Source organism: Bacillus sp. AY3-1 (assembly GCF_008368785.1).
Classification (GTDB): Bacteria; Bacillota; Bacilli; order Bacillales; family Bacillaceae_G; genus Bacillus_A; species Bacillus_A wiedmannii.
The window spans coordinates 1-57,671 of record NZ_QORZ01000001.1 but is presented as its reverse complement, the minus strand read 5'-3'; the positions used below and the strand labels follow the sequence as shown (position 1 = coordinate 57,671).

Here is a 57,671-nt window from a genome sequence, read left to right as displayed (position 1 = left end):
TTTATCATAAGCAACTAGGTGTACGAACGCAACCTTTAGAATAAGCATACTTCTTCTTGTACTTTCACTCATAACGATTCGAATATGACACCGATACCGCATTACTACTTTCTATTGTACCGTTTTCTTTCATTACCGTGCAAATAACTTCCCTTATTAATTATTAACACGCACGGATCAAGCTTTACAGGCCTTCATTTAAATAAAAAAGACTCCTATATTAGGAGCCTTCACAAACTCTTAAGAGTATGTTTCTTCTTTCTTTACTTGCTCGTTTACAAGCTCTTTCAATAATTCTATAATTTCATCATTTTCCTCTTTCAAACCGACAGTAATACGAATACCATCATGTATACCAAATGCAGCACCAGAACGAACAATATATCCTTTCTTCATTAATCGTTCGAAAGCCTCATTACCAGGAATACCGAGTTTTAAGAAAATGAAATTTGTTTGAGATGGATAATAGAATACGTTATATTCCTTACAAAATGCGTAATATTGATTTAATCCTTCTTCATTTTTTTTCACACATTCTTGTAAAAATACTTGATCTTCTAATGCAGCGAGTGCTACAGCCTGCGCTACAGTCGATGTATTAAATGGTAACCTTGCTACTTCTAGCTGCCCGATTAAATTCGCATTACCAACCGCATATCCGATACGGAAAGCAGCTAAACCATATGCTTTTGAAAACGTGCGTAAAACCATAAGATTTTCATACTTTTCAAGAAGTGGTAATGTTTGCGGATAGTCTTCTGTCCCCGCATATTCATAATATGCTTCGTCCATAATAACGAGCGCTGACTTAGGAACTGATTCTAAAAATGAAAGTAAGTTTTGTTTCTCTACATATGTACCTGTCGGATTATTCGGGTTACAAATCCATACAATCTTCGTTTTATCATCTACTTGCTGTAACATCGCATCTAAATCGTGAATGCCATCTTTAAGTGATACTTCACGAACTTCTGCTCCTTCAATAACAGCATGGTGATGGTATTGCGAGAATGTTGGATTCGCCATTACAACATTTGTTCCTTCATGTAGTAATGCACGGCTAATCATTTGAATGACTTCATCTAATCCACTACCAAATAACAGTTGTTCTGCTTTGACACCTAACTGCTCTGCTACTTTTGTCCGAAGTTCAAATGCATATCCATCTGGATAAAGAGCGTATTGACTCGCTAAAGAAGTTAATGCTTCTGTTACGCGTGCTGAGCAACCGAATGGATTTTCGTTCGATGCTAATTTCACAATTTTTGATAATCCATATTCCCTTTTTACTTCTTCAATATTTTTCCCAGGTACATATGCTCTCAAAGTTAACAATTGCTCTTTCACTCTCATTTTTCTTCCCCCAGTCGTTTTATTCAATTCAATTACAATAAGGTTGTAATCTCTCACTGCAATCGTTTATCTTAACCGTCACTATTACGAGGATACCTTTAAACAAGCACTTCTTAGCTCTTAAACCATATCCTTTTGAAATGCCTCTAACGCAATATGAACAGTCTCATCTGGAATAGATACGACATTCACTACCCCATATTCCTGCATTAACACCATATGAATTGCTCCAGCGTTCGCTTTCTTATCTTGTTTCATTAATTGAACGAGACGCTCTACATTCAAATCACTTGGCATTTTTGGATATCCGTACTTTAAGAACCACTGCTTCATCTCTTCATAAGAAAGATTAACCTTGTACACTTGCTCACTTAAAAATAAGGCAAATAACATTCCAACCGCTACTCCGTCACCGTGAGTAATATTTCCATATCCTAGTTCTTTTTCAAGAGCATGGCCTAACGTATGTCCAAAGTTCAAATGAGCACGTACACCTTTTTCTGTTTCATCTTGCGATACAATGTTTGCCTTTACAGGAATTGCCTTCGTTAATATATGGATTAACTTCTCATCACGAAGATCCGCTAATGTTTGCACTTCTTCTTTTAACCAATGATACAGCTTTACATCACCAATAAGAGCGTGTTTTATCACTTCTGCATAACCTGAACGCCACTCTTTTTCAGGAAGAGATTGTAAAAAAGGCGTATGATATACAACTGCTTCTGGTTGATGGAATGCCCCTATCATATTTTTACCTAACAGGTGATTAATTGCTACTTTCCCACCTACTGCGCTATCGTGAGCTAATAAAGTCGTTGGAACTTGAACGAAGCGAATTCCACGCATAAACGACGCAGCAACAAAACCAGCTAAATCTCCAATCATCCCGCCTCCAAGTGCAATAATTAAAGAATTTCTATCTAATTTATTTTCAAGAGCTGACGTATGAGCCGCATAGAAATTTTCAAAAGACTTCTCTTTTTCGCCACTCGGTACGACAAATGAAAATACTTTTTGCTTTATTTGCAATGCATCTACAACTGTCTGTAAATGTAAAGTTGCAACAACTTCATCTGAAATGATCATGATGTTTGATACAGATGGCTGCATGTTTTGAATGATTGTTGTCAAATGTGACAACGATTCTTTTCCTACATGTACATCATATTCTTTTGATTTCGTTTGAATATGTATGTTTCCCATTAAAATCCCCTCGCATATTCATTATGTTTCTCAATATTTTCACGAATAAGGTCCATACGATCTAATCCGAATTGTTCTATTAAAGCTGTCGCTAATTCCCAAGCCACAACCGCTTCTGCAACGACACTAGCTGCTGGCACAGCACAACTATCTGAACGTTCAATGCTCGCTGTAAAAGGCTCTTTCGTTTCAATATCTACACTTTGAAGAGGTTTATATAGTGTAGGGATCGGTTTCATCACACCGCGCACAACAATTGGCATTCCAGTCGTCATACCGCCTTCTAATCCACCTGCATTATTTGTTCTTCGTGTATATCCATGTTCCTCATTCCACAGAATTTCATCATGAACTTCACTTCCCGGTCTATGCGCTGCTTCAAAACCAATTCCAATCTCGACGCCTTTAAAAGCATTAATGCTCATAATTGCAGCTGCTAATTTTGCATCCAGTTTTCGATCATAATGTACATAGCTACCGACCCCAATTGGCATTCCTTCCACAATCACTTCAACGATTCCACCTATTGAATCACCATTTGCTTTCGCATCATCAATTGCTTTCATCATTTGGTTACCTGCTTCTTCATCTAAGCAACGTACAGGTGATGCTTCTGTAATACTTTTTAATTCTTCAATTGAACTATACGTAATTTCCTGAGCCTCAACACCGCCAATTTCAATTACATGGCCCGCCACTGTAATACCAAGTTCTGCTAACACTTTTTTAGCAACCGCACCAGCAGCAACACGCACTGTCGTTTCGCGTGCTGAAGAACGCTCCAGTACATTTCTCATATCTCTATGACCATATTTAATCGCACCATTTAAATCAGCATGCCCAGGTCTTGGTTTTGTTACTTTCCTTTTCATTTCTTTTTCTTCTTGTTCCGTTAAAGGCTCTGCGCCCATAATTTTTGTCCAATGTGCAAAATCACGATTTTCAACAACAAGTGCAATTGGAGAACCTAATGTCTCTCCATGTCTAACACCACTTACAATTTGCACTTGATCTGTTTCAATTTGCATGCGTCTACCACGCCCATGCCCCTTTTGCCTTCTAGCTAACTCTTCATTTATATCATCCGCTACTAAAGGCAGTCCTGCCGGAACACCTTCTATAATCGTTGTAAGTTGTGGACCATGAGATTCACCAGCTGTAATATATCGCATACGTTATTCCTCTTTTCGTATATGTATTTATCCCGCTATATTAAGCAATGATATTATCTTTCCTTACTCTAAAAATATGAAAGTAATTATATATTTGATCAGCCATTCGCTTATTCTCCAATAGGCCTTTTACTTTACATATCAATATATCATAACAGCTCTAACTTCGTAACTAATTGCAACAAAAAAAGTGCAAGAAGAATACCCCTATTCTCCTTGCACTTTCTACTATTATCACAGTGATTAAAGCGTTTACAAATTATTTCAAAATAATTAGTAAATCCATTCATTCATTAATTTTGAGTAGTCAACTAATTCTTCTTCCTTAAAGAAAATAGCAATCTCGCGCTCTGCACTTTCTAACGAATCAGAACCATGGATAATATTTTTCGCAACAGTTACACCGAAATCTCCACGAATTGTTCCAGGAGCTGCTTCATGTGGTCTTGTTTTACCCATCATGTTACGAGCTGTATCTACTACACCTTCACCTTGCCATACCATTGCGAATACAGGTCCAGATGTAATAAAGTCTACTAATTCACCAAAGAAAGGTTTCTCTGTGTGCTCAGCATAGTGTTGTCCAGCAATTTCCGGAGTGACTTGCATTAATTTTGCACCAACTAATTGAAAGCCTTTTTTCTCAAAACGAGCTACGATTTCCCCAATGAAGGCACGTTGTACACCGTCTGGTTTTACCATTAGAAATGTTTTTTCCATAAAAAATCTCTCCACTTCTGAATTATGTATGTAATTGTATATCCCCACACACATATTAACACCCTTATCACAATTGCGCAATAGTTTTGAAATAGAGAGATTATTTTATTTTTTAGAAAAAACACTAAAATTTTCGTTTCCCAATATACTTTGCTACATTTTGTAATGCATACTTCGCTTGTCCACGCGGAAGTGGTTTTATGATTTCTAATGCTTTATGTAAATAACGTTCACTAAACGCAAATGCTTGATCAATAGCGTCACTATTTTTTACAGCCTCAATAATTTCTTTCATTTCGTCCGCTGTTGTATTTTCATGTACAGATGTGATTTTCTTACGAAGCACGGGATCTTCCATAGCGTATAGGGCAGGAAGCGTAATATTCCCTTGTAACAAATCACCACCAGCAGGTTTTCCAAGCTTCTCTTCTGTGGAAACGAAGTCTAAAATATCATCAATAATTTGATACGACATTCCTACAAAATACCCATACCAAAATAGTCGATTTACCGTATCACGATTAGCGCCAGCAGCAATTGCTCCTAGTTGACAACTCGCAGCAATTAATAATGCTGTTTTTCGCTTTATTCTTCTTAAATACGTTCGTAAATTTTGGTCATAATTGTACTTATCTTTAATTTGTTCAATTTCACCTTTACACACTTCTAAAATGGTATGCGATAGCGCCTGATGCGCCTCTGGAATTTCGATATTTGTTATACATTCAAGAGACTTAGCGAACAAATAGTCCCCTGTATACATTGCAATACGATCTCCCCATTTCGCATTCACAGTTGCACTACCACGTCGTAAAAATGCAGCATCAATAACATCATCGTGAACAAGAGAAGCCATATGAATAAGTTCTAACGCAACAGCTACATGCTTAATTGCATCTAACTTATAATCTCCAAATTTTCCCGCAAGCAACACAAATACAGGACGAATTCGCTTCCCACCAGCTTCAATAAGTTGTAATGCCGCCTCTTCTACCAATGGCTGTTCAGAAGCAACTGTCTTTTTTAATTCTTTTTCTATCACATTAATATCCGATCGTAAAAAAGAGTACATAAGTTGTAACTTCATATTGTTCACCTTAACCTAAAACTTCTTTTTTCTTTTTTCTATTTTCTATTTTGATTCTGGTTTCATACCTAAATGCATCGCTGCTACCCCAAAAGTAAACGGCTTCACTTGTACACGTTCAAGTCCAGCTTCTTCAAACATATGAGCCAATTCTTTCATACCCGGGAATGTACTAGCAGATTCTTGCAGCCATGAATATTCTTTAAAACTTTTCGCAAATAACTTTCCAAATAACGGCATGATATATTTAAAGTATAAAATATATCCTTGTCGAAAACCAATCATTGTTGGTTGAGATGTTTCTAAACAAATTACTTTTCCACCTGGTTTTACTACACGCGTCATTTCTTTTAATACGTGCATATAATCCGGTACGTTACGTAAACCAAATCCAATCGTTACATAATCAAATGTGTTATCTTCAAATGGAAGTTCCATTGCATTCCCGTGTAAAAGTTCTACTTGTTTTAATTGTAACGCCTCCACCTTTTGCTTACCGACAGATAACATATTTTCACTGAAGTCTAAACCAACAACCTTGCCCTGTTCACCTACCGCTCCAGCTAGCGCAATTGTCCAGTCCGCTGTCCCGCAGCATACATCGAGAGCCTTGTTACCTGGTTTTACATCCATAATGCGCATCGTCTCTTTACGCCACGCTTTATGTCTTTGAAAACTAATGACAGAATTCATCACATCGTATTTATCAGAGATTTTCTCAAATACATCATGTACTCTTTCTTCTTTTGATTGTTGCATGCTCGTACCTTCTTCCAATGTAAAATTGCTTATGTCTTCGATCTATCTCTTAACACAGAGTTTATTTCACTTATATCTGTGTGGTTTTCCAAAAATTGATTTTCTTTCTTTCTGAGTTCCATCATCCATCCATGAATAACTCTTTCTGCCTCCGCTTGATCCTTCGCAATCCCTTGAACTGCTTGAAAAACAGGTGAATGTTGTTTTTCAGCATGCAGTTCACATTCTTTTTGAAGACGGTTTTTTCCTAGTACATACGTTATAAATGGCTTCCAATGCGATAAATGAAAATGATCACATGTTTTTTGCAAGAGTGCAGACTCAATCGTTACTACACTTTCCATTATGTCATCCATCGTTTCATGCGCTTTTTGATATAACATTATTTTGTGTTCATTAATTTCTTTAATTCCTTCAGCAAGCGCACGAATTAAAACAATATCACGATTCATAGACAGTAAGTAATAATATAACCCGCTATAGTAATCACCAGCAAGCACTGTTAACTGGCGACGTTTATGCGATTCATTTGCTTCTTCCCCTGCTTTATTTGATACTCTTTCATGTGTATCAAGCGCAATTTGCACAAGCATAATCGTTACTACATAATGCTCAATTTGTTCTATATGTAAATTTTCACTTTTTAAAGCACCATATAACAATGCTATTTTTTCTTCATCAATAAATGGTTCTTCAATATAGTTTATAAAATAAGGATGGCGTAATTTCTCCATCAATTTCTCTCTTATACCCGCATACCCTCCGTAGATGTCACACACAAAAATCACCCTTGTTTTCTAATTCATAAAACTTATTATAACACATACATTCTATTTTCTATAACCAAAACTTGGCTACTCTTTCCAAACTTCCACCGAACTAAATAACATCTTCCATTCTTTTTAGTAGTCTTTCTATTCTCACTCTGCCTTGCTAAAACTATATCATTTATTTACATAAAAAAAAAAGAAAAGCAGTTTCCTACTTTTCTTTACTTTGTTTTAATAAAAGATAAAATTTCACTACGTGCCGCTGCATCATTTTCTAACACACCACGTACTGCTGTTGTTACAGTTTTCGCGCCCGGCTTTTTCACACCACGCATCGTCATACACATATGTTCCGCTTCTACTACTACCATTACACCATGCGGTTCTAGTACTTCCATAATAGAGTTCGCTACTGTTGATGTAATACGTTCTTGCAGTTGTGGACGACGTGCAATTGTATCTACAGTTCGAGCTAATTTACTTAACCCTGTCACTTTTCCGCCTTGCGGAATATATGCAACGTGAGCAACTCCATAGAATGGAACTAAATGATGCTCACACATCGAATAAAACGGTATATCTTTTACTAGTACAAGCTCCTCGTGATCTTCTCCGAACACTTTATGCAAATGTTCTTTCGGATCTTCATGCATACCCGCGAACACTTCTGCGTACATTTTTGCCACACGCTTTGGTGTATCAAGTACTCCCTCACGATTTGGGTCATCTCCGATTGCCTCTAAAATAAGGCGTACTGCATGTTCAATTTGTTCTAAATTAACTTTTGCCATCCGCTAGCCCTCCCGAAAACCTAAAAGTGATACGAACACATTCTAGCATATTTATGTTTTTAAAAGCAAAAAGAAGAGTTCCCAAAAAGGAAACTCTTCTTCCCTGTTAATATGTAAGGATTATTTAACCGCATCTTTTAACGCTTTACCAGGTTTGAATGCAGGTACTTTACTTGCAGCGATTTCAATCTCCTCACCTGTTTGTGGGTTACGACCTTTACGAGCCGCACGCTCACGAACTTCGAAGTTACCGAATCCGATCAGTTGTACTTTATCACCTTGTTTTAAAGCTTCTAAGATAGAATCAAAAACAGCGTCTACTGCTTTTGTTGCGTCCTTTTTAGAAAGGGAACTTGCTTCTGCAACAGCATTGATTAAATCTGTCTTGTTCATGCCATTCACCTCCTCCCAAAGATAAGACTGTATAATGATCATAAAATGAGTCTTACTTTCATTTGTAGGCAATTTTTACAAATTCTATACTACAAAGATGTAGATAAATCATTATCAACGCCTATATTATACGATTCTCCTTTATAATTCAATATTTTTAAGGAAATTGTTACTCTTAAAATGTGAAAATCTGATGAAACTTGACAATTTACAACAATATATTAGATAATGACTGTTTATTTTGCTATGCTATACGCGAAAATCAAAAAAAATCCCTCTACGATGAGAGGGATTTTTTCTTATAATATAATCGCAATTAATCCGCCAGATCCTTCATTAATAATTCTTTCTAGCGTTTCTTTTAATTTATATCTCGCATTTTCTGGCATTAAAGATAGTTTCGCTTGAATGCCTTCTCGAACAATAGAGCTAAGTGAACGTCCGAATATATCAGAATTCCAAATTGATAATGGGTCATCTTCAAAATCCTGCATTAAATAACGAACTAATTCTTCACTTTGCTTTTCAGTACCAATGATTGGCTCAAACGTTGACTCCACATCTACTTTAATCATATGAATAGACGGAGCTACAGCTTTTAATTTCACACCAAACCTTGAACCGTGACGAATAATTTCTGGCTCATCTAAGCTCATGTCAGCTAACGCAGGCGCTGCTACACCATATCCTGTTTGCTTTACCATACGCAGGGCATCCGCCACTTGATCGTATTCTATTTTCGCATGAGATAAATCGAGCATAAGCTTTAATAAATGATCTTTCCCTCGAATTTCTACTCCTACTACTTCTTTTAAAATTTGATCATATAATTCATCTGGTGCATATAAATCAATCTCTGCTACACCTTGCCCCATATCAATGCCAGCTAAGCTCGCTCGATCAATAAATTCATACTGACTAAACTGCCAAACAACACGGTCCACATCACGAAGACGTTTTATATCCTTCACAGTCTCTTGAACAGCTTCTTGATAACTTTGGCGTAACCAATGCCCTTCATTTAACACCATCACCCAGCTCGGAAGGTTAACATTCACTTCTAAAACCGGGAACTCAAATAAAGCCTCTCGAAGCACATTGTACACATCTGTTTCCCTTAAACTTTCTACACTCATCGCAATGACTGGGATATCATATTCTTCAGATAAACTTTGGCGCAATTGCTCTGTATCTGGATGATACGGCTGTACAGTGTTAATGATCATAATGAAAGGTTTTCCGACTTCTTTTAACTCATTTACTACGCGTTCTTCTGCCTCTATATAATCTCTTCTTGGAATTTCCCCAATCGTTCCATCTGTTGTAATTACAACACCAATTGTGGAATGTTCTTGAATTACTTTACGTGTTCCGATTTCTGCAGCTTCATGGAATGGAATAGGTTCTTCATACCAAGGAGTATTAATCATGCGCGGGCCATTCTCATCTTCATAGCCTTTTGCTCCTGGAACCGTATATCCAACGCAATCTACCAATCGAATATTCACTTCAAGACCTTCATCTACTTCGATAGAAACCGCTTGGTTTGGAACAAACTTCGGTTCCGTCGTCATGATTGTACGACCAGCAGCACTTTGAGGCAGTTCATCCTGCGCCCTTTGACGGTCAGACTCATTCTCAATATTAGGAATAACTACAAGTTCCATAAATTTTTTAATAAATGTTGATTTCCCTGTTCGAACAGCTCCTACAACTCCAAAATAAATATCACCGCCTGTGCGTTCCGCAATATCTTTAAAAATATCTACCTTTTCCAAGTGATTCCCTCCCTCAATATTTTTGGGAATAATTCCACATTTATAGTCAACTAATACCTTCTCTAACGTTGCCTATAATATCTGATATAATATAATGGTATTCTAGAAGTTCGGACAATATATCATATAATTTTGTCCAATTTCATATGACTATTAAAAAATACCTTTTGTTTGCATCGCAAGTTGTGTAACATAAAAAACCTTTCTTCTAGAACTTATTCACTAAAAGAAAGGTTCATGACTTATGATTTTAAAAAAATTGGTTCTCCATTCTTTACCGTATACGGTAAAGAATACGCAGGTACAAATGGAGAATCTTTCGAAAGTATATTCCGAATATCTTCCCCTTCCTTAAATTGCCCTTCATTTTTTTTCAACGCTTCATATAAATCGATTCGATAATCAACATAAATTTCTCCCTTTTCATCGATTACAAAAGGAAGCCCTTTACCAGAATACGGACTTGTCACTTGCGGCACATCTTTATATCCTAGTTTTTTGAAATCTAATTCATACACACCATCTGAAATTACCTTTTTAAAAGGCGGATATTGATGTTCATCCCGATACATCCTAAGCTTTAATGATAATTCCTGGATTTGTTCAGCCATCCTAACATCAATTAACTTTACTGTCGGGTTTGTTTCAACGTCTATTAATACGTATTGGTATACTCCTCCGCTTTCATACGCATTTCCTGGCGCTTCTTGTATGTAACGCGGAGCAATCTTTTGAAAATCGATTGGATACTTTTGATAAATAGGCGTACTCATATCCCGCGTCTTAATTGGCAATATCCCCTCATTTTGCTCCTTAAATGTCACTACAGCTTTTTGAACAACCTGTATCTGATCTTCATAAGGAACGGCATTTTGTTTCATATTTTCTTTCGGATACAGACATCCTGTTAAAAGGCTCATACAACAAAATATTAAAATAATATGGACTTTTTTCACTAGCAATCACCTTTTCATACTAATATAACTTGCTCCGTATGTAGCATTTTCGAGACCATTCCCTTTACTGCTGTACAGGTCCACTAAATACAACAAGAAAAATAACAATTCCTGACACAATCATAAGGGTGTACGCTACTAACGCTGTAATCCCTTTCAAAAATTTATTCTTTATTTTGTATCTACTTAGTAAAATAAAACTTACTGCAAAAAACATAAATCCAATTGCTCCTAAAGCAAACCACATTTTTATGAGCCCTTCTGACATATACACACCCCTTTTTATTAATCTATTTTTATACTATTTTAACAAATTAAAATCTTTAAACAAATACAAAAAGAACATTTTACTAAAAATTACGAATATATAACTTTAATCAACAGGTTTTTTCGCATCTTCCACTAATCTAAATAAAAATAAAACCGAAGCGAGTGTATCTCTCGCTTCGGTTGACCAAATATGCCCAAAACAGCTCTATTCCCATACTTTCATGGCTATCATATGCAATCTACAAACTCTTTGTTTCTTATATCTTATTTTTTAAACATTTTGCTTAACGAACCAAAATCAGCGGGCATATTATTGTTAATAATCGCTTTTACAATTTGATCCTCTTGTTCTTTCGGCACTTCACGTCCTGCCATAAGAGCCACTTGATGAATCAATTGACGAAGCACAGTCTCATCACGTAAATTCGCATTCTGTACAGATGATGCTAATTTAAAAATATCTTCTTTATTCACTTTCGCTTCTTTTTCAATGTTATTAAAAATGTTATTATCCATTCTTTTCACCCTCTCCTCAAGTTACTCTTCATCCTATGCAAAATTAAAAAAATGGTGAAAAGACCCATAAAAATAAAAAGCGACAGAAGTACAAATGTACTTCTGTCGCTTTTCTTTAAAGTAAGTCAGGTATAGCTTCCACTTCATGTTTTCGAACACGTCCCATTAATGAGCCTACTGCATCTTTCACATTATTCCCATTGAATAGCACGTCATATAAGGCAGCTGTAATCGGCATTTCAACTTCCATTTTCTCTGCTAATTCGTGAGCAGCTTTCGTTGTTCTTACACCTTCTACAACCATACCCATGCTTTCTAACACCTCTTCTAAAGAGTGTCCTTTTCCAAGCATATTTCCAGCGCGCCAATTTCGGCTATGAACACTTGTACAAGTTACAATTAAGTCTCCCATACCAGTTAGACCAGCAAACGTTAATGGATTTCCGCCCATTTTTCTTCCTAAACGAGCAATCTCCGTTAAACCACGTGTCATTAATGCCGCTTTCGCATTATCACCTAATCCAAGTCCATCAGTTATCCCAGCAGCTAATGCGATAATATTTTTTAACGCACCACCAAGCTCAACTCCAACGATATCTGGATTTGTGTATACACGGAAGTAACTATTCATAAACAAATCTTGTACTTCCTCAGCCGCTTCCATACGCTTTGCTGCAGACGTAACAGTTGTCGCTTGACGTAAACCAACTTCTTCAGCATGACTCGGTCCAGATAGTACAACAACATCTTTAATCAAGTCCTCTGGAATTTCTTCCTCAATCACTTCCGAAATACGTTTTGATGTACCAGGTTCAATCCCTTTACTTGCATGAATCCAAGTAGTCGGACCTGCTACATATTTCTTCATATCTTGTAATACCTCTCTATACGCTTTCGTTGGTACTACAAGAAGTACTACATTTACATCTACTAACGCTTCTTCTAAAGAAGAGTAGGCTGCGATTGTGCTTGGCAATGTAATTCCTGGAAGATATCGACTATTCTCATGTTTTGTATTAATCTCATCCATAAGTTCAGAACGATTTCCCCAAATACGTACATCATGTCCATTGTCAGCTAATACCATCGCTAACGCTGTTCCCCAGCTACCTGCTCCAACTACTGTGATTTTTGTCATAAAATCACATCCTCTCCATTAGTCTCTTGCTCTAGCGATAATGTGAATCGGCGTTCCTACAAAACCGAACGCTTCACGTAAACGATTCTTTAAGAAGCGCTCATATGAAAAGTGCATTAATTCTGTATCGTTTACAAATATAACAAATGTTGGTGGTTTTACCGCAACCTGTGTCGCATAGAAGATTTTCAGACGGCTACCATTATGAGTTGGTGTTGGATTCATCGCTACCGCATCCATAATTACATCATTTAATACGTTCGTTTGAATACGGATACTATGGCTTTCATTTACTTCATTAATAACTGGTAATAATGTTTGTGTACGTTTTTTCGTTTTCGCAGATAAGAATACAATCGGTGCGTACTCTAAAAATTGGAAATGAGCACGGATGTTTTCTTCAAATGCTTTCATTGTTTTTTCATCTTTTTTCACTGCATCCCATTTGTTTACGACGATAATAACAGCACGTCCTGAATCATGAGCATATCCAGCAATTTTTTTATCCTGTTCAATAATTCCTTCTTCTCCGTCTAAAACGACTAAAACAACGTCAGAACGTTCAATCGCTCTAAGCGCACGAAGTACACTATACTTTTCTGTACTTTCGTATACTTTCCCTTTTTTACGCATACCAGCTGTATCGATGATTACATAATCTTGACCATCTTTACTATATGGTGTATCAACAGCATCACGTGTCGTTCCCGCTATATTACTTACAATTACACGTTCTTGACCAAGAAGTGCATTTACAAGTGATGATTTCCCTACATTTGGACGTCCAATTAAAGAGAAACGGATTGTTTCATCATCATACGCTTCTTCTTCAATCTTTGGAAAATGATTTGCAGCTTCATCTAACAAATCACCAAGTCCTAAACCGTGTGTACCTGAAATCGGGAATGGCTCGCCAAATCCTAATGCATAAAAATCATAAATATCACTACGCATTTCTGGATTATCAACCTTATTTACCGCAAGTACAATTGGTTTTTTAGAACGATATAAAATTTTAGCAACTTCTTCATCTGCTGCAGTTACACCATCGCGACCATTCGTCATAAAAATGATAACATCTGCTTCATCAATCGCTACTTCCGCTTGTTGACGAATTTGTGTCAAGAACGGCTCGTCTCCAATATCAATTCCACCTGTATCAATAATGTTAAATTCATGATTTAACCATTCTCCCGCACTATAAATACGGTCTCGCGTTATACCTGGTATATCTTCTACGATTGAAACTCTTTCTCCAACAATTCTATTGAAAATAGTAGATTTTCCTACGTTCGGGCGGCCTACTATTGCTATTACTGGTTTCGGCATATACTTTCATCCTTTCAACTTGCTTCTGTTTATTATGTAAAAAACCCTTCTTTGTGCAAGAAGGGATTTGCATTCCAGAATATTTCTCAGCGTATCAAAACACCTCACATTATACCACACGTTACTAATGTTTCACAATAATATATACATTCTCTTGTAAGCGATGCGCAATACCATCTAAAATTGCCTCTAAATTATTTGCAACAAATTCTAACTCATCTGTCGATTCACAAGTAAACAAAGGGGCACCACCAGCAAATTTCTCCGGCGTTGTTGTAATAACCGCGAGAATTACACTTTCTAACATCATCTTTTATCTCCCCTTCCTTTCGGGGCTTCCGATGACATATGAACAGCACTTTCTAACGTCGGCACATTCCCTATGACACCTATCGCTTTCTCTGCATCTTGATCTTGTGGCAAGACAAAAATCCCAACCCTACCATCTTCTAAATCACGCTTTGCCAACGGCACAAGTGCTGGCGTACCAGAATCTCTATAAATCCCTAAAGCAACAGAAACATCATGTAAAATAGCTTGTCGTTGTCCTAAGTTTGAGATTGTCACCATCGCATCAATTGTTTTCGGCCTTAAAATAAAGCCCATTCCATATTTCATAATTTCCTCTTGCCTTGCTGGTAATCCAATATTCATAATGTAAATATTATCAATATACAGCCCCGCTCCTTCAAAACGAAGTGGAACATGCTCGATATCAACAAGATCATGTAACCTTCTGCCAGACATTAATTTTTTCGCGATAATAAATGCGATTATAGCCATAATTACTCCAGCAATCCATGAATGGAATCCTATATACGCAAACGTCGTTGCAAACGACGTTAACATCGCCAAATAGTTTCGACTTTCAAAAACTAATGCAATCCCTTCAATATATGTATTTCCACGCGGTACGAGCTCATATCCATCTAATTGTTGAAGGGTATTTCTTTCCATATTACGCACATCACGAAACTGTGTTGCTGCTAATGTAAGAAATGTAATAGCAGAAAAATCTTTTTTCAAAATTGACGGAATTGCAATCGCTCCTAAAGCCGCTGCAATTAACCCCATCGCAACGTGAATAATTTTCCCGTGGAGCCTCGTCGGATATTGACGCGTATCTGTCCGGAGCATTAGCACTCTCGTTACTGTCCCCGCTATTACTCCGCATAAAATGGCCGGTGTATATTCAGTCATGTATTACCCTCGCCTTTCTTTTACGTGATTTCCTCTTGAACTGTTCCATGTATACTGATGCTTTTGCAATCCAAAACAAAATTGCCATGAAAAATGTAGTAACGGCGATGATATCAAAAAACGCTAAACTTCCGTAATCATAAGGGAAATGTAGTTTTCGAAAAATAAGTGTCACTAACAATTCCCCCTGTAACATTCCTATATAAAGAGAACATAATCGTAATATGCGATCCTCATGCAATAAAACCGATGCATACACAAGAGCACCACTTACCAAAAACAACCTGTCCACCACAATCCAAATCGGATCATATACTTCTAACAAATGAAAACTTGTATATAACATTGCAATAATAAGTGCCGAAAGTAAGCTATATAATTTTTTCCAAATAGAATATAGTGCGATTCCTATAAAAGCAACAATACAAAGCAAAAGTGCATTTACTGATACCGTGAATGAAGCAATCGTTACATGTAACGGAGAGCAAATAATAAAAATCAATATACAAGCGCTTATCTTCCACCGCATAGAGTCCTTTTTCATAAAAAAAGTTACAACAATCCACCCTATCCAAGCTAAAAAATAAAAAGTACTCCCTTCCATCATTTCACCTCCTATGTTTTCCATTATGGGAACTTTTTATGAAAGTTAATCCACTTTCTTCGCGCATAGTTTTTTCATATAACAGCAACACTTTTAATAAGGAGGTGCTATTCATTATGGGTAAAGATCGTCAAGAACGAAAACTAAGAGAATCACGACGCGTTGAATCTGATCGTGACCAATCACTACAATATCCGGGTGCAACTGGACTGGATACACCAGAGCAAGCCCGAAAACAAAATCAGCACTAATGAACACAAAAAGACGGTTTCGATATTGTACGAAACCGTCTTTTACATAATTATTTTAATGATTTTTACTTATATCAAAATAACATTTAACATCCGAATTTTTCTATGGTTTATTTTTATCTCTACCTATTTTTCCTTTACGAAATTAAACCCTCCCCAATAATTCAGTAGAAAACTATCTACATTTTCCAGCCTCTTTTTCAGTCGCAACTTGCACAAGATAGTGTTTATATAGGAATAATTTTATTTTGATAGAATATTAATTCCATTCCTCACCTTATATTACTAAAACGAACAAAAACAAAAAAATCAACCAAACGGTTGATTTTTTTATCTTCTACTATAATGCGTCGTATCAATACCACGCTGTGTTAACCAATGATACGTTTCGCCCTTTACAACAAGAGGTACAGCCTGTAACTCTTCTATCGTCTTTGCACCAAGAGCTGTCATAATAAATTTCAAATCTGTATGTAAAAGATCAATTTCATCCACTAACTTCTCGATACCATCTTGCATTAAAATACGTAAAAAGTATCCAGCAAACGCAGTTGTATTCGCCCCTAATGCGATTGCTTTCGCTACGTCAAGCGCTGTTTGTATACCCCCAGATGCAATAAAAGAGAGGTTATTATTTGTAGAGGTTGCTTCAATAATCGAGGTTGCTGTTCGTATGCCCCAGTTATTAAAATAAGAAAGCATTCGCTGTCTTCTTTCATTTTCAACAGCAGCAAAATTTGTACCACCTTGTCCACCAATATCAATTGCCGTTACACCTATGCTCGCTAACTGTTGTACGGTTTCCTTACTCATCCCAAATCCAACTTCTTTCACAATGACAGGAACTTTACTATTTAATACAATTTTCTCAATGCGCTGAAGTACACCAGTAAAGTCACGGTCTCCTTCTGGCATCGTTAACTCTTGTATGACATTTAAATGAATTTGCAATGCATTCGCTTCAATCATATCAACGGCACGCTCTGCTTGTTCGATAGTTGCCTCACTACCTAAATTAGCAAAGAAAACACCATTTGGGTTTACCTTTCTAATAATCGTATAAGAAGCAGCCTCACTTTCATCTTTTAACGCCGCCATTTGCGACCCTACAGCCATAGCAAGATTATGATGTTTCGCTACATATGCTAATTGCTCATTAATATGTAACGTTTTCTCTCCCCCACCACCAGTCATCGCATTGATAAAAATCGGCGAACTTAGTGAAAGTTCGCCGATTTTTGTTTCACATGTTATTGTGTCATAACTTGAATTTGGCAATCCTTGATGCACAAAATCAATATCATGAAAGCCATGCGTACGAGACTGACCAGTAGAAAGAGCGTATTCAATATGATCTAATTTACGTTTTGCCCTTACCACTTGTACCCCTCTTTATTTCTTTAATTTTTTCAGTTGTTCACCAATAATATCACTTAATTGGAAAGTAGCAGAATCAGCATTTGGTTCATACTGACTGTAATCCTCAATTACATTATTTTCCTCAAGCGTTTCTTTTATACTTAAAGAAATACGTTTCTCTGCAACATGGACTTCAAGCACTTTCACTTTTACTTCTTGTCCCATTTCCAATACTTCATTTGGATTTTTCACGTGACGATTTGCAATTTGAGATACATGCACAAGACCTTCAACGCCAGGTAAAATTTCAACGAATGCACCGAATGTAACAAGACGTTTTACTACTCCCTCACGAATATCTCCAGCTTTTATTTCGCCAGCAACATTCTCCCAAGGTCCTGGCTGTGCTGCTTTAATTGATAAAGAAATACGTTGTGTATCAGCATCAACAGATAATACCTTTACCTTTACCTTTTGACCTTGCTCTAATACTTCAGAAGGTTGCTCTACACGTTCGTGTGAAATTTGTGAAATATGAACTAAACCGTCCACACCACCAACGTTAACGAAAGCACCAAAATCCGTTAATCGTTGCACTGTTCCTTCAACAACGTCTCCTTCTTTTAATGAAGAAATCGCTTCTTTTTTCTTAGAATCTAGTTCTAATTCTACTACTGCTTTATGCGAAAGGATTACACGATTTTTTTCGCGGTCTAATTCAACAATTTTCACGGCTAATGTTTTGCCTTTATAGTCAGTAAAATCTTCTACATAATGTACTTCTACAAGTGAAGCTGGGATAAAACCACGAACACCAAGGTCCACAACTAATCCACCATTCACGATATCTTTTACAGTAACATCAAACACATGACCAGAAGTAAATTTCTCTTGTAATTCTACCCATGCTTTTTCTGCATCAACAGCACGTTTAGATAAGACAAGATCATCTTCTTCTAATTTAATAATTTTTAATTCTAGTATTTGATCTAATTCTACAACATCGCTTGCTTTTTCAATATGAACGTTAGCTAATTCACTAATTGGAATTACGCCATCTGTTTTGTATCCAACATTTACAAGCACTTGTTTCTCTTCAACTTTCGTTACAGAACCTGTAACAACGTCACCAACTTGTAATTCTTTTGAATCCATAACTTCTTCATTCATTTTCTCTACCATGGAAATACCTCCCTACAGAATTGACAAAGCATTTTTTATGTATATACGAAATGAAAACATATGTTTTCATTTGCATGTTTAAGAATTTATCATCACATACTCAGTTTTCATACATTTCACTAGAAAATATATTAAACCTATATAAATAGTATACAGCAAAATCATCTTGAAGAAAGTATGTTTTGAAATATAATAGCGAATATATTCTGAAAGTTTTATCCTTCTTTTACTAACTTCTTACAAATCCGTTCATTTGTCAAGGAAAGAGACTCACAATTCACGCATCCTTTACATTTCTATATAAACAAAAAAAGAAAGAGGTTATCCCCTTTCTTTATTTCGCAAACACTCCTGAAACAATACTCATAATTTTTTGGACAACTTCTTCAATTGATAAAGAAGTTGTATCTAATTCCAATGCATCATCAGCTTTCTTTAGAGGAGAAACCTCGCGTTCTGAATCTAATTTATCACGCTGAGCAATTTCTTTTTTTAACTGCTCTAAATTAGAATCGAAACCTTTATTTATATTTTCTAAATGTCTTCTTTCTGCTCTTTCTTCAACAGAAGCAAGCATAAAGATCTTCACTTCAGCATCTGGTAACACATGTGTACCAATATCACGGCCATCCATTACAACGCCGCCTTTTTCCGCTAACTCTTGTTGACGACGTACCATTTCTTCACGAACAAGGCGATGTTTCGCCACAATAGATACTCGATTCGTCACCTCAGGTGTACGAATTACTTCAGAAACATCTTGTCCATTTAAAAATACAAGTTGTGTATTTTCTCCTTGCTGAAACTCAATATTTACATTCTTTACAACTTCCATTAACTTCTCTTCATTTTCAATGTCCACTTTTTGTTCAAGGGCTGCATATGTAATCGTGCGGTACATTGCGCCTGTATCAATATAAACGTAAGAAAGTTTCTTTGCCACAACTTTTGCAACCGTACTTTTTCCAGCAGCTGCTGGACCATCTATAGCAATTGAAATTCGTTTATCCATTGTAACACCTCATTTTTTCACTTATAAAACAAAACGAAAAGCAGGTATTCTCCTGCTTCTTCTCATTTGCTTCACGTCATTAAATCCTCAATTATTGTAGCATAATCCTCCATAGAAGAAAATGAAAACTACCTATTCACCTGTAAGATTTCTGCTTTGTTTTTTACCATGACACCTTCATAATAAACAATTTTAGATAAATATTTCACTGATGACTTATGTATAAATAACAATTGCACAACAGAAAGACAAATGAATTGTATTACTAATATACGAATAAAAATTTTCTCCATCTTTTTCAATGTAATTGCTCCCTCCTATCCTACATTTACACATTTCGTTTCGTGATTTTATACATCGTATATATAGCAGCTAACTTTATTGTCATTTTCGAGGCATACTTTTATACATTTCCATTGTCGAATTTACTCAAAACATGTTATGTTCTAAATGTATTTTTCAACTTGAAAGGGGTATAAGCATTGAAAAGAATCCTAGTTTTACACACAGGTGGAACAATTGCAATGGAGGAAGATAAAGAAACTGGGGTCGTACAACCAGGTGAAAAAAATCCTCTTTTAAAATTTATTCCTGATTTAGAAGGCGATGTTGATTTAATCGTTGAAGACGTGTTCCATCTACCATCTCCTCATATGACACCGAGCGAAATGTTACAATTACAAGTCATCATTGATGAAAGAGTAAAACAAAACAACATTCATGGCGTAGTCATTACGCATGGTACGGATACATTAGAAGAAACAGCCTATTTCTTAGATTTAACAGTGCAAGCAACTATTCCGATCGTTGTAACAGGTGCAATGCGTTCTAGTAATGAATTAGGTGCTGATGGTCTATATAACTTCTTATCAGCTGTAAAAGTAGCTAGCTGTAGTGAAGCTGCTGAAAAAGGTGTTTTAGTCGTATTAAACGACGAAATCCATTGCGCTACAAATGTAACGAAAACACATACAAGTAACGTGGCAACATTCCAGAGTCCACAGTATGGACCAATTGGTATGGTAACAAAGCGCGGCGTTGTATTCCATCACGCTTTAGTACACCATGAAACATATTCAGTAAATAAGGTTTCTAAAAACGTAGTTGTTCTAAAAGCATACGCTGGTATGGACGATACATTGTTAGCAGCAATTGAAAACCTTCCAGTAGATGGTATTGTTATTGAAGCACTTGGACAAGGTAATTTACCTCCAAGAACACTTCCTAGTCTAGAACGATTAATCGACAAAGGAATTCCTGTCGTATTAGTTTCTCGCTGTTTCAATGGCATCGTGCAAGATGTATATTCATATGAAGGTGGCGGCAAACAATTAAAAGATATGGGTATTGTATTCACATACGGTTTAAATGCTCAAAAAGCACGTATTAAATTATTAGTTGCATTAGAGAATACAAATTCTCATGAAACAATCCAAAATATGTTTATGCACAATTAAAAAGAAGCTGTCGAAGTTTATTTCGACAGCTTCTTTTTATATTTCCCTTGACGCAATGGTTTGCGCAATCGCATCCCCATGAAATCGACCGTTCTCAATAAATATTTCATTTGCATTATTTCCAGCAGCAATTACACCTGCAATGAAAATATTTTCAGCGTTCGTTTCCATTGTATCCTCTGCATAAATCGGACGTCCTGTTTCTTCATCAATCCGAACACCCATCTTCGTTAAGAAACTATGATCAGGATGGTAACCAGTCATCGCAAATACAAAATCATTTTGGATTGTATATGCCCCATCATCGACTGTAAACGTTACTGTATGTTCAGTAATTTCTTTCACGTGAGCCCTGAAATGCATTTGAATTGTGCCGCTTCGTACTAACGCCTCAAACTCCGGCAAAATCCACGGCTTAATGCTTGGTGAATACTCACTTCCGCGATATAAAACCGTTACACGCGCACCGGTTTTAACAAGTTCTAACGCGGCATCTATACTCGAGTTTTTCCCACCTATAACTACTACATCTCGATCAAAATAAGGATGTCCCTCTTTAAAATAGTGAGCTACTTTCTTCAGTTCCTCGCCGGGAACATTCATATAATTTGGATTGTCATAATATCCAGTTGCTACAACAACATATTTCGCTATATATATTTCTTTACTTCCGTCACGCTTTGTTGTCTCAACATGAAAAACTTCTCCATCTTTTTGTACTTTCTCCACTCGCTCAAAAGCATTTACACGTACAGATTTACGCTTTACTACTTCACGATAATACGCAAGCGCTTGATTTCGAACTGGCTTACGATTTTCTGTAATAAAAGCTACATCACCAATTTCTAATTTTTCACTAGAAGAGAAAAATGTTTGATGAGTTGGATAATTATAAATCGCATTTACAATGTTTCCTTTTTCAATTACTAACGGATTTATCCCTACCTTTTGCAACGAAATTGCTGCTGCTAATCCGCACGGACCGCCTCCAATTATGATAGCTGTTTCTTTCTGCATACTCAGCTCACTCCTAGTCTTCTACCAATACGCTATTTATAAAAACAAGAAAAAACCTACTTACAGCAGTAGGCACCTATCTTTATTGTATTCATTTTTCATATATTTGTCATCTAAACGAAACGTACATCCGATAGACATCTGCTAAAAACTGCTGAAATTTAATACCTTGTTTCCCTAATACATTTTCAGGATCAATCTTTCTAGCTGGGTCAAGTGTTTTATGTGATACGATATCTTTCTTCGGATTCAAGCCGAAGTTTTGACATAAATACGCATGATACCACGTAAAACGGGTATATGCTTCCCAAAAGTTAACATCACCGCCATAACAAAGTTCCACTCCAATGGCAGCCTTATTAGCATCATAACCATATAAGTCATTATCTGTCGGCACACCATATCGAACGTGATAGGCAACTTCATTTATAGGAACAATTTCCAATATTGTTTTATCATCTATAAATGTATGTGCCGAAGCTTTCGGTTGTATTTCATTAAAATAATCCCGATTCCCTATCGCATTGCTACCAGGGTTCCCCGTATCATGACTTACAATAAACCTTACTTTAGAAAGAGGAATTCCCGGTCGTGAACTTCCATACCCAATATAGTTACGCTCTATAGGAAACATCGCCATTACTACCAACTCCCGCTTCAGAAGATTACCTTACTTCTTTATATATGTATTCGGTAGCAATGTCCTTATCGCATATTTCTTACGCGAAGAGAAAATCGAAAATATTTGATGTGAACACCATAAATAATAAAATACTTACAGCAACTCCATAAAAACCGTAAAACCAAACACAATCTTCTTTCGTATCTAAACCGAAAAATTTATTTACAGATTGTAATAATGTGCCGCGCTTACTTTGTTTGTTTCTTAATACTTCCACTCGTTCTACAACATCTGCTGGCATCATAAATCTTTGGTCTACTGTCATTTTCATCATTTATCTCTCCTTAAAATCATTTCCGTTTTGTTTATCTAAGGAAAGTATAGCACGTTTGTTCGTGTAGAACAAGCGTTCTTTTTTGTTTTTATTTTATTTTTCAACAATCCAAGTAAGAATTGAGATTACAAAAGCGATAATCGGCCCTACTACAACTGCACCAAATATTAAAAACAGTAGTCCTTCTCCGAACATCCGAACGTTACTTGTTTTTCGGGCTTTCATCGTTCTTGAGAGTTCTCCCTCTAACCTCTTAACCTTTTCTTCTAATTGTTCTACTCGTTCCATCATTTCATTTTCCATATACAACACCTCAAACTAATACTTCAACAAAAAAACGTGATTCCCTCGAAAGGAATCACGTTTTCTCACGATATAATATTATACCCAACCTCTGAAGCGACTTGCTTCAGCCATTTTACGAACACCGACCATATACGCAGCTAGGCGCATGTTCACTTTACGAACTTGTGCTGTTTCATAAATAGAATCAAATGATCTTACCATTACTTTTTCTAAACGTTGTTCTACTTCTTCTTCAGTCCAGTAGTAACCTTGGTTATTTTGTACCCACTCAAAGTAAGATACTGTTACACCGCCAGCACTTGCTAATACGTCTGGAACAAGTAAAATTCCGCGATCTGTTAAAATTTTAGTTGCTTCTAATGTTGTTGGACCATTTGCAGCTTCAACAACGATTTTTGCTTTAATATTATTAGCATTTTCTTCTGTAATTTGGTTCTCAATTGCAGCTGGAACTAAAATGTCGCAATCAAGTTCTAACAATTCTTTGTTTGAAATTGTATTATTAAATAGTTTTGTTACTGTACCGAAGCTATCACGACGGTCTAATAAATAATCAATATCTAATCCGTTTGGATCATGCAATGCACCGTAAGCATCCGAGATTGCAATAACTTTCGCGCCTGCATCATGCATAAATTTAGCTAAGAAGCTACCAGCATTACCGAATCCTTGAACAACAACGCGTGCACCTTTAATATCAATGTCGCGTTTTTTTGCAGCTTCGCGAATACAAATTGTTACACCTTTCGCCGTTGCTGTTTCACGTCCATGTGATCCACCTAATACAAGTGGCTTACCTGTAATAAATCCTGGTGAATTAAATTCATCAATACGGCTATATTCATCCATCATCCATGCCATGATTTGAGAGTTTGTGAATACATCTGGAGCTGGAATATCTTTCGTCGGTCCTACGATTTGGCTAATTGCTCGTACATAACCGCGGCTTAATCTTTCTAACTCACGGAATGACATTTCACGTGGGTCACAGATAATTCCACCTTTACCTCCACCGTATGGTAAATCAACAATACCACATTTTAAACTCATCCAGATTGAAAGTGCTTTCACTTCATTTTCTGTTACATTCGGATGGAAGCGAATTCCACCTTTCGTTGGACCAACAGCATCATTATGTTGTGCACGATATCCTGTAAATATTTTAACAGTCCCGTCATCCATACGAACTGGTATTTTCACCGTCATCATACGAATTGGTTCTTTTAATAATTCATATACTTCGTTTGGATAACCCAATTTTTCTAATGCTTCACTAATAACAATTTGTGTCGAATTCAATAGTTCAAAATGTTGTTCCCTTTGTTGTTGTGTTTTTGTTTGAGTTCCCTTTTCGGCTACCATAGTAAGTAAACCCCCTGTAATTTCACTTGTTTAGTAAACCTTCATTGCCTAGTATACACCGTTAAATTTGGAATGCAATAGAAAACGCTAACAAATATATACAAACTATTTCCTGTTGCAAGCGTTTTCACTATCATTATAGTCCTTTTATTGCTTTTAGAAAAGTAAAATACTTAAATATTTAAATATTTTTTATTTTACTTATATATAACAACTTAAGAAGATATTTTTAAATATAGTAAAGAGCGCCCAAATATTTATGATTCCCTCTATACCACTAATCGTTTTGACATTTTCAGACCAATATTTTATGTTTCTCCAAATAAAAAACAAAACCTTAGCTTTGTTATATTAGCTAAGGTTTTGTTTTTTCACAAAGTAATTGTGTATTTGTTCAATTGCTTGAGAAGCCATTAATTCTTTACCATACTCCATTAGACGATAAATAGTTGCTGTAGACGGATTACCATATTCTGCTAAAATAGCTATAAAATCTGCCTTCAGTAATTGAACTTGCTCCTCTTCTTCCATCCAAAGATAGAAACGCCCATCCCACGTATATAGTTTTCCGCCAGTTACATCAAGGTTATATAAACGATTCGACAGGTTAATTACGTCATCTAGTGTAGCAAACTCATAAAGTATATGCTCGCTTTCATCTAGAGTCACTTGCATTTCAATAAACTCGTCACGGAACTCATCATCTGTATCCACATCTTGATGTTCTTTCGTTACAATTACGACCATTCCTTGCGCTTGTAGAGAAAATACTTCAACTGCAATCGGACCATCCGCTTCAAACCCTAGTTCCTTATTTGCTTCTTGCATCATATCACGAAATAATTGCTGTACTTTCGGTGCATTTCTCCACAAATCTTCTTTCGTTAATCCTCGTTCAGATAAATCATCAAATGTTAAGAAAATTTTTATCTTATTGTAATTTAATCGTTCCAGCCTCATCTCATACCCTCCCTACGTAACCAATGAATATAATTTTTATTATATGAAATAGAAAATAGATGGTTCTTTTCGAACAACTATTCTAACATTTTTAACCAATCATCCCATTCTTCTTTCGTATCACCAATTAGGCATGTTTGAATGTTCAACTGATCTCGAGCACCTATTTCTCCTATAAACCCAACAGAAAGTTTCTCACTTTTTTCTTGCAACAAATTCATGTCTTTCATCGCGTTCTTAAGTTCTCGTTCCTCATCAAAAGAGACTACTACATATGTAGGTTGTATTTGCTCAACAGCTAAAAAAATACCATCTTCCGCTAAGCTTGACCTAATATATATCACCTCATATCCCTTTAAGCGTAAATACGTTGAGAAAACAAACCCTTTCAACATATTATTTTCTAACACGACAACTTTGTGTATAGAAGAAAATGATGATGCATTATGATACACCATTCCTAGACGAGTTTGTAAAAATGATACGACATATTGGAATTGCACCATTGTAACTTCATTATTATTTTTTAACGTTAACAATTTATTTGACATTTGAAGAACAATACTTGCTATGACTTTTTCTGTTGCATAAATACTGAAAGCCTCGTTTAACAATGCAGAAGTTGTAATTTCATCAAATTTTAACAAAGCTTGCAGTAAATCGTCCACTAAAACAACTTCTCTATCGTAATGTATTTCTTTTTGAACATTACTCTGCAAACGATTCCCTTCTAATAATTGAACTGCTTGTCCAATCATCATGCCAGAAGAAACCTTGTCCATTAACCATTTCAAAATTTGAATATGCTCTTCTGTATATAATCGATGCCCCGCATGATTCCGCTTTGGGGCAATAATTTGATATCGTCTTTCCCATGCACGAAGCGTACTCGGCTGAATTCCAATTATATTCGAAACAGCTTTTATGTTATATTTCCCGTTTAGAGTTGGCATCATTTCCCTCCGCATAACGTAATAATATGTGTTTGAGCAGGTGCTCGGAAGCGAAGTGGAATCAACGTTGTTCCATACCCATTACTAACAAAAAGAGTCATATTTGAATGCTTATATACGCCACCTTTTAAATATTTTTTAGATGGGAATAATCGAATCTGTCCTCCATGTGTATGTCCACTTAACACAAGTGAAATTTGTTCTTTTCCAGACATTTTATTTATTATATCAGGGTTATGGCTAATTAATATGCGAAAACCATCTTCTTTGCAATCAGCCAAAGCTAAATCTAAACGATCACGCTTCAAACCAACATCATCTACACCGAGTAAACAAATTTTTTCTCCTAGTTCAGATTCAAATACAACTCTTGTATTATCTAAAACTTTCACATTATTTTCTAATAACAAAGCATCTAATTCATGATATTCAATCTCATAATCATTATTTCCCCACACAAAATATACAGGAGCTATCGCTCTTAACTTTTGTATATTCGCAGAAATTTTCGATAAAGGGACGCCTCTTTCCGCTAAATCACCGCCAATAATTACAAGGTCTACTTTTCCTTTTACTTGTTCAATTAATGAACTTGAAATGACCCTTCTATGAATATCAGAAATAAAAAACACCTTTACTTTTTGAAAACTTTTCGGAAATTCTTCAAAAAGTAAAGTATGTTCTAACACAGTATTACGCATCGCTTCTGTATACATTACAAGAAGAAATATAATACCAATACATATGAGAGCACTTAATAAGATAATCCATATCATATATTTTTCACTCCCTTCCGCAGAAAGATAATCCTCAGTTTTTATAGTAGGTATGTTACTAGCTATCCTGTTTTGCGGACTTATCTTTTATCGGAATTTTTATTTCTTGACCTACATTCACTTCATCTTCTTGTAAATCATTATACTTTTTAATCACTTCAATCCCAGTTTCATCTGAAAAATATTGCTTCGCTATACTTTCTAAAGTTTCTCCTTCTTTTACCGTATGCGTTACTACTTTCTCAGTTGTTGCCTCAGACTCAGATTTAGCTGAATCAAAGAAAATGACCTCAAACGCACTTTTCCCAGCGTTATTACCATCACTTTTCACCTGAATATATTTATCTGTATACCATAAGATACTAATTGGTAGTAATATGAATAGAAATGTTAAAACTCGGACGAAAATATGATTCATTTTAAACTTTTCTTTTTTCTCTTTATTTCTATGAATTTCACTACGCGGCGGTAAACTTTCTTTTTCTTCCACTCGCTCAACTTCTAATTCCTCTTCGAAATCAGGAATTCGTTTTCTCATGTTGTTCACCACCACCTTCCATTTATTTTCTTAATTGGAGTCCCATTATAAAATCAACAAGAAAGTGTGCAAAGATTGTTATAAATAAATTTCCTGTCCATTCAAATACATAACCAAAGACAAAACTAATGAAACAGACGAAACAAAACAAAAATGGCTTTGTTATATACCGAATATGTAACACTGCAAATACTAAACTAGCTATTACAATTCCAAAGTGCGTCTGCACTACACCTCTAAATAAAAATTCTTCTGCAAAGCCGATAATGAACGTAATAACGAGTAGGTGCATAACTGACATTCCTTGAAACATCTTATCGTTAATACCACCATCATCAAACCAAGACTCTGGAAATACTCGCATTGCAACATAATCTAATAACACAATACCAATCGCCAACAAGCCACCTATTATAAGTATAGACACCGGTTCCCACTTCCATAGACTATACACCGATTTTATATCTCGGAATAATACATATGCTAGTAAACAACCGATACCGATAATAATGAACTGTGTGATATACAGATTCAGCCTTATTTCTTTCGGACTCATATCTTCAATATTATGCCTTTGAATGTTCATCATTCCCCCATCTTTTCTAGACCGAAAAGCTTTTGTAACTCTGTTTCCCAATTATAGTCGAAATCCGATTGTTGCGCTTGTCTTTTTTTATAATCTGTTTTTGTAATACCACAATAGTCACAGCAATTTTTCAACTCGTTCTCTTTTCTATAACCGAACTGTTGTAACAAATATTCACGCCTACATTCTTTCACTTGTATCCACGATTTCATGTTTTCTAGCTCACTATATTTATTACGTAGCCTTATTTCTACTTCAACTATTAATCTGTTCATAATTTCATCTGACAAGCTCTCTAATTTTAATTTTCGCTGTTGTATGATTCCAAGCTGTTCAAGATGATAGCGGATAAAACGCCAATATTGTTCATTAAATCTTGCTGCATTATAACAAATTTCTTCTACCTCTTCTATTGGTAATTCTTTCGTTTGAAACATTCTTTCTTGTAGTAAAGAGAATAAAAATTGTATTTGCGACTGACTTGGCAATTCATCTTCAATTATCGAAATTGGTAAATCGTGATCTAACGGACTACATAGTAAGATAGCTATACTCGGTTCACCATCTCTTCCAGCTCTTCCGATTTCTTGTAAATAGGAAGCTATATTAGTCGGATAATGAAAATGAATAATATAGCTCGTATTCGACTTATTTACTCCCATACCAAAAGCACTTGTACATATTACAAGCTGCAACTGGTCATTCATAAACTGCTGTTGAATTAACATACGCTCTTCATGTTCCATACCACCATGATAAAAAGCGACACCAGTCACGCCTTTTCCTCTTAAATACTCCGTTAAACGTTCTGTCCACGCTCTGCTTGAACAATATACAATCCCTGGCCCTTGTAAATACATCACCTGGTTCAAAAGCGCTTCTTTCTTCTCTTCTATTGTCTCCACAAATTGTACTTCCATCGCAATATTTGGACGATCAATAGAGTATACATGCTGCGTCACTTTCTTCAAATCTAAACTCTCTGCTATATCTCGGAGTACATCTTTTGTCGCTGTTGCCGTTAATGCTAGCACCGTAGGAGACCCGATATTTTCAATGACTACATTTAGTTTTTTATAGTCTGGCCTAAAATCATAACCCCATTGTGAAATACAATGAGCCTCATCCACAACAAATAATGAAATATGAACTTTCTTCAATTCTCTTATTAACACTTCCGACTGCAACATCTCTGGTGAAACAAAAATAAATTTATATGAAGCTAATTTTTTCATCGCTTCTCTTTTTTCATGTAATGTCCGAAAACTATTAAGTGCTATTACTCGGTTTTTCACAACATACTTTAATTGTGTAACTTGATCTTCCATCAAAGATAATAATGGTGATACAACAAGCACGGTTCCTTCTTGCATTAGCCCTGGAAGTTGATAGCACATAGACTTCCCTCTTCCAGTCGGGAGCATTGCTATAACATCTTTTCCTTCTAATAAATCTGTAATTACCCCTTTTTGCCCTGTACGAAATTCAGAATATCCAAACCATCTATATAAATATTCCTCAAGCTTCATTTATACCCTCCATCCGCGCCAATACAAGACGAACTTCAAAATAAGAGATACCCTCTCCAACCGCTTGTTTCAACTCACGCAACTTACGTGTTTGTAATGCCTCAATTACTTTTGTTACTTTATCTATTTTGTCTTTTTCCATAAACATCTCGATTGAAAACTCTTTTTCCCGCAAAGCAATTTCAACAAAATGATCTTCTATCGTTGCAACCTTTAAATTTCTAATTGTCGCTATTTCATCTAAAGAGCGTCCTTGTCTCCAAAAATTATATGTTTTTTTCGTTGATAAACTAAATAATTCAGCTCTCTCATTTGGATAAGAGATAATCTCAGCCAATAGCGGAAATTCATTTTCTTTATCGTGAACTTCTTGTATAAAGAAATGAATCGTACCCCAAAATAAAAAATACACCCGGAATATATCTTGTTTCGTAATTTCCGCTAATTGCTGCAATGTACAACCGATACGTTCATATCCTGTTAATCTATATGTTACAATCGTCGCTTCTACTACATCACCTTTTCCTAAAAGATTATGTATTTCTTTCCATAATCTTTTAGCCAATTCACTTCGCCTATATGGTATACCTGTTAAAAAGCGTTTTACCCACATCATTATTTCTGTATCTTGTTGAATGGGAATAAATTTCGTATTATTCTGTTGTAAATTAGATATAGTTTGAATAATTAATGATAAACGTTTCCAAAATGTTTCACCTAATTCACCATAGTGTAAACTATGTAAATGCGCGGGAAAAGCATACACTTCCTCCCATGTATGTAACTGCATTTTACCTTTAGATGTTAACAAATATGTATTTTCATGTATTTCTCGAATCAAATCTGCTTGCAACAACTTTGCAACTTCACGATCATAGTCTGTTCTATTTAACGATTTATATATTCCAAACAAAAATGAAATTCGGAACATGTTTCCATCTTGTAACGTTTGCGAAGATCGTTTTCCTTTTAATAAATAATAAATAGAAGAAACGGTCCTTTCACCATTCAATTGTTTTAAACAATACAATAAAGTATATTGTAGTTGCATTACCGCTTCCACCTTTCAATCTAGCTTAATTACTTTTTAGTATGATTGCACTTACTCATTAAACTTATCATATCGGCACTATGTACTTGTATATAGTATATTGTACCAAACGAAATAACATTTACGTATTTTGAAAATCTTATGACATAATGCAAAAATTAGTTGACACTCTAATTGATAAGGATTATCATTATAATTTTATGTTGAAAAGTTTTAAAAACCGTTTTACAATAAGGTTATAATTTTTATGGCGAGCTTTTCACATACATATTATCAGGAGGGAAAAAAGATGGCAAAATATACAATCGTTGATAAAGATACTTGTATCGCATGTGGTGCTTGCGGCGCTGCTGCACCAGACATTTATGATTATGATGATGAAGGTATTGCATTTGTAACGTTAGACGATAACCAAGGTATCGTTGAAATTCCAGATGTATTAATTGAAGATATGATGGATGCATTCGAAGGTTGTCCAACTGACTCAATTAAAGTTGCTGATGAATCATTTGATGGCGACTCTTTAAAATTCGAATAGTCTTTTATTAACTTCAAAAAATATCCCTCATTCATATGAGGGATATTTTTTGTTTTCTATTTTCATTCTACTTAATAAAAAACCACTAGTAGTTCCATACTACTAATGGTTTTATTTTATATTTTATGCATTTTTCATTTTTGCAAACACCCATACTTTCAGGCGTGAGAATAACGCTACAAATACAATTGTCACAACAATTCCTTTAATCAAATTAAATGGTAAGATTGCCGTTACAACCGTTGTTCTTATAGCCTCGCTAGACATAGCTGGTGAATTTAAAAACCAAGTGTAAGCTGGGAATATAATGATGTAATTTAATACACTCATAATGAGCGCCATTGTAATTGTCCCTAGCATTAATCCTGTCGTTAAACTCTTAACAGTACGATACTTTCTAAATAAGAAAGCTGCCGGTCCAATAAATAAACATCCTGCAATAAAGTTAGCAATTTCTCCAACTGGCACTCCCGTTAAACTCCCTTGAATTCCGTAATGTAAAATATTCTTTATCGCCTCTACAATTATCCCTGCAACTGGCCCGAAAATAATTGCTGCAATTAGAGCTGGTACATCACTAAAATCAATTTTTAAAAATGGCGGAAGCCCTGGAAACGGGAAATCCAACATCATCAGTAAATATGCAATACTACTTAGCATCGCTACACTCACCATCTGTACTACACTGTTTTTTTGTTTCATCTTTCTCTCTCCTTTTCCATCGATCTTCTCATGGAAAGTGGAAAGGTTCTGCTATGCCTACTTTTTCATAGAACGAAAAAACCCTTTGTGTTTTACACAAAGGGAGAATTTAAGGCACATCAAACAGACGTTCAAATCCATATCTTTTTTGAACGCTTGAACCTCCATCTTCTCCCATCCAGACTATACTGTCGGCTTTGGAATCACACCAAATCCTGCCTTAACGGCTCGCGGGCTTAGAACAAAATCACATATAGTTCATCACCGCCGGTCGGGATTTTCACCCTGCCCCGAAGATAGACCGATATTCTATTTTCCACTTTATTATACAACAACATAATCGTATTGTGAACAAAAAAAGTGTAACTTATTAAAAATAAGTTATTAATTTTATATAATTAAAACCAATCACTATATTTTACAATACACCCCAGATTTTTTAGTATTCGGCATTTCCCCTATGAATCCCCTAGTCATATATAATGAAAAGTGATAAGATGTTGAATTGTTAAGATAAGAACATTTTCTGGATTATGGAGGAAATGTCATGAAAAAAGAAAAGAGACACTCTATTCGAGAAGCAATGAAAAAAAACTTAAGAAAAGAATACTTTTACTTAAAAAAAGAATTACTTTTCTACTGTCCAATTGATTTAGGCACATTCTCAAGCGAGACATACTATGCTGCTTTCGATGAAGATGGCATCAGTATTTATCAGTATGATAAAAAAACAGAGAGTAAATTAAAACTGTGTGAGCGTCACCCATGGAAAAGTTGGAATAAAGTGAAGGTGGATCATTATTTGACAACTTCTCAATTTATTTTTCAAGGTGAGCGAAACTGGATATTATCCCTTTTCCAAAAAGGAAAAGAAGCTCAAAAAATAATTGAAGAGCACACATCTTTACAAACTGAAGTTGTTTCCCGCTCCTTCTTGAAAAAACTTCCAGGGTTCCGTTCTAATGCACCGTTGAATAAATACATCGGCAGCATTTGCTACACTGCACTTATTGCATTTTTATTAAAATGGATGATTCCATTTCAAGCACCACAAATCGCCCTGTACTCCATTTCAATTGGTTGTATGCTTCTTGGTTTACTTTGTTTGACAATCGGTTTAATTGAACCGACTATTGTACTATTTCGAACGAACGAAAAAACAAGAACGAAAGTATTTTACTTATATAGCTACTTAGCTATTTCTGGATTTATATGTGTCTTTATTTTTTGGTAAAAAAAAGAGCTAGTTTAACTAGCTCTTTTTTTACTTTACGTATAATTGTTGATTTGGATAAATCCTATCTTGCTGCAGTCCATTTTTATCTTTAACTTCCTTAACTGACATACTAAATTTCTGTGCAATACTAACTAAAGTGTCCCCTTTTTGGACGACATATAAGGATGAGGAAACAACTTCATTTCTCTGTTCATTTAGAACAAGCAATGGATTCATCGCATTCTTTTTCGCCATCGTCCATCTTCCTTGATGAACTTCTAAATGTAAGTGTGCACCTCTCGATTCTCCTGTATTTCCTACTTCTCCAATTATTTCTCCTTTTGAAATATAATCCCCTTGAACTACATATCTCTTATTTAAATGCGCATACACGGCCTCATATTCTCCATGTTTAATAAATACAACGTTTCCATAACTACTTGAATAATAAGACTTTGTTACCTTACCTTCTTGAATAGCTGCCACAGGCGTGCCAATCGGTGCCGCTATATCTATACCGTAGTGTTTTCCATGCCTTGTCCCAAAATAATCACTTATCTGCCCTTCAACAGGCCATGTCCATTGATTTCCCTCTGCGTACACATGTAATTGAGATAAAAACAATACCGTCAATAACATGACGCCACATTTTAACACTTTCATATACATCCTCCGTTTTCTAATTAACACCATACCTTCTCTTATTTTGGTATATTACAGAAAAAAGTATACAAAAAAAGAAAGTGAATCACTCCACTTCCTTCTCGTTTTTATCACGAAAAACGATTGCACTGCGATTATACTCCACATCTTTTACTTGTAATCGAGCGTTTATTACTCTAGCTACCGCAAACAAATAATCAGATAATCTATTTACATACTTTAGAACAACTTCATTTATTTTCCCTTCTTTTTGCAAGGACACTACACATCGTTCTGCTCGCCTTACAACTGTACGTGCAATATGAATAGCAGCTGCCGCTTCGCTTCCACCTGGTAAAATAAAACGCTCTAACGGCGGTGCTTCTTCTATATACGAATCAATCCTTCTTTCTAAGCTTTCAACCATTTCAACCGTTACTTTATAAGGAATTTTCCCCTCTACTATCGCCAAGTCTCCCCCGCAATCAAATAGTTCATGTTGAATATTTTCAAGTTCATTGTAAATATCTCCAAAAGATCCGCCTTGTAGCTTAGTCATTGCATATCCAATATGAGAATTCGCCTCATCTATCGTGCCATATGCTTCAACTCGGATATTATCTTTATCCACTCTGCCGCCTATTACACTTGTTGTCCCTTTATCTCCTGTTTTCGTATATAATTTCATCGCTTCACGACACCCCTCTTGCTATTCTTCATTCGACTAAGATAGAAAAAAAATTCTACTATTATTTATTTAATTGATTTTACAAAAAAATAAAAAACAGTAGAACTTTATTCATTATCAACTTTAAAAACGTATATCTAAATTATACGATTCGGTAAATATACAGAGAATGTAGTTCCCTCTCCAACAACACTTGAAACAGCAATTTTACCATCATGGCCTTGCACAATATTTTTTGCAATCGCAAGCCCGAGCCCCGTTCCACCTTTTTTCCCACGTGTTCTTGCTTTATCAGCTTTGTAGAAACGATCAAATAAAAATGGAATATCTTCTTCTGGAATACCAGCGCCCGAATCTTGTACTTCAAAAGTAAGACCATTATTTTTCGTATTAATTACAAGCGTTACATGTCCGCCTGCATTCGTATGACGAATTGCGTTATCAATTAAATTCGTCAATACTTGTTCCATACGATCTGCATCAAACGGGTATTGTTCAATTGGATTCTGGAAATCAACCGTTAATGCGACTTCTTTATCCTTTGCAATTCCTTGGAATTTACGACCTATTTTTTCAACGAAAGGATGAATATCAACTTCACCTATATGTAACTCTACATTACCACTTTCCATACGCGCTAAATCTAATAGTTCATTTACAAGTTTACCTAAACGAACGGATTCATCATAAATAATTTGAACAAACTCATTAATTTCTTCTTTCGTTTGCACAATATCATCTAAAATCGCTTCACTATACCCTTGAAGCATTACCATCGGTGTACGAAGTTCATGTGATACGTTCGCAATAAAGTCTTGACGCATCTTCTCAAGACGGCGCTCTTCCGTCATATCACGTAATACAGCTACAGCACCACGAATTTTCGTTTGATTGTAAAGCGGCGTCATAAGAACTACATAGTTCCCTTTTTGTAAATTAATTTCAACCACTTGTTGTTGCTCACTTTCTACAACGAGATGGAATAGTTCAACAAGTTCAGAAGGTAGTTTTTTACTGAGCTCTACTTCCTTTTCCTCTTGCCAAACTTGTAAGAAATGTTCAGCCGGCGGATTAATTACAACGACTTCACCTTCTTGATTTAACGTAATAACCCCATCTGCCATACTACTTAAAATACTTGCTAACTGTTCTTTTTCTTGCTGCAGGGCATTCATATTAAACTTCAACTGTTTCCCCATTTGATTTAAGGCCGTTGCAAGCTCACCAATCTCATCCTGAGATACCATAGGTGCTTTCGCATCAAACTTCCCACGCGCGACCTCAAAAGCAACCTCACGCATTTTACGGAGTGGTGCTGTAATTCGAGTAGATAAGAAGAATGCAAAGAACGTTGTTAATATAATCGCAATCCCTGCTGATAAGAATATAAAATCAGTCGTTCTCTCCATACCTTGTATCGGTACTTGTAAAGATTCGTATACGAACACTGCACTTTGATTTTTTGAATGCACTGGTTTTCCGACAATCATAATATCATTTTCAGTGTTTTTATTCTTTCTACTATTAGAGGCTTTTCTAATGTTATTCTTAATTTCTTTTTTGTCTGTAAAAACAGCCGCTAATTCTTTGTCTTCTTTCAAATCATCCATTGTAAGAGTGACTAATCCTTCTTGTTTCGGCGAAGAAGATATTTCTTTACCATCTTCTACAATAATGATCCTTGAAAGTGGATCAGAGAATTTGTACGCGATATTCTCAATCGTTTTTACATCGGCACCTTCTTCAATTAACTCTGAAACACTTGTTGCAACTTTTTGAAGCCTAGCTTCACTCATATCAACATAATATGTTCTAAAAAACTGTGAAAGTAAAATCGCAACAAATCCAAGAACAAACGAAACGAGAAGTAATATAGTCATCCATAACTTCCCTACTACACTTCTCCAAAGCATCAGTCGTTCACAACCTCAAATTTGTAACCTACGCCCCAAACGGTAACAATCATCTTCGCAGCATCTGGTGATTTTTTGCTTAACTTCTCACGTAAACGCTTTACATGCGTATCAACTGTACGTAAATCTCCGAAGAATTCATATTGCCATACTTCTTTTAACAATTGCTCACGATCAAATACCTTATCAGGCGCTTTCGCTAAGAATAATAGTAATTCGTACTCTTTCGGTGTTAAGTTTACTTCATTACCATCTGCTGTAACACGGTGTGCATCATTATCAATTGTTAAATGAGGGAACACAGTAACATCTTTTGTCGTTGTATCTTGTGTAAAGAACGTTGTTGGTACAGAACGGCGTAAGACCGCTTTCACACGAAGCACTACTTCACGTGGGCTAAATGGTTTCACAATATAATCATCAGTTCCTACCTCAAACCCTTGTACTCGGTTTACTTCTTCACCCTTCGCTGTCAACATAATAATTGGCGTCGCTTTTTTCTCACGAACCCCTTTACACACTTCAATACCATCTTTACCTGGCATCATAAGATCTAATAGGATTAAATCGTAATCATTTTGCAGTGCCATTTCTAAAGCTGTATCACCATTGTCCGCTTCTTCAATTGTGTATTGTTCTCTTTCTAAATACATTTTCAACAAACGACGAATACGATCCTCATCGTCTACAATTAAAATTCTTGATTCATTTTCCATTTCTACCCGTTGCGTACTTTTACCACAACGGTTTACACCTACCCTTCTACACTAGTATGTTGCGCTATTCTCGTTTATTTAAGCAATCTTCTAAATGTTTCACTTCCCATATTATGCTTCACAAGAATAATAAAGTTTGTTCAATTTTTTTCCAAAACTATGTATTTTTTTTGAACAGGATATAATGTCCTCGACATCATTTTACAAAATCAACCGCTACTTTGTCATGTTTTTCTCAAAAAAGAAGAAAAATTGACAAAAATAAAATAGGAAAGTGACATTCACTCTCCTATTTTATTTCTCTATGCGTATGAATGTAAACCCGCGATAATTAAGTTTACTACAATAAAGTTAAACATAATGATTGCAAAACCAATTACCGCTAACCACGCTGACTTCTCTCCGTGCCACCCTTTTGATAAGCGTAAATGTAATACCGCCGCATAAAAGAGCCAAGTAATAAGCGCCCAAACCTCTTTTGGATCCCAACCCCAAAAACGTGTCCACGCTATTTGAGCCCAAATCATGGCAAAAATTAATGCACCTAATGTGAAAACAGGGAATCCAATTGCAATAGAACGATATCCGATTTCATCCAGTAAATCACTATTTGTATTCTTTACTAACGGCTGAAGTGCTGCCGATACTCGTTTGCGTAAAACAAGTCTTAATACAATATAAAGTAATGTCCCAACTAACACAGACCAAATTACTGTATTTAATTTTTTCGCATTTACAATCGCCGGAACTTCAACTGTCGGCTCTAATTTATTTTCTGTCAATAACTTTCCTTCGTGCGGTCCCACTAAAGCCGGAAGATTGTACTTCATTTCCACTTGTTGTTCATTTTTATCAACCCATTGAAACTTCGCTTCATATTTCATACTAGAAAATACCGTTGTCACTCCAATAAAACCAACTGTACAAACAAGTGTGAACACTACCGTTTCTAACCAAAATGTACGTTTGCTTCTCGTTGATTGATCTACATTCTTCAATAAATACATAACGCCTGTAATAAAACTAATTGCTAAAATTGCTTGTCCTGCTGCTGCAGTCGTCACGTGAATATGCAACCAATTACTTTTTAAAGAAGGAATAAGCGGAGATATTTCCCTCGGAAACATACTTGCATAGGCAATTAATAAAAGTGCAACTGGTAATGCAAAAAGTCCGATTATACTTACGCGATACATAAAATACATGACAATAAATGCTCCGACAAGCATCATGCCGAAAAATGTACCGAATTCAAAAAAGTTACTAACTGGTGCATGTCCTGATGCAATCCATCTTGTAACAAAATATACTGTTTGTGCAATAAACCCTAAAATTGTAATCGTTATTCCTATATTTGCCCATTTATGACCTTTTTCTTTAATTGCTCCCCCGAAAAATAGAGTTGCAATTAAATATAAAATAAATGCGGTAAAGAGAAAGTTACTACTTATTTGCACCATATCGTTTCCCCACCTTAACTAATTTTTTTATCCACTACTTTATCGATTGGCTGCGGAATTGCTGTACCTTCTAGTACTCTTTCAATATCTTTCTTTAAACCGAACCAATTTTTATTCGTATGTCCTGCAATCCACCATTCATCATTAACGCGTTGTATCCAAATACGGCGATGATTCCAATACATCCCTTGAATGACACCAACCATAAATATAAATCCTCCAATACCGAGAATCCAAAGCGTTAAATCTTTCCTTACAGTAAGTGCTGTTGCATTTTGCATTTCCACACCTGCAAACGACATTTTATATTTATTATTTCCATCAGGTTCTATATTTTGCTGAATACCGACAAAACTCACTTCACCATCTGGTGTTTCAGGCGTAAACATTTTAAACACAAATGCAGGGTTGTTTGGTAATTTCGTTTTCGTATTTGGTCTTCCATTCTCGTCAAAATAAAAATCTGGGAAATAGCTTAATAGTTCTAAAGAATAACCTTTTCCTAAATCATATTTTTCTGTAGGGTTCGTTAAATCAACTTTGATCGGTCCCCACTTTTGATTATTTTCTTTGTTTTGCAGGTTAAAGGACATACTTTTAAATTCATTTTCTTTATAATCCACTTGATAAACAGCAAATTGATCAAATTTCAGCGGTTCATTCACTCGAATTTCCGATTCTTTTACTTTTTCCAGTTTAGGTTTTTGTCCTGCTATATTTTCGCCGACCGCTTTATATAATACCGCATTCGTTTGGAAATTTTTCGCAATCATTTTATCGCCTACACGATCAATCGCTTCATCATAAACTTCCTTGTCCTTACTTTTATCATAAACTTCCTTTATAAACTTCTCATTTTTTAAGTAGTATTGCCCATCCGTTCCTGGTATTTCTTTCGTTTCACCATCACGTAACCAAAGGGCTTCGTCTACGTACATACTCGGTAAAAAACGGAGCATTGCACCGAATAAAAAGATAATGAGACCGATATGATTCACATATGGACCCCAGCGTGAAAACCGTCCCTTTTCAGCTAAAATGTTACCGTCTTCCACTTTCACATTATAGTTCGTTTTCTTTAAATTTATTTGGACTCTTTCCAAATCACCATCTTGCGGTGTACCAGTGCCGTATAATCTTTGTCTCTTTAAAAAGCTAGGGTGTCTTTTCACCCCTTGCTTCTTTAAAGCTTTATAAAGTGGAATGACACGGTCTAAGCTACATATCACAAGTGAAATACCAATTGAAGCAATTAAAATCATATACCACCATGAACCGTATAAATTATTAAATCCTAATTGATAGTATAATTGCCCTAAAAATCCGTATTCTTGCTTATAATATTCAGCTGGTGCAATTCCTGGAGTTATGTACATTTCTTGTGGAAAAATAGTTCCTATCGCTGATGCAGCTAAAGTGATTACAATGAGCCATACACCCACTTTTACAGAAGAGAAAAAGCTCCAAATTTTATCGACTATCGTTTTTGTTTGCGTGAGAGATCTCCGAGCACTCCCCTCATAGCGCATATCCAATAGTTTTATATTTTCATTGCTTTCAAATGGTTTCCCACATGCTTCACAAAAAACAGTTCCTATCGGATTAACGTGTCCACATTCACACTTAATTTCTTTCAACACTCTCACCGCCCCTATATCTATATGTACTATTGTATATTCTACCTTCAAGTTACCGCAATACTCAGAATTTTTAAACCGAAGACGCTATAGGTAAGCGCCTCGTATGTAAAGGCTTTCTTTATTACGGAGTAATTTTCTTTAAATACTCTTCCAATTGTTCTATCGTTTGTTCACCTTTAATCTCTTGAATCACCTTACCATCCTTATCAATCAAGAAGCTTGTTGGTAACGGTATTACTCCATACGTTTTTATAATTTCTCCACCTTTATCAATTGCGACTGGGAACTTAAGATCGTATTGTTTCACAAAATTCTTAACAGCAATATCCGTTTCATCTGCATCTAACGCAATAATTTCAACGCCTTTTTCTTTATACTTTGGATATAATTCGTTCATATAAGGCATTTCTTTTTCACACGGTTTACACCAAGTGCCCCAAAAGTTTAAAAATACACCTTTTCCCTTTAAATCTTTTAATTCAATTTTCTTTCCTTCTAAATCTGTTACAACAAAATTAGGTGCTTCTTTTCCGATTTGCATTTTCTCTTCTTTAGTGAAATATCCTTGATAAAGTGTAAATCCTACAGCACCGCATAAAATGAGTAGAATCATAACGCGAAATAATAAGCGATTTTTTTTCATATTGTCTCCCCTCTCTTCGACGAGTGATAAATATATGTATTTTTTAATAAATCACCAGCGGAGCATTCCACTGGTGAAAGTTTCACACTATCGATTAGCGCGGCTTTGTAGAAGCCAATGCACGTAATTGTTTCACCTCATGTGGTGACAATTCTCTCGCATCACCAGGGCGCAAGCTACCCACTTCTAAAAAGGCGTAGCGTTCACGCTTTAGTTTCACTACTTTACAATCTAGCGCTTCAAACATGCGGCGTACTTGACGATTACGTCCTTCATGAATCGTTAATTGTACAATCGCAGTCTCTTTACGCTTGTCCCAAGAAATAATTTTCACTTGTGCTGGTGCTGTTTTCCCATCTTCTAATGCAACACCTCGTTCTAACATGCGAATTTTCTCACCTGTTAATGGCCCTTTAATTTTTGCAACATACGTTTTTTCAACTTTATATCTTGGATGCATTAATACATTTGCAAATTCCCCATCATTTGTCATCAATAATACGCCAGACGTATCATAATCTAAACGTCCGATTGGGAATAAACGTTGTCTAATTTCAGGGAAAAAGTCTGTTACAACACTTCTTCCTTTATCATCTGATACACTTGAAATTACGCCAGTTGGTTTATATAGTAAAAAATAAACAGGTTCTTCTTTTTCAAGAGGGATGTTATTTACTTCTACTTTATCTTGAGGAGTTACTTTCGTTCCTAACTCCTTCACTATTTTTCCATTCACTTTTACTTTTCCTTGCTGAATTAATTCCTCAGCCTTTCTTCTCGATGCAATACCTGCTTGCGCAATCACTTTTTGTAATCGTTCCATTTCTTTTTTCACCTCGAATTTATCTTACCTTACATTAGAAAGACTTGGCAACCGCATACGCTTGACGGCTATTCGCTTCATCTTACTTAAACAACATAGCGATGATAATAAACATATAAAGGGCAAATCATGTTTTTACCTTTTATTATTGTCCATATTCTTCATATTGCTCACAATAAAAGTTCATCATTTTGTCAAAAATACCGCATAAAAAAACCACTATTAAGCAACACCTTAATAGTGGTCGTATACGTATTATAAGCGAAATAGCATAAAAAATGAATAGCCGCCTTACTTAAACATTAAAGAAACAAACACAATTGAACAAATAATCCCGATTAAATCGGCAAAAAGTCCTACTTTTAATGCATCTCCCATTTTTCTAATTCCAACAGCTCCGAAGTATACTGTTAAAATATAAAAAGTCGTATCTGTACTCCCTTGCATCGTAGAAGCCAATCTTCCAATAAACGAGTCTGGCCCATATGTGGCAATTAAATCGGTCGTAATACTTAAACCAGCAGAGCCTGAAATAGGGCGTATAAGTGCTAGTGGAACAATTTCTGCTGGGACATGAATTAAATCTAACATCGGCTTCATTACTGATATCATTGCATCTAACGCTCCAGACGCCCGAAAAATCGAAATAGATACAAGCATTCCAACCATAAACGGTAAAATAGAGATCGCAATTTGAATCCCTTCTTTTCCCCCCTCAACGAACGATTCATACGTCGGCACTTTCTTTATCGTGCCATATAAAAGGATAAAACCGATTACACAAGGGATTACCCATAATGATATCGTATTGACAATACTCATTTTTTCCGCCCCTTCCTACTCCTTCTTCGGTAAAAATAGCGGTCAATCCAAATCGCTCCGATCATAGAGAGTACTTGTGCAATGAATGTTACCCCAACAATTTCAGTAGGATTCGCTGATTCATACGTCATTCGAATCGAAATGACAGTAGTAGGAATTAAAGTAATCGCTGATGTATTTAATGCGAGAAACGTCACCATAGAACGGCTCGCCGAATCCTTCCCTCCATTTAACTCTTTCAATTGTTCCATCGCTTTAATACCAAGAGGGGTTGCTGCATTACCTAACCCAAAAAAGTTCGCCATCATATTCGATAAAATAAATCCCATTGACGGATGATCTTTCGGTATTTCTGGAAACAACCTTTTTACTATCGGCATAAAAAGTGACACTAACTTTTTTAACAACCCTGCTTCCTCTGCAATTTTCATTAAACCGAGCCAAAATACTAATACACTAATAAGTCCTATACAAATTGTTACTGCATCTTTTGCTCCGTCAAATACGGCTTTATTTATTGCTTCCATCGTTCCATTTATCATGGCATATACAATCCCTATGACTGCCATCGCTACCCATACGAGATTAACCATCGCTCCCAACACCTATCATATGAGAAAAAATTTCTTTCACATTATTCCAATACATTCCCGTTGTAGCTACTAACTTTCGTTTACTATAAAATAAATTCCGTTCTCCAACTTTCTCATTGCCAACATAAATTTCCGTCTTCCCAACCTTTACTCCATCTTTAAGTTTTGCACTTTTATCAAGTTCAACTTTTAATACGACATTCTTTCTTTCCTGCTCAGTTAATGGTACCGCAAAACTATTTTTTGTATATACATGATTGGCATATTTCTTTTCAGTTATTTCAGCAAGAGCTCCTTGTCCTACAACGTTCGTTTGCTTGAAACGTTCAAAACCTTTATCAAATAAATTCATATGATCATCCCAATCGCTAGAAGCGCTCAAAGTTACGACAATTAGATCTAGTCCATCTTTTGATGCTGTTGTAACAAGTGTCCGTCCTGCTTTCTTCGTAAAACCCGTTTTTCCTCCTGTCGCAAATTCATAATAAGATGTCACGAGTTTATGTTTGTTTTTCCACGGATAATCCCACGAATCTGATTTATACGTTTTTGTCCCAAAAATCTTCTTAAAGGTTTCGTTCCCCATTGCATACTTTGTTAAAAGTGCCATATCATAGGCTGATGAATAATGGGATCCATCTCCATCCAAACCATGTGGGTTTGAAAAGTGAGTATCTTTCATTCCAATTTGTTTCGCCTTTTCATTCATTAAATATACGAACCCTTCTATACTTCCTCCTACATTTTCAGCAATTACTTGTGCTGCATCATTACCAGATCTAAGCATGAGTCCGTATACTAAATCCTCTAACTTCACTTTCTGTCCAGGCTTTAAATAAATTGCTGATCCTTCTACTCTCACCGCTTCATTACTAACCGATACCATTTCTTTCATTTTTCCTGATTCAGCAGCTAACAAGGCTGTCATAATTTTTGTTATACTAGCAATTTTTTGTGGCTCATGTTCTGCTTTTCCGTATAATACACGACCGGACTGTTGCTCCATTAATACAGCATTTCGAGCACTGACATTACTGTTCATCTTTGCATATGTAGGAATTGGTATAACGCTTGCGTACATAATAAGAAGCGTGATTATTACACAAATTCGTCTCATATTTCCCCCCACGTCCTTTTGGCACTTTTTGTACAAGTGTATGCTTGGCCTTTTAAAATATGAACGAAATCTCTTTCTCCTTCTAATAAAAAAGACGCAGAGAACCTGCGTCTAATACGGTGTCCATTCAATTTGTTTCGCACTTTCAAATCTTTTTTCTACATCAGGCCAATTTACAACATTCCACCAGTTTTTAATATATTCATCTTTTCGATTTTGGTATTGTAAATAATACGCATGTTCCCACACGTCTAGCACGAGGAGCGGTATCGTATCCCATTGTGTAAATAATTGATGAAGTGTACTCTGCAAAATTTCTAATCTTCCAGATCGTGGTACCCAAACGAGAAGCGCCCAGCCCGATCCTTCCACTTTAGAAGCTGCTTCTGTGAAATGTTTTTGAAAACGTAAAAAACTCCCAAAATCTTGTTCAATCTGTTGTGAAAGAGCCCCTCTTGGACTTCCGCCACCATCTTTTTTCATGTTATTCCAAAATATCGTGTGTAAGTAATGACCTGATCCATGAAAAGCCGCTTCTCTTTCCCAATGCTTAATTAAATCAAATTGATTTGTTTTTCTCGCTTCTTCCATCATTTTCTCTGCCTTATTTAATCCTTCCACGTAACTGCGATGATGTTTATCATGGTGTAACATCATAATTTCTCTAGAAATATACGGTTCTAACGCATTATACGGATAAGGTAATGGTGGAAGTGTATGCCCTCCAATTGGAACAGCTCGTTCACTATCCCCTCTTTCATATAGTTCATATTCCTCTTCTCCTTGCACGAATACTTCCTGCAAATGATGCTGAATATGTTCTACATCATCACTTATTTCATACATAAACTCTGCATCTGTATCATACTCATGCTCTTTCATACGATCTAATAACGTTTGAATTTTATAGGCAAGCATATGGACATCATACACTTCCATTGCACGGCTATCTAATACGTGAAGAACACTTTCACACCAGCTTTCTACTTCATGAAAGTAATCTGTAAATACACCTTGCTGACTCATGTTACACCTCCTTAATGCTATCCCCATAAATATATTCAAAGGAAATCCCTTATATAACTTTACAAAAGGAAAAGAAGCTAAGTCCCCTTAGCTTCTTTTTCGCAATTAATATTTGTGTAACATCTTTGTTTGGTAATCCGTCTCATAATATTCTAGTTCTTCACGCATCAATTGAAATTTTCCTTCTAAACTCTTCATCACTTGCTCTATAGATGCTGGTGGCGTTTGTTGAAAAACGATGGAGTTTTTCCCTGTATAGGCAGACCGACTATTTTCATACCAATGATCACTCTTTGGTGAGAAAAACTCTGCAATTACTTGATGATAAATTTTATATAAAATTTTCTCAGCTGCTGTTTTTCGAAATGGCTGGCTATTTAACAAAACAAAACATGCATCATGTCCTTCTTCACAAAAAACGAGAAGACGTCTTATTGATGCTAATAACCCTTTATAATATTGCTCGTTCCCTGCTGGTTTTTCTTCTAATAAAGAAGGCAACGTATGATAATTTACATAATTGGTTATCAAAGTAATAACGTCTTCTAAAAACATAGAAACTTGTTCTGTTTGATTTTCAACCATTAGATTAGACATTTTTTCCCTCTCCTTTGCCATTTTACGCTATTTCTACTCTTTTATTTTTATGTAATTCAGCTAATATTTCTTGTACTTTCACCAATGTTTCCTCATCAAAATATTGTTGGAATGCTTCTATATTATTTAAATATAAACGTTTTTGCATGCGATGCTCATTCTCTTTCAGTAAACAACATATCGCTACAATATCCCGTAAATATATGTCTTGTTCTTCTACTTTACATACTGGATTTCCTTCAAAAGGAGTAATTTCTTGTAAAACTTCTTCAAAATATCGAACGTATAAAACGGAAAAAGTTCTCTCTTTATTATTTAATATATATGTCACTTCAGATCTATTAAAGAAATCTTCTGATGTATTAGGTTTCGCTTTCTCTAACTTATATCCCGCATAACCTATTATAATCATCTACTTCCCCTCTCTTCCTTCTTTCAATTCATTTTAACTTAACTTTCTGATAAACGAAATACTCTTTTAAATATAACCCATATAAAAAATAGCTTCCCTATACAGGAATTTACCTTTTTATTTTTCTTGAAGTTTGTCATAATAATATTATTGTCTCAGTTTTCTTATACAAGGAGAGTTGTATTTATGTCGTTTTCATGGAAACGTTTCTTACAAATCGGGAAAATTATCTTCCCATTTGTTGTATTAACAATTGTATTCTTTCAAGCAAAAAAAGAATTAGCAGGCATTTCTTTTTTAGAAGCAATCAATACAATTAAAAACATTCCAACCGGAGGAGTATTTTTAGCAATTACACTTGGTGCATTTGCCGTATCAACAATGTTCTTTTATGACTATGTTATGCTTCGTTATTTAAAAGCTGATATACCAGTCCAAAAGATTTTTCGTATCTCATGGATTGCTAATACTTTAAATGGATTTATTGGGTTTGGTGGTCTCGTTGGAGCTGGTGTACGCACAATGCTTTATCGTCCATACATAAAAGAAAATGGCAAACTTATTAAAAGTATCGCCTGGATGACAACTGCTTTTATTAACGGACTCGCAATTCTTTCTTTCCTCGGTCTTATTGGAATATTAGACACAAGTTTTATTTTGCATGAAAAACCGTGGCTATGGCCTGTTCTTATTTTCTTCGCCCTTTTCGTCCCTATATACATTGGCTTTTCTAAACTAAAAAATAGAAAACCAAAGCAAACCGAAGGGCAAGAAGAAGGGGAAGGAGAAGAAGAAAAAAATCCAACTGTTTTATACTCATTAGTTTCATTAGTTGAGTGGGTATCTGCCGGTATTGTTATGTACGTCATACTAATATTATTTGGTATCGATATCGAATTTCAAAAGTTTTTAGGTGTGTATGTAATTGCTGCTTTAGCTGGTGTTGTTAGTCTTGTTCCTGGTGGACTTGGTTCATTTGATCTTGTCTTTTTAACTGGGCTCGGACAATACGGCATTGATACAGGCGTATTACTACCTGCTATGTTATTATATCGCCTCGTCTATTACATTTTACCTTTCTGCCTTGGTCTTATTTTTGCAGCTTTTGAAATGACAGGCGTGGCCATTAAAAAGTTTGAAGATAAACCTTTTATTGCGCCTGCATTAGAAACAACTGGTGTTATATGGACTTTGCAGCGTGATTTTTTAGGAAAACTAGGTTCATGGGCCTCTGCTGCTTTAACAGTATTTGCTGGATTAATGGTTATTTTATCAACCATTCTACCGACAAGTATAAACAGAGCACACGCCTTACATATTCTAGCTCCAAAACATCTTATTCAATTTTCTTTTAGCTTATCACTAACATTTGGTATTCTCCTCCTGATCCTTTCGCGAGGGATATATTATGGAACAAAGCGTTCTTACTATATGACCATTATTTCTTTAATCGGAGCAGCCATCTTTAATACGCTAAAAGGGATTGATATTGAAGAGACGTTTATTTTATTAATCGTACTCGCTGTATTATATATGCTTCGTAAAAGATTTGTACGCGAGAAAATGGAAGTCTCACTTTCTGATATCGTAAAAGTTTTTATATTCTTACTCATAACTTTATATTTATATAAAAACTTAGGTATTTTATTTGCAGGTGCAAAAGAAGCTTTTAAACCTGATTTTGTCGTTCGTAATATTACGCAAGTGAAACGAAGTGCATTAGCAGCTGCCTTTTTCGTTCCTACATTTTTACTGATTGGCTCACTCATTGCCAATCGTTATCGAAATGAATTTCCTGGGCAACCAGCTAATGATAAAAGGTTGCAAAACTTTTTAGATGAACATGATGGTAATGTACTTAGTCATTTAGGATTTTTAGGAGATAAGCAATTTTTCTTCAGTAGTGATGGGAAAGCGCTCCTTCTCTTCTCTATAACTGGAAAACGTCTCGTTGTGCTAGGTGATCCAATTGGGGATCCTTCCTCCTACCGTACTGTGTTACAAGAGTTTTTAGCTGAGGCTGATCGATTTGGATACATTTGTGTATTCTACCAAATAGAAAGTAAATGGATGAGTTTATATCATGATTTTGGTTACAACTTCTTTAAACTTGGTGAAGAAGCTGTCGTTGACTTGAACACATTTACAATAACAGGAAAAAAACGAGCCGGTATGCGAGCGACTTTCAACCGTTTCGAACGAGAAGGCTATACATTCTCTATTCATCAGCCACCATTCTCAAACGAATTATTTGAAGAGTTAAGAAAAGTTTCAGATGCGTGGCTCGGCGGAAAAAAAGAGAAAGGTTTTTCACTCGGATACTTTGATCGTGAATATATTAGCCGAGCACCTATCGCTACATTATGTGATGCTGATGGAAAAATCATTGCATTTACAACCTTTATGCCCGTATATCAAGACGGATCATTGTCTGTTGATTTAATGCGCTATTACCCAGATGCACCTAGCGGCATTATGGATGCAATTTTCATCCACCTATTCCAGTGGGCAAAAGAAAATGAATACCACTCCTTTAATATTGGTATGGCACCACTTTCAAATGTAGGTTTATCGACACAATCTTTTTGGTCCGAACGAGTTGCTGCTGCCATCTTTAATAATGTTCGTTATACGTATAGCTTCAGCGGGCTACGTCATTTTAAAGAAAAATATAAACCAGCATGGAGCGGTAAATATTTAGCATTTAGAAAGAATCATTCTTTACCAATTACAATGCTCTCTGTAACAAAATTAATAGGAAAAAGAAAAAACAGCTAAACATTTAGCTGTTTTTTCTTTTTTGAACTTGTACAATAAATTCTTTTTCATATTTCTTACCATTTATATAGAAATCTCCCCATATTTTATACGTTCCTTCTATAGGAAATGTAATACGGTATTGTAATTGCTCATCTGTATCAACAGGTATTGCGTATAAAAAGTTTTCTCTCGTTTCGTCCACGATATAGAGCGCTTCCACTTCTCCTCTCTCTGAATGTAATTTCAATTTCTCACCCTTTTTCGCTTGGAATTGAAATGTTAACGTCGCTGGTTCATTCGGATGCAATGCACCAAATAATAGAGAAACTTCATACTCCCCTATTTTTTTTGTAAGCACACTATCAATTGGAAATTTTACTTTTTCCTTATTTTTCTCCTCTATTTCTCTCCCAAAATCATTCTTCGCAAATGATTTCACAGACTTGTTTTTGTCTTCATATAAAAATATTGTATATCTTTCATCTTTCGCTATTTTGGAAGATACCTTATATGATCCATTCCCTGCAAATGTAGGTTTCATTTGTTGTACATGTTTTAATTGTCCGTCTACAATAACTGCCCGAATTTGATCATTCACACCACGAACTTCGTTATTTTTATTATTTAGCAATTGAAACAAAATATCTACTTTCTCATTTCCTTTTCCATTTGACACATCCCATTTTACTTCCTGAACATCACCTACAGTCTCTGTAGTTTCCTGATACTTTTTTATGTAAAATCCGCCTACTACAATAAATAGCAAAGCAACAAGTCCAATGACAAGATTTTTCAAAACATCACCTACCATTTTTATTGTCTCTGTTCATACAAAACTTCTTACATATATATTCTAGATTATGATTTATGAAATCCTCCTACTTTGCACATATTACAAATAATTAAAAGATTTTAATTGAAAGGATTGATAGTGTATAATGCAAATGATATTGATTTCTATCAATACATTATAAGGAGGACTTTTCATGAGTGTACATATTGAAGCAAAACAAGGCGAAATTGCTGAATCTATTCTATTACCTGGTGATCCATTACGTGCAAAATATATTGCTGAAACATTTCTAGAGGACGTTACTTGCTATAATAACGTGCGTGGTATGTTAGGTTTCACTGGAACTTATAAAGGAAAACGCGTATCTGTTCAAGGTACAGGTATGGGTGTACCTTCTATTTCTATTTATGTAAACGAATTAATCCAAAGCTACGGAGTTAAAAATTTAATTCGCGTTGGAACTTGTGGTGCGATTCAAAAAGACGTAAAAGTACGTGACGTTATTATTGCAATGACAGCTTGTACAGATTCTAATATGAACCGTTTAACATTCCCAGGTTTTGATTTTGCACCAGCTGCAAACTTTGACCTTTTAAAGAAAGCTTACGATGCTGGAACTGAAAAAGGCTTACACGTTCGTGTTGGTAATGTTTTAACAGCAGATGTATTTTACCGTGAAAGCATGGACATGGTTAAAAAACTTGGAGATTATGGTGTACTAGCAGTAGAAATGGAAACAACTGCTCTTTACACATTAGCAGCGAAATACGGTGTAAACGCGTTATCTGTATTAACAGTAAGCGATCACATTTTCACTGGTGAAGAAACAACATCTGAAGAGCGTCAAACTACATTTAACGAAATGATTGAAATCGCTTTAGATGCAGCAATTCAACAATAATACATTAAAGAACTCGTCATACGTCTGTCGAGTTCTTTTTATGTGACTTTTTACTAAAAACTACTTTCGGAAGAGACAGATTTTCTCCTCTACTTTTTTGTAACGTTTGTTATAATAAAGAAATCATTTACAGTATTTCTCACAAGAGGTGACGCAGTGAAAAACAGAAGTATCGTCTTTAAACTATTTTTATTAACATCAACATTATTTACAATCATATTCCTCCTTTTTTTCTTAGGACAATCGCTATTTTTAGAGAAATTTTACATTAATAAAAAAGTAAAAACAGTTCAAACTGCTTTTGAGAAGTTCGTAAATACTTACGAAGAAAGTGGTAAAACTTATGAGGAAATTCGAAAACTAAAACAAGAATTTCATGATAAAACAAATGCTGAAATGCAGTTTTTAAATACGAACGGCATTATTAAAAGTGACAATAATTTCTACATTGATGTAATTAATCCTAAAAATAATAAAGCATATTCCATTCCACTCAATAATGTTTTAACGCCAGAAGAATATAATAAATTCGAAAACTTAGGATTGAAAAAAGATGGGATGATAAACGTCGTCGGTTTTGTACAAGATTCCACCATAACACCACTAGAATTGACAACAAACTATAATCGATGGCAAAACGAAAATGTCAACTCAGATTTTCAATCCATTAATGGAAACCCTGCTAAAAATAGACTTACAAGCCGATCCAAAACTGTGACTCAAATTGAGTTTACTGGTATCGTATCTAAGTTACAGCTTCCATCCAAAGCAGATGTTCGTCTTGCAAATGATTTTGAAACATTACAAGCCGTTCAATATTTTGCAGAGATTATTAGAAATGGCACTGCTAATTCACACCAATTAAACACTTATATAATAGATGGTGGAGAGAATATAAAAAATAGTATCTTTGTAAAACCTATTGTGGAAAATGGAAAAATTACAGAATACGCTTTTGCGATAGCATCTTTACAACCTGTTAATGAAGCGATGCTCGTTTTAAAGGATTATTATGTCTATGCCTTAATCATCGTATTTCTCGTAATTATTTTATTATCCTTCTACTACTCAAAAATCATTGTGAAACCATTAATTAAAATGAATCGCGTTACAAAAAAAATGGCCAATTTTGATTTTAGTGAAAAATTACCTGTGACAGCAGACGATGAAATTGGCGGGCTTTCCGGTAGTATTAATACGTTATCTGTAAACTTAAAAGACCGAATCGATCGATTAAATGTTGCCAATACAAAATTACAACAAGATATTGAACGTGAACGTCAATTAGAGAAAACGCGAAAAGAATTCATTTCTGGTGTATCACACGAATTAAAAACACCACTTAGTGTAATTAGAAGTTTCGCAGAAGGAATTAAAGATGGCGTTAGTAAAGATACGACGTATTACACAGATGTTATTTTAGAAGAAACAGAAAACATGAACAGACTTATTGTTGAAATGTTAGAATTAGCAAAACTAGAATCTGGTACGTACAAACTAGATATGACGACATTCTCAATCGGTGAATTAATTCAACAAGTCTATACAAAGTTATTATTTAGCATGGAGGAAAAGCATTTACAAGTGAACGTAGATGTAGACTCTTCTATATTCGTTAACGCGAATCGTAGTCGTATTGAGCAAGTCGTTGTGAACTTACTTAGCAATGCAATTCGCTATACGCCAGATGGAGAAAAAATACACGTCTCCGTTATAGAACTGGAAGATATAGTAAAAGTCGAAATCGAAAACACAGGAAACCCTATCCCTGAAGAAAGTCTTGAAAAAATTTGGGATCGTTTCTACCGTTTAGATGCATCTCGTAGCCGTCATACTGGAGGTACCGGTCTCGGGTTGTCAATTGTAAAAAACATTTTAGACCTCCACCATGCCGAGTACGGTGTATATAACACGACTAATAGTGTTGTATTCTACTTTAATTTACAAAAAGTAAAAGAAGTCAAATAATTTGTCTTAATTTCACTAGGAGTTCACATGAAATTCACACTCTCCCTTTATAGTAGGAAACAAGTTAATCCTTTCCTTTACACACATAAATGAGGAGAGTGCGTGAAATGAAACAAGCAGGACAACCTATTCAAAATGAAAAACAATTAGAAACTATCAAAAATATACTTTTACAATCTTCGAAACGTGATGGCTTATTATTCGTATTAGCTGTAAATTCTGGCTTAAAAGTAAGTGAAATCTTACAATTAAAAGTTAGTGATGTAATCGATGAAAATGAAAATGTTCGCCATTCCATTTTATTTTACAATGAAAAAGTAAAGAAACATAAATGGTTTGCTGTAAATGAAGACTTGCAGCACGCGATCGAAGACTACATGAAAGAACGTAAAACTTGGAAACGTAATGAACCATTATTAAAGTCTCAAAAAGGAACGAAATCTATTACGAGACAACATGCATGGTACATTTTAAACAAAGCTGCAAAAGAAGTTGGATTAGAAGGGATTAGCTCACATACACTTCGAAAAACTTGGGGATATTGTGCATACAAATCAGGTGTTGATATCGCATTTTTACAACACTTCTTTGATCATAGTACTCCATCAAAAACTTTAAAGTATATCGGTATTGCTTAATAACTCTTATACATAAAAAAAGTTACCATTTATAAATGGTAACCTTTTTTATGTTTCACATTCTCTTTTCTTGTCTCTCCTATATTGTAGTGGTACTCTAATAGTAAGGGGGAGAAATTATGAACACATTAACAATTGAATTACCGAAAGATACGGCTGAAAAACTTGATTTATTAAAACAAGCTTATGAAAAGAAAACAGGTGCTTCCATTTCTGAAAGTACTCTTGTTCAAACACTTATCTCAAAAGAGTTTATCCAAGCGATAACTCCTTTTGATTTACAACAATTCGTCACTGGAAAAGAACAGCATTAATTGCTGTTCTTTTTTTTGATACTTTATTAGGAGTTTACTAGCATTCTCCCCCGAAAAACTTCTTTGCTTCAGCTAAACCTTTTATCAGGAATCTTCCTACCCGTTAATGTCTCATAAAAAGTTTTTTATTTATTTTTCGGAAAACTATTGACAATGATAATGATAACCATTATCATTTATTACGAAGCCAACAATTGATGAATCAACCAAACGCTCAGTAACATTGTTACCCCTCTTTTTCATATAGAAAGGCACTGTACATTCCCCCTGTTTGTACAGTGCCTTTCTTGTTTATTATCATTCAAACAAATTTAATTGCTCAGGCTTCGGCTCACCATATGTAATGTTCATCATTTTCATAAGCTGTTTCGCATTATCCGCTGCATCTCCGCCCGAATTATTGTTAAATAGTACATATATGTCCTTTGTCTTCTTTTTTAATTGCTCTAGTCTTTCTACCCATTCTTCTAATTCTTTATTGTTGTAGCGATATAAGCAACGAACCGCTCTCCAATTTTCCCCTTTATCAAGCCACCCATGAACATTCCTACCATGAAAACGTATTAACACCATCTCTGCATTCGTTACTTCTAATACGAGCGGTACCGAACCTATCCCGGCCTGCGGCTCATCACAAATGGTATGAATCCATTTCTCATGTTCTAGAAACTGTATCGTCTTATCTTTCATTTCGGGATAAAACCATGTTTGATTTCGAAATTCTATGGCACACGGTAAACCTTCCATTTTTTCTTTCGTATATCGAAGAAAATCCACATTTTTCTTTTTACAATCAAACCATGGTGGATATTGAAATAAAATCATTTTTAATTTATCAGCTTCTATTAAAGGCAGAATGGATTGTTTGTACACATCAAACATCTCATCAAACGTAGAAAAAGGGATTTCACCTTTCATATGTCCTGTCATTCCTTGATATGCTTTTACTATAAAAGCAAAATCTTTCGGTGTTTCCATTGCCCATTTTGTATAGTTTCGTGCAGGTTGCATCGCATAAAATGAACTATCCACCTCCACTATAGGAAAATACTCACTATATGTTCGTAATTTATTTCTATTTTCATAGGGATCTATATATAAAGAATCATGATCTCCCCACCCTGTCACTCCAATGAAAAGCAAATATATCCCTCCCTTTTTAACTTCACCTTCTATTCATTCTACTCACTTCCCGAACACTTCAGCTAATCAATTTTATTAAGTAGCCCCTTCTTTAAGAGTATCCGTATAAAAATATGATATACTAGATGGAAGAATTTTTAAATTGAGGGGTTATTTATTTATGCTTCCAAACGATGATATTGTATCTCATGAAAAACGAATAGAAGAATTAGAAAATAAAGTACGTTTTTATGAAGAACTTGTGAATCAATTACCACATCATTTCACATACAAAAATCCACATATTGGTTTACAAATAAAGAAAACGAGAACGACTCATTCCATTCAAAACATAAAAAAAGAGAATAAAGAGGCTGATTTTCAACTTACTTGCGATTCATTATTTTTATTTGAGCAACTTGAAACATACTTCATTCATATTTTTGATGCTTTTTCACATCATGTAACCTTTGTTGATGCTAAAGGAAATATCACTTTATGTAACCAAGCTGCAGCAGATGATTTTGGTGTAGTACGAAATGATATAATCGGAAAGCCAATTCAACAATTACTACAATTGCCAGAAGAAAAAATTAAAGCTCTTGAAACATTAAGAACGGGAACAGAAATATATAATGAAGAAGTTTTAGACAAAAACTATGGCATTTTAAATAACCGAATTATTCGTGATTATAACGGAGAGATTTTTAGAGTTATTAGTGTCTTTCATTATTTAAACACAGAACGTGATGCAGAGAAATTTTCTTTAGCAGGGCGAATTGCAGCTGGGATTGCACATGAAGTACGTAATCCTCTTACAACCGTACGAGGTTATTTACAATTTTTACAAGAAACTGTTTCTCCATCTAATAAAGAATTATTTGAAAACTTACTTATTCCTGAATTAGACCGCGCAAATAGTATTATTACAAAATTTTTAGCTATTTCAAAAACACGCGAATTTACAAGAGAACCGTTTCCTATTAATACATTTTTACGTGAGTATATTCAACAGTTACTAGCTAGTGAAGTCTTTTTACATAATATTTCAATTGATTATAATTTTTCTACCGAATTAGATGATGTATTAGTCCATATTGATCGTCATGAACTTGTACAAGTTTTTTTAAACCTATTTCAGAATGCTGTCGATGCTCAAGGTGAAAAAAAACTTTCTATCCAAATTACTAGTTATCGCCTAGATAATTTTGTTCGTATTACTTTCACTGATAATGGAATTGGTATTCCAACAGCCATTCAAGAGTATATCTTTGATCCATTCTTCTCAACAAAAGATTCGGGCACAGGACTGGGCTTGTCAGTAACGAAGAAAATTATTCAAAATCATAACGGTACATTAAAAATGACCAGTAATCAAGATGGTACAACTTTCACTATTTCAATTCCAATTTTACCTAAAACAACCCTTGAAAGATTAAATGACTACAAATGAGGTACTCCTCCACAAACTGCATGCCAATTGTTAAATACCTACAACAATTAGCATGCAGTTTTTTATGTTGAATTTTTCGTCTTTACATTATATAAACTTTCTCTTTATCTTACTTATTTTTGCTAAGAGGGCCAATTTCTTATTTTTTTAGAAATGGTAGTTTGTCCATCACGAATTTAGTATACATTTCATTTTAATATATAGTAACGACTATTGATTCTATGAAAGAAAGGAATGAAAAGATGAACAATAAAAATAAAGGAAAAGTATTTTATGGTAATGATTGTTGCGAAGTCAGAGCTTGTAGTTATATTAACATCTCTAAGTCCGAACTTACAGAATTCGTTAGACTTCTTCAATCTCTTGGCCAAGCTATTCAAGCTGTCTTTCAAAACCCTTCTCAAAATAATATCGATAACTTGATTGCTGCCCTAAATAACCTACAAAAATTCCTCAATTGCTTAGATTTATCTCCAGCACAAAAACAAATTGGAAATTCTATTATCGCTAATCTATTAACTATTTTAAAAACAAAACCTTTCTCATGCGGAGCATTGTACGTTGAGCTACAAAGCTTGCTTAATTATTTATTGTATATCGCTAAGTTATTCAAAGTAGATTGCTGCACTATCGACAAACTAGTTAAACTCATAACAGAGATCCAAACTATCCTAGTTCAATACGGGTCAGGTTGCCTTGGAGGAGGAGCAACAGGAGCTACTGGGGCTACTGGACCTCAAGGTGCTACTGGACCTCAAGGACCGGCTGGTGCTCAAGGACCTCAAGGTGCTCAGGGACCAGCGGGTGCTCAAGGTATTCAAGGTCCAGCTGGCGCTC

Annotated in this window: 62 protein-coding genes and 1 riboswitch; of the genes, 11 read left to right on the top strand and 51 right to left on the bottom strand. The window is 35.3% G+C overall.

What is annotated here, in order from left to right:
* Positions 1 to 240: 240 nt before the first annotated feature.
* The 18 genes from hisC to DN389_RS00220 all read right to left on the bottom strand — a co-directional run bounded on the left by hisC (position 241) and on the right by DN389_RS00220 (position 16,042).
* Positions 241 to 1,353 carry a histidinol-phosphate transaminase gene (hisC, locus tag DN389_RS00305; protein WP_098189737.1) on the bottom strand — a complete coding sequence of 371 codons (1,113 nt, stop codon included), beginning with the start codon at positions 1,351 to 1,353 and terminating at the stop codon, positions 241 to 243.
* A 120-nt stretch (positions 1,354 to 1,473) separates the two neighbouring features.
* The gene (gene aroB / locus DN389_RS00300) at positions 1,474 to 2,559 is read right to left on the bottom strand and encodes a 3-dehydroquinate synthase (protein WP_149236711.1); all 1,086 of its coding nucleotides are present in this window, start codon (positions 2,557 to 2,559) and stop codon (positions 1,474 to 1,476) included.
* Entirely contained in the window at positions 2,559 to 3,731 is a 1,173-nt protein-coding gene (gene aroC / locus DN389_RS00295) for a chorismate synthase (protein ID WP_001269357.1), read from the bottom strand. Before aroC ends, aroB begins: the two co-directional genes overlap by 1 nt.
* A gap of 273 nt (positions 3,732 to 4,004) precedes the next feature.
* Positions 4,005 to 4,451, bottom strand: coding sequence for a nucleoside-diphosphate kinase (gene ndk / locus DN389_RS00290; protein ID WP_000415885.1), 447 nt, complete (start codon positions 4,449 to 4,451; stop codon positions 4,005 to 4,007).
* Between the two features lie 124 nt (positions 4,452 to 4,575).
* The gene (gene hepT, locus DN389_RS00285) at positions 4,576 to 5,538 is read right to left on the bottom strand and encodes a heptaprenyl diphosphate synthase component II (protein WP_000776074.1); all 963 of its coding nucleotides are present in this window, start codon (positions 5,536 to 5,538) and stop codon (positions 4,576 to 4,578) included.
* A gap of 45 nt (positions 5,539 to 5,583) precedes the next feature.
* The gene (menG, locus tag DN389_RS00280; protein ID WP_001187660.1) at positions 5,584 to 6,297 is read right to left on the bottom strand and encodes a 2-heptaprenyl-1,4-naphthoquinone methyltransferase; all 714 of its coding nucleotides are present in this window, start codon (positions 6,295 to 6,297) and stop codon (positions 5,584 to 5,586) included.
* A gap of 29 nt (positions 6,298 to 6,326) precedes the next feature.
* The gene (locus DN389_RS00275) at positions 6,327 to 7,076 is read right to left on the bottom strand and encodes a heptaprenyl diphosphate synthase component 1 (RefSeq protein WP_046958922.1); all 750 of its coding nucleotides are present in this window, start codon (positions 7,074 to 7,076) and stop codon (positions 6,327 to 6,329) included.
* A 212-nt stretch (positions 7,077 to 7,288) separates the two neighbouring features.
* The gene (gene folE, locus DN389_RS00270; RefSeq protein ID WP_001151478.1) at positions 7,289 to 7,858 is read right to left on the bottom strand and encodes a GTP cyclohydrolase I FolE; all 570 of its coding nucleotides are present in this window, start codon (positions 7,856 to 7,858) and stop codon (positions 7,289 to 7,291) included.
* 120 nt (positions 7,859 to 7,978) lie between these two features.
* The gene (locus tag DN389_RS00265; RefSeq protein WP_001043860.1) at positions 7,979 to 8,251 is read right to left on the bottom strand and encodes an HU family DNA-binding protein; all 273 of its coding nucleotides are present in this window, start codon (positions 8,249 to 8,251) and stop codon (positions 7,979 to 7,981) included.
* Positions 8,252 to 8,550: 299 nt separating this feature from the next.
* Entirely contained in the window at positions 8,551 to 10,029 is a 1,479-nt protein-coding gene (gene spoIVA / locus DN389_RS00260; protein ID WP_000416519.1) for a stage IV sporulation protein A, read from the bottom strand.
* 242 nt (positions 10,030 to 10,271) lie between these two features.
* Positions 10,272 to 10,985 (bottom strand): hypothetical protein, encoded by a 714-nt coding sequence (locus DN389_RS00255; RefSeq protein ID WP_098189736.1) that lies wholly within the window; start codon positions 10,983 to 10,985, stop codon positions 10,272 to 10,274.
* Between the two features lie 64 nt (positions 10,986 to 11,049).
* Positions 11,050 to 11,253, bottom strand: a complete 204-nt coding sequence (locus DN389_RS00250) for a DUF2768 domain-containing protein (protein WP_001288995.1) — start codon at positions 11,251 to 11,253, stop codon at positions 11,050 to 11,052.
* A 266-nt stretch (positions 11,254 to 11,519) separates the two neighbouring features.
* Complete coding sequence (locus DN389_RS00245; RefSeq protein WP_000369753.1) at positions 11,520 to 11,771, bottom strand: stage VI sporulation protein F; 252 nt, start codon at positions 11,769 to 11,771, stop codon at positions 11,520 to 11,522.
* A 115-nt stretch (positions 11,772 to 11,886) separates the two neighbouring features.
* Positions 11,887 to 12,909: an NAD(P)H-dependent glycerol-3-phosphate dehydrogenase gene (locus DN389_RS00240; protein ID WP_000161769.1), complete on the bottom strand. Its 1,023-nt coding sequence runs from the start codon at positions 12,907 to 12,909 to the stop codon at positions 11,887 to 11,889.
* Positions 12,910 to 12,927: 18 nt separating this feature from the next.
* Positions 12,928 to 14,238 (bottom strand): ribosome biogenesis GTPase Der, encoded by a 1,311-nt coding sequence (der, locus tag DN389_RS00235; RefSeq protein WP_001125888.1) that lies wholly within the window; start codon positions 14,236 to 14,238, stop codon positions 12,928 to 12,930.
* A gap of 124 nt (positions 14,239 to 14,362) precedes the next feature.
* The gene (locus DN389_RS00230) at positions 14,363 to 14,548 is read right to left on the bottom strand and encodes a capping complex subunit for YIEGIA (protein WP_000979052.1); all 186 of its coding nucleotides are present in this window, start codon (positions 14,546 to 14,548) and stop codon (positions 14,363 to 14,365) included.
* Entirely contained in the window at positions 14,545 to 15,438 is an 894-nt protein-coding gene (locus DN389_RS00225) for a YIEGIA family protein (RefSeq protein WP_000141603.1), read from the bottom strand. Before DN389_RS00225 ends, DN389_RS00230 begins: the two co-directional genes overlap by 4 nt.
* Entirely contained in the window at positions 15,431 to 16,042 is a 612-nt protein-coding gene (locus DN389_RS00220) for a YphA family membrane protein (protein WP_088121733.1), read from the bottom strand. Before DN389_RS00220 ends, DN389_RS00225 begins: the two co-directional genes overlap by 8 nt.
* Before the next feature lie 116 nt (positions 16,043 to 16,158).
* Here DN389_RS00220 and DN389_RS00215 point away from each other — a divergent pair, with 116 nt between their 5' ends.
* Entirely contained in the window at positions 16,159 to 16,293 is a 135-nt protein-coding gene (locus tag DN389_RS00215) for a YpzI family protein (protein ID WP_000513900.1), read from the top strand.
* Between the two features lie 330 nt (positions 16,294 to 16,623).
* Here the strand turns inward: DN389_RS00215 and DN389_RS00210 are convergent, their stop codons facing one another.
* The 4 genes from DN389_RS00210 to DN389_RS28265 form a co-directional block, all read right to left on the bottom strand.
* Complete coding sequence (locus tag DN389_RS00210; RefSeq protein WP_000251026.1) at positions 16,624 to 17,673, bottom strand: type 2 isopentenyl-diphosphate Delta-isomerase; 1,050 nt, start codon at positions 17,671 to 17,673, stop codon at positions 16,624 to 16,626.
* Positions 17,674 to 17,685: 12 nt separating this feature from the next.
* Positions 17,686 to 18,834: a 30S ribosomal protein S1 gene (gene rpsA / locus DN389_RS00205; protein WP_000229549.1), complete on the bottom strand. Its 1,149-nt coding sequence runs from the start codon at positions 18,832 to 18,834 to the stop codon at positions 17,686 to 17,688.
* Positions 18,835 to 19,168: 334 nt separating this feature from the next.
* A complete protein-coding gene (gene cmk / locus DN389_RS00200; protein ID WP_000361262.1) occupies positions 19,169 to 19,846 on the bottom strand; it encodes a (d)CMP kinase in 678 nt (225 codons plus the stop codon).
* A 128-nt stretch (positions 19,847 to 19,974) separates the two neighbouring features.
* On the bottom strand, positions 19,975 to 20,148 hold the full coding sequence (locus tag DN389_RS28265) for a YpfB family protein (RefSeq protein ID WP_000738047.1): 174 nt from the start codon (positions 20,146 to 20,148) through the stop codon (positions 19,975 to 19,977).
* 180 nt (positions 20,149 to 20,328) lie between these two features.
* On the opposite strand from DN389_RS28265, the gene ansA reads away from it, so the two are divergent.
* Complete coding sequence (gene ansA, locus DN389_RS00195) at positions 20,329 to 21,303, top strand: asparaginase (protein WP_088121732.1); 975 nt, start codon at positions 20,329 to 20,331, stop codon at positions 21,301 to 21,303.
* Positions 21,304 to 21,339: 36 nt separating this feature from the next.
* Here ansA and DN389_RS00190 read toward each other — a convergent pair whose 3' ends face one another.
* The 12 genes from DN389_RS00190 to DN389_RS00135 form a co-directional block, all read right to left on the bottom strand.
* Positions 21,340 to 22,320, bottom strand: a complete 981-nt coding sequence (locus tag DN389_RS00190; RefSeq protein WP_088121731.1) for a YpdA family putative bacillithiol disulfide reductase — start codon at positions 22,318 to 22,320, stop codon at positions 21,340 to 21,342.
* Positions 22,321 to 22,429: 109 nt separating this feature from the next.
* Positions 22,430 to 22,960 carry a peptidoglycan recognition protein family protein gene (locus DN389_RS00185; RefSeq protein WP_001240648.1) on the bottom strand — a complete coding sequence of 177 codons (531 nt, stop codon included), beginning with the start codon at positions 22,958 to 22,960 and terminating at the stop codon, positions 22,430 to 22,432.
* 79 nt (positions 22,961 to 23,039) lie between these two features.
* The gene (locus DN389_RS00180) at positions 23,040 to 23,276 is read right to left on the bottom strand and encodes a DUF3961 domain-containing protein (protein WP_001983018.1); all 237 of its coding nucleotides are present in this window, start codon (positions 23,274 to 23,276) and stop codon (positions 23,040 to 23,042) included.
* 93 nt (positions 23,277 to 23,369) lie between these two features.
* A complete protein-coding gene (locus DN389_RS00175) occupies positions 23,370 to 23,579 on the bottom strand; it encodes a hypothetical protein (RefSeq protein WP_000426773.1) in 210 nt (69 codons plus the stop codon).
* 78 nt (positions 23,580 to 23,657) lie between these two features.
* Positions 23,658 to 24,944: an NAD-specific glutamate dehydrogenase gene (gene gudB / locus DN389_RS00170; protein ID WP_000225171.1), complete on the bottom strand. Its 1,287-nt coding sequence runs from the start codon at positions 24,942 to 24,944 to the stop codon at positions 23,658 to 23,660.
* Between the two features lie 351 nt (positions 24,945 to 25,295).
* Entirely contained in the window at positions 25,296 to 25,904 is a 609-nt protein-coding gene (locus DN389_RS00165) for a genetic competence negative regulator (protein ID WP_001235391.1), read from the bottom strand.
* Between the two features lie 77 nt (positions 25,905 to 25,981).
* Complete coding sequence (locus DN389_RS00160) at positions 25,982 to 26,857, bottom strand: MerR family transcriptional regulator (RefSeq protein WP_060489596.1); 876 nt, start codon at positions 26,855 to 26,857, stop codon at positions 25,982 to 25,984.
* Positions 26,857 to 27,633: a metallophosphoesterase gene (locus tag DN389_RS00155; protein ID WP_000637808.1), complete on the bottom strand. Its 777-nt coding sequence runs from the start codon at positions 27,631 to 27,633 to the stop codon at positions 26,857 to 26,859. The genes DN389_RS00160 and DN389_RS00155 overlap by 1 nt, the downstream gene beginning before the upstream one ends.
* 58 nt (positions 27,634 to 27,691) lie before the next feature.
* Positions 27,692 to 28,171, bottom strand: coding sequence for a LysM peptidoglycan-binding domain-containing protein (locus tag DN389_RS00150; RefSeq protein ID WP_001231547.1), 480 nt, complete (start codon positions 28,169 to 28,171; stop codon positions 27,692 to 27,694).
* 22 nt (positions 28,172 to 28,193) lie between these two features.
* Positions 28,194 to 28,757, bottom strand: coding sequence for a CPBP family intramembrane glutamic endopeptidase (locus DN389_RS00145; protein WP_001025770.1), 564 nt, complete (start codon positions 28,755 to 28,757; stop codon positions 28,194 to 28,196).
* On the bottom strand, positions 28,757 to 30,286 hold the full coding sequence (locus tag DN389_RS00140; protein WP_098146463.1) for a RecQ family ATP-dependent DNA helicase: 1,530 nt from the start codon (positions 30,284 to 30,286) through the stop codon (positions 28,757 to 28,759). The genes DN389_RS00145 and DN389_RS00140 overlap by 1 nt, the downstream gene beginning before the upstream one ends.
* Positions 30,276 to 31,337, bottom strand: coding sequence for a YpbB family protein (locus DN389_RS00135; RefSeq protein WP_088062686.1), 1,062 nt, complete (start codon positions 31,335 to 31,337; stop codon positions 30,276 to 30,278). The genes DN389_RS00140 and DN389_RS00135 overlap by 11 nt, the downstream gene beginning before the upstream one ends.
* A gap of 289 nt (positions 31,338 to 31,626) precedes the next feature.
* Here DN389_RS00135 and DN389_RS00130 point away from each other — a divergent pair, with 289 nt between their 5' ends.
* Entirely contained in the window at positions 31,627 to 31,875 is a 249-nt protein-coding gene (locus DN389_RS00130; protein ID WP_001151994.1) for a ferredoxin, read from the top strand.
* Positions 31,876 to 31,998: 123 nt separating this feature from the next.
* Here the strand turns inward: DN389_RS00130 and DN389_RS00125 are convergent, their stop codons facing one another.
* Positions 31,999 to 32,577, bottom strand: a complete 579-nt coding sequence (locus DN389_RS00125) for an ECF transporter S component (protein ID WP_000810851.1) — start codon at positions 32,575 to 32,577, stop codon at positions 31,999 to 32,001.
* Positions 32,578 to 32,739: 162 nt separating this feature from the next.
* A riboswitch (FMN riboswitch) is annotated at positions 32,740 to 32,879 on the bottom strand.
* 245 nt (positions 32,880 to 33,124) lie between these two features.
* Between DN389_RS00125 and DN389_RS00120 the strand changes: the two genes are divergently transcribed.
* A complete protein-coding gene (locus DN389_RS00120; RefSeq protein ID WP_000711800.1) occupies positions 33,125 to 33,811 on the top strand; it encodes a hypothetical protein in 687 nt (228 codons plus the stop codon).
* Positions 33,812 to 33,841: 30 nt separating this feature from the next.
* On the opposite strand, the gene DN389_RS00115 is transcribed toward DN389_RS00120, so the two are convergent.
* From DN389_RS00115 to DN389_RS00050, 14 genes are all read right to left on the bottom strand, one after another.
* On the bottom strand, positions 33,842 to 34,456 hold the full coding sequence (locus tag DN389_RS00115; RefSeq protein ID WP_098189732.1) for a peptidoglycan DD-metalloendopeptidase family protein: 615 nt from the start codon (positions 34,454 to 34,456) through the stop codon (positions 33,842 to 33,844).
* A gap of 85 nt (positions 34,457 to 34,541) precedes the next feature.
* Entirely contained in the window at positions 34,542 to 35,123 is a 582-nt protein-coding gene (locus DN389_RS00110) for a cob(I)yrinic acid a,c-diamide adenosyltransferase (RefSeq protein ID WP_087985531.1), read from the bottom strand.
* A 137-nt stretch (positions 35,124 to 35,260) separates the two neighbouring features.
* Positions 35,261 to 37,036 carry a sensor histidine kinase ResE gene (resE, locus tag DN389_RS00105; protein WP_000964666.1) on the bottom strand — a complete coding sequence of 592 codons (1,776 nt, stop codon included), beginning with the start codon at positions 37,034 to 37,036 and terminating at the stop codon, positions 35,261 to 35,263.
* Positions 37,036 to 37,752 (bottom strand): DNA-binding response regulator ResD, encoded by a 717-nt coding sequence (gene resD / locus DN389_RS00100; protein WP_000426862.1) that lies wholly within the window; start codon positions 37,750 to 37,752, stop codon positions 37,036 to 37,038. The genes resE and resD overlap by 1 nt, the downstream gene beginning before the upstream one ends.
* A gap of 302 nt (positions 37,753 to 38,054) precedes the next feature.
* Positions 38,055 to 39,212: a cytochrome c biogenesis protein ResC gene (gene resC / locus DN389_RS00095; RefSeq protein WP_000250073.1), complete on the bottom strand. Its 1,158-nt coding sequence runs from the start codon at positions 39,210 to 39,212 to the stop codon at positions 38,055 to 38,057.
* A gap of 14 nt (positions 39,213 to 39,226) precedes the next feature.
* Entirely contained in the window at positions 39,227 to 40,852 is a 1,626-nt protein-coding gene (gene resB / locus DN389_RS00090; protein ID WP_046955230.1) for a cytochrome c biogenesis protein ResB, read from the bottom strand.
* Positions 40,853 to 40,973: 121 nt separating this feature from the next.
* Positions 40,974 to 41,495, bottom strand: coding sequence for a thiol-disulfide oxidoreductase ResA (resA, locus tag DN389_RS00085; protein ID WP_000742211.1), 522 nt, complete (start codon positions 41,493 to 41,495; stop codon positions 40,974 to 40,976).
* A 94-nt stretch (positions 41,496 to 41,589) separates the two neighbouring features.
* The gene (gene rluB, locus DN389_RS00080) at positions 41,590 to 42,330 is read right to left on the bottom strand and encodes a 23S rRNA pseudouridine(2605) synthase RluB (RefSeq protein WP_371399508.1); all 741 of its coding nucleotides are present in this window, start codon (positions 42,328 to 42,330) and stop codon (positions 41,590 to 41,592) included.
* 279 nt (positions 42,331 to 42,609) lie between these two features.
* Entirely contained in the window at positions 42,610 to 43,140 is a 531-nt protein-coding gene (spmB, locus tag DN389_RS00075) for a spore maturation protein SpmB (RefSeq protein WP_000029511.1), read from the bottom strand.
* Positions 43,137 to 43,733 (bottom strand): spore maturation protein SpmA, encoded by a 597-nt coding sequence (spmA, locus tag DN389_RS00070; protein ID WP_000247806.1) that lies wholly within the window; start codon positions 43,731 to 43,733, stop codon positions 43,137 to 43,139. The genes spmB and spmA overlap by 4 nt, the downstream gene beginning before the upstream one ends.
* On the bottom strand, positions 43,726 to 44,850 hold the full coding sequence (gene dacB, locus DN389_RS00065) for a D-alanyl-D-alanine carboxypeptidase DacB (RefSeq protein WP_001252621.1): 1,125 nt from the start codon (positions 44,848 to 44,850) through the stop codon (positions 43,726 to 43,728). Before dacB ends, spmA begins: the two co-directional genes overlap by 8 nt.
* A gap of 111 nt (positions 44,851 to 44,961) precedes the next feature.
* Positions 44,962 to 45,876 carry a superoxide dismutase gene (locus DN389_RS00060; RefSeq protein ID WP_000082674.1) on the bottom strand — a complete coding sequence of 305 codons (915 nt, stop codon included), beginning with the start codon at positions 45,874 to 45,876 and terminating at the stop codon, positions 44,962 to 44,964.
* Between the two features lie 105 nt (positions 45,877 to 45,981).
* Positions 45,982 to 46,473, bottom strand: a complete 492-nt coding sequence (locus DN389_RS00055) for a YpuI family protein (RefSeq protein ID WP_000067570.1) — start codon at positions 46,471 to 46,473, stop codon at positions 45,982 to 45,984.
* 22 nt (positions 46,474 to 46,495) lie between these two features.
* Complete coding sequence (locus tag DN389_RS00050) at positions 46,496 to 46,885, bottom strand: hypothetical protein (RefSeq protein WP_098189730.1); 390 nt, start codon at positions 46,883 to 46,885, stop codon at positions 46,496 to 46,498.
* A gap of 186 nt (positions 46,886 to 47,071) precedes the next feature.
* Here DN389_RS00050 and mprF point away from each other — a divergent pair, with 186 nt between their 5' ends.
* Positions 47,072 to 49,663 carry a bifunctional lysylphosphatidylglycerol flippase/synthetase MprF gene (gene mprF / locus DN389_RS00045; RefSeq protein WP_060489577.1) on the top strand — a complete coding sequence of 864 codons (2,592 nt, stop codon included), beginning with the start codon at positions 47,072 to 47,074 and terminating at the stop codon, positions 49,661 to 49,663.
* Between the two features lie 4 nt (positions 49,664 to 49,667).
* Here the strand turns inward: mprF and DN389_RS00040 are convergent, their stop codons facing one another.
* On the bottom strand, positions 49,668 to 50,456 hold the full coding sequence (locus DN389_RS00040; protein WP_046955234.1) for a hypothetical protein: 789 nt from the start codon (positions 50,454 to 50,456) through the stop codon (positions 49,668 to 49,670).
* A gap of 175 nt (positions 50,457 to 50,631) precedes the next feature.
* On the opposite strand from DN389_RS00040, the gene deoD reads away from it, so the two are divergent.
* From deoD to DN389_RS00020, 4 genes are all read left to right on the top strand, one after another.
* Positions 50,632 to 51,339, top strand: a complete 708-nt coding sequence (gene deoD / locus DN389_RS00035; protein WP_000110707.1) for a purine-nucleoside phosphorylase — start codon at positions 50,632 to 50,634, stop codon at positions 51,337 to 51,339.
* Between the two features lie 156 nt (positions 51,340 to 51,495).
* On the top strand, positions 51,496 to 53,307 hold the full coding sequence (locus tag DN389_RS00030) for a sensor histidine kinase (protein ID WP_046955235.1): 1,812 nt from the start codon (positions 51,496 to 51,498) through the stop codon (positions 53,305 to 53,307).
* Positions 53,308 to 53,414: 107 nt separating this feature from the next.
* Positions 53,415 to 53,945: a tyrosine-type recombinase/integrase gene (locus DN389_RS00025; RefSeq protein WP_000806236.1), complete on the top strand. Its 531-nt coding sequence runs from the start codon at positions 53,415 to 53,417 to the stop codon at positions 53,943 to 53,945.
* A 119-nt stretch (positions 53,946 to 54,064) separates the two neighbouring features.
* The gene (locus tag DN389_RS00020; protein WP_001094854.1) at positions 54,065 to 54,259 is read left to right on the top strand and encodes a DUF3924 domain-containing protein; all 195 of its coding nucleotides are present in this window, start codon (positions 54,065 to 54,067) and stop codon (positions 54,257 to 54,259) included.
* Positions 54,260 to 54,556: 297 nt separating this feature from the next.
* On the opposite strand, the gene DN389_RS00015 is transcribed toward DN389_RS00020, so the two are convergent.
* Positions 54,557 to 55,402 carry a DUF72 domain-containing protein gene (locus DN389_RS00015; protein WP_000897337.1) on the bottom strand — a complete coding sequence of 282 codons (846 nt, stop codon included), beginning with the start codon at positions 55,400 to 55,402 and terminating at the stop codon, positions 54,557 to 54,559.
* 160 nt (positions 55,403 to 55,562) lie between these two features.
* On the opposite strand from DN389_RS00015, the gene DN389_RS00010 reads away from it, so the two are divergent.
* Together DN389_RS00010 and DN389_RS00005 are read left to right on the top strand one after the other, a co-directional pair.
* Positions 55,563 to 56,834 (top strand): ATP-binding protein, encoded by a 1,272-nt coding sequence (locus DN389_RS00010; RefSeq protein ID WP_000937261.1) that lies wholly within the window; start codon positions 55,563 to 55,565, stop codon positions 56,832 to 56,834.
* Between the two features lie 221 nt (positions 56,835 to 57,055).
* On the top strand, positions 57,056 to 57,671 hold a 616-nt coding region (locus tag DN389_RS00005; protein ID WP_149236710.1), incomplete at its 3' end, for a collagen-like protein.

What these genes read in the sequence shown, in the direction of transcription:
- hepT (WP_000776074.1), bottom strand. Translation starts at nt 5,538, where the DNA reads ATGAAGTTACAACTTATGTACTCTTTTTTACGATCGGATATTAATGTG.
- deoD (WP_000110707.1), top strand. Translation starts at nt 50,632, where the DNA reads ATGAGTGTACATATTGAAGCAAAACAAGGCGAAATTGCTGAATCTATT.
- DN389_RS00120 (WP_000711800.1), top strand. Translation starts at nt 33,125, where the DNA reads ATGAAAAAAGAAAAGAGACACTCTATTCGAGAAGCAATGAAAAAAAAC.
- DN389_RS00265 (WP_001043860.1), bottom strand. Translation starts at nt 8,251, where the DNA reads ATGAACAAGACAGATTTAATCAATGCTGTTGCAGAAGCAAGTTCCCTT.
- DN389_RS00130 (WP_001151994.1), top strand. Translation starts at nt 31,627, where the DNA reads ATGGCAAAATATACAATCGTTGATAAAGATACTTGTATCGCATGTGGT.
- DN389_RS00250 (WP_001288995.1), bottom strand. Translation starts at nt 11,253, where the DNA reads ATGTCAGAAGGGCTCATAAAAATGTGGTTTGCTTTAGGAGCAATTGGA.
- DN389_RS00165 (WP_001235391.1), bottom strand. Translation starts at nt 25,904, where the DNA reads ATGAGGCTGGAACGATTAAATTACAATAAGATAAAAATTTTCTTAACA.
- folE (WP_001151478.1), bottom strand. Translation starts at nt 7,858, where the DNA reads ATGGCAAAAGTTAATTTAGAACAAATTGAACATGCAGTACGCCTTATT.
- spmB (WP_000029511.1), bottom strand. Translation starts at nt 43,140, where the DNA reads ATGAGTATTGTCAATACGATATCATTATGGGTAATCCCTTGTGTAATC.
- DN389_RS00230 (WP_000979052.1), bottom strand. Translation starts at nt 14,548, where the DNA reads ATGATGTTAGAAAGTGTAATTCTCGCGGTTATTACAACAACGCCGGAG.
- gudB (WP_000225171.1), bottom strand. Translation starts at nt 24,944, where the DNA reads ATGGTAGCCGAAAAGGGAACTCAAACAAAAACACAACAACAAAGGGAA.
- DN389_RS00140 (WP_098146463.1), bottom strand. Translation starts at nt 30,286, where the DNA reads ATGAAGCTTGAGGAATATTTATATAGATGGTTTGGATATTCTGAATTT.
- resC (WP_000250073.1), bottom strand. Translation starts at nt 39,212, where the DNA reads ATGGTGCAAATAAGTAGTAACTTTCTCTTTACCGCATTTATTTTATAT.
- DN389_RS00060 (WP_000082674.1), bottom strand. Translation starts at nt 45,876, where the DNA reads ATGAGTCAGCAAGGTGTATTTACAGATTACTTTCATGAAGTAGAAAGC.
- resE (WP_000964666.1), bottom strand. Translation starts at nt 37,036, where the DNA reads ATGCTTTGGAGAAGTGTAGTAGGGAAGTTATGGATGACTATATTACTT.
- DN389_RS00115 (WP_098189732.1), bottom strand. Translation starts at nt 34,456, where the DNA reads ATGAAAGTGTTAAAATGTGGCGTCATGTTATTGACGGTATTGTTTTTA.
- DN389_RS00185 (WP_001240648.1), bottom strand. Translation starts at nt 22,960, where the DNA reads ATGGCGATGTTTCCTATAGAGCGTAACTATATTGGGTATGGAAGTTCA.
- DN389_RS00040 (WP_046955234.1), bottom strand. Translation starts at nt 50,456, where the DNA reads ATGGTAGGTGATGTTTTGAAAAATCTTGTCATTGGACTTGTTGCTTTG.
- resD (WP_000426862.1), bottom strand. Translation starts at nt 37,752, where the DNA reads ATGGAAAATGAATCAAGAATTTTAATTGTAGACGATGAGGATCGTATT.
- DN389_RS00110 (WP_087985531.1), bottom strand. Translation starts at nt 35,123, where the DNA reads ATGAAATTATATACGAAAACAGGAGATAAAGGGACAACAAGTGTAATA.
- DN389_RS00010 (WP_000937261.1), top strand. Translation starts at nt 55,563, where the DNA reads ATGCTTCCAAACGATGATATTGTATCTCATGAAAAACGAATAGAAGAA.
- DN389_RS00025 (WP_000806236.1), top strand. Translation starts at nt 53,415, where the DNA reads ATGAAACAAGCAGGACAACCTATTCAAAATGAAAAACAATTAGAAACT.
- menG (WP_001187660.1), bottom strand. Translation starts at nt 6,297, where the DNA reads ATGCAACAATCAAAAGAAGAAAGAGTACATGATGTATTTGAGAAAATC.
- DN389_RS00020 (WP_001094854.1), top strand. Translation starts at nt 54,065, where the DNA reads ATGAACACATTAACAATTGAATTACCGAAAGATACGGCTGAAAAACTT.
- spmA (WP_000247806.1), bottom strand. Translation starts at nt 43,733, where the DNA reads ATGGTTAATCTCGTATGGGTAGCGATGGCAGTCATAGGGATTGTATAT.
- DN389_RS00190 (WP_088121731.1), bottom strand. Translation starts at nt 22,320, where the DNA reads ATGCAGAAAGAAACAGCTATCATAATTGGAGGCGGTCCGTGCGGATTA.
- DN389_RS00225 (WP_000141603.1), bottom strand. Translation starts at nt 15,438, where the DNA reads ATGACTGAATATACACCGGCCATTTTATGCGGAGTAATAGCGGGGACA.
- dacB (WP_001252621.1), bottom strand. Translation starts at nt 44,850, where the DNA reads ATGAGACGAATTTGTGTAATAATCACGCTTCTTATTATGTACGCAAGC.
- aroB (WP_149236711.1), bottom strand. Translation starts at nt 2,559, where the DNA reads ATGGGAAACATACATATTCAAACGAAATCAAAAGAATATGATGTACAT.
- der (WP_001125888.1), bottom strand. Translation starts at nt 14,238, where the DNA reads ATGCCGAAACCAGTAATAGCAATAGTAGGCCGCCCGAACGTAGGAAAA.
- DN389_RS00145 (WP_001025770.1), bottom strand. Translation starts at nt 28,757, where the DNA reads ATGAACATTCAAAGGCATAATATTGAAGATATGAGTCCGAAAGAAATA.
- DN389_RS00125 (WP_000810851.1), bottom strand. Translation starts at nt 32,577, where the DNA reads ATGAAACAAAAAAACAGTGTAGTACAGATGGTGAGTGTAGCGATGCTA.
- aroC (WP_001269357.1), bottom strand. Translation starts at nt 3,731, where the DNA reads ATGCGATATATTACAGCTGGTGAATCTCATGGTCCACAACTTACAACG.
- DN389_RS00175 (WP_000426773.1), bottom strand. Translation starts at nt 23,579, where the DNA reads ATGGAAAATGAAATGATGGAACGAGTAGAACAATTAGAAGAAAAGGTT.
- ndk (WP_000415885.1), bottom strand. Translation starts at nt 4,451, where the DNA reads ATGGAAAAAACATTTCTAATGGTAAAACCAGACGGTGTACAACGTGCC.
- DN389_RS00215 (WP_000513900.1), top strand. Translation starts at nt 16,159, where the DNA reads ATGGGTAAAGATCGTCAAGAACGAAAACTAAGAGAATCACGACGCGTT.
- DN389_RS00155 (WP_000637808.1), bottom strand. Translation starts at nt 27,633, where the DNA reads ATGATATGGATTATCTTATTAAGTGCTCTCATATGTATTGGTATTATA.
- DN389_RS00245 (WP_000369753.1), bottom strand. Translation starts at nt 11,771, where the DNA reads ATGGATAATAACATTTTTAATAACATTGAAAAAGAAGCGAAAGTGAAT.
- resA (WP_000742211.1), bottom strand. Translation starts at nt 41,495, where the DNA reads ATGAAAAAAAATCGCTTATTATTTCGCGTTATGATTCTACTCATTTTA.
- rpsA (WP_000229549.1), bottom strand. Translation starts at nt 18,834, where the DNA reads ATGGTAGAGAAAATGAATGAAGAAGTTATGGATTCAAAAGAATTACAA.
- cmk (WP_000361262.1), bottom strand. Translation starts at nt 19,846, where the DNA reads ATGGATAAACGAATTTCAATTGCTATAGATGGTCCAGCAGCTGCTGGA.
- hisC (WP_098189737.1), bottom strand. Translation starts at nt 1,353, where the DNA reads ATGAGAGTGAAAGAGCAATTGTTAACTTTGAGAGCATATGTACCTGGG.
- DN389_RS00220 (WP_088121733.1), bottom strand. Translation starts at nt 16,042, where the DNA reads ATGGAAGGGAGTACTTTTTATTTTTTAGCTTGGATAGGGTGGATTGTT.
- DN389_RS00055 (WP_000067570.1), bottom strand. Translation starts at nt 46,473, where the DNA reads ATGTCTAATCTAATGGTTGAAAATCAAACAGAACAAGTTTCTATGTTT.
- DN389_RS00135 (WP_088062686.1), bottom strand. Translation starts at nt 31,337, where the DNA reads ATGCAACTACAATATACTTTATTGTATTGTTTAAAACAATTGAATGGT.
- DN389_RS00050 (WP_098189730.1), bottom strand. Translation starts at nt 46,885, where the DNA reads ATGATTATAATAGGTTATGCGGGATATAAGTTAGAGAAAGCGAAACCT.
- mprF (WP_060489577.1), top strand. Translation starts at nt 47,072, where the DNA reads ATGTCGTTTTCATGGAAACGTTTCTTACAAATCGGGAAAATTATCTTC.
- DN389_RS00180 (WP_001983018.1), bottom strand. Translation starts at nt 23,276, where the DNA reads ATGATGAAAATGACAGTAGACCAAAGATTTATGATGCCAGCAGATGTT.
- DN389_RS00240 (WP_000161769.1), bottom strand. Translation starts at nt 12,909, where the DNA reads ATGACAAAAATCACAGTAGTTGGAGCAGGTAGCTGGGGAACAGCGTTA.
- DN389_RS00160 (WP_060489596.1), bottom strand. Translation starts at nt 26,857, where the DNA reads ATGCCAACTCTAAACGGGAAATATAACATAAAAGCTGTTTCGAATATA.
- DN389_RS00150 (WP_001231547.1), bottom strand. Translation starts at nt 28,171, where the DNA reads ATGAGAAAACGAATTCCTGATTTCGAAGAGGAATTAGAAGTTGAGCGA.